This is a genomic window from Thioalkalivibrio sp. ALE20 (genome assembly GCF_000381405.1).
Classification (GTDB): domain Bacteria; phylum Pseudomonadota; class Gammaproteobacteria; order Ectothiorhodospirales; family Ectothiorhodospiraceae; genus Thioalkalivibrio.
Genome location: NZ_KB906471.1, coordinates 169,661 through 226,328, shown reverse-complemented (window position 1 = coordinate 226,328; position 56,668 = coordinate 169,661). Strand labels below are relative to the sequence as shown.

At 69.0% G+C, this 56,668-nt stretch carries 50 protein-coding genes and 1 pseudogene (2 of these 51 cut by a window edge); 13 read left to right on the top strand and 38 right to left on the bottom strand.

The window, feature by feature from the left end; all coding sequences use genetic code 11:
* From lipA to F790_RS0101055, 6 genes are all read right to left on the bottom strand, one after another.
* Positions 1-872, bottom strand: the 5' portion of a protein-coding gene (gene lipA, locus F790_RS0101080; RefSeq protein ID WP_018946243.1) for a lipoyl synthase. 97 nt of this gene lie to the left of the window's left edge; the window shows 872 of its 969 coding nt (coding positions 1-872); the start codon lies at positions 870-872; its stop codon lies off the left edge, out of view.
* 25 nt (positions 873-897) lie between these two features.
* Entirely contained in the window at positions 898-2,115 is a 1,218-nt protein-coding gene (locus F790_RS0101075) for an HDOD domain-containing protein (protein ID WP_019590623.1), read from the bottom strand.
* A complete protein-coding gene (locus F790_RS0101070; protein WP_019590622.1) occupies positions 2,108-3,319 on the bottom strand; it encodes an HDOD domain-containing protein in 1,212 nt (403 codons plus the stop codon). Before F790_RS0101070 ends, F790_RS0101075 begins: the two co-directional genes overlap by 8 nt.
* Before the next feature lie 90 nt (positions 3,320-3,409).
* Positions 3,410-3,922 carry a hypothetical protein gene (locus F790_RS0101065; RefSeq protein ID WP_019021098.1) on the bottom strand — a complete coding sequence of 171 codons (513 nt, stop codon included), beginning with the start codon at positions 3,920-3,922 and terminating at the stop codon, positions 3,410-3,412.
* Positions 3,919-4,329, bottom strand: a complete 411-nt coding sequence (locus F790_RS0101060) for a hypothetical protein (protein WP_019590621.1) — start codon at positions 4,327-4,329, stop codon at positions 3,919-3,921. The genes F790_RS0101065 and F790_RS0101060 overlap by 4 nt, the downstream gene beginning before the upstream one ends.
* Before the next feature lie 18 nt (positions 4,330-4,347).
* Positions 4,348-4,590 carry a BolA family protein gene (locus F790_RS0101055; protein ID WP_018870908.1) on the bottom strand — a complete coding sequence of 81 codons (243 nt, stop codon included), beginning with the start codon at positions 4,588-4,590 and terminating at the stop codon, positions 4,348-4,350.
* Positions 4,591-4,867: 277 nt separating this feature from the next.
* Between F790_RS0101055 and F790_RS0101050 the strand changes: the two genes are divergently transcribed.
* The 5 genes from F790_RS0101050 to F790_RS0101030 all read left to right on the top strand — a co-directional run bounded on the left by F790_RS0101050 (position 4,868) and on the right by F790_RS0101030 (position 8,478).
* On the top strand, positions 4,868-5,620 hold the full coding sequence (locus F790_RS0101050) for an MBL fold metallo-hydrolase (RefSeq protein WP_019590620.1): 753 nt from the start codon (positions 4,868-4,870) through the stop codon (positions 5,618-5,620).
* 206 nt (positions 5,621-5,826) lie between these two features.
* Entirely contained in the window at positions 5,827-6,312 is a 486-nt protein-coding gene (ribE, locus tag F790_RS0101045; RefSeq protein WP_019021095.1) for a 6,7-dimethyl-8-ribityllumazine synthase, read from the top strand.
* A 10-nt stretch (positions 6,313-6,322) separates the two neighbouring features.
* Positions 6,323-6,862 carry a transcription antitermination factor NusB gene (gene nusB, locus F790_RS0101040; protein ID WP_019590619.1) on the top strand — a complete coding sequence of 180 codons (540 nt, stop codon included), beginning with the start codon at positions 6,323-6,325 and terminating at the stop codon, positions 6,860-6,862.
* 31 nt (positions 6,863-6,893) lie between these two features.
* Positions 6,894-7,889 (top strand): thiamine-phosphate kinase, encoded by a 996-nt coding sequence (gene thiL, locus F790_RS0101035; protein ID WP_019590618.1) that lies wholly within the window; start codon positions 6,894-6,896, stop codon positions 7,887-7,889.
* A gap of 55 nt (positions 7,890-7,944) precedes the next feature.
* Complete coding sequence (locus F790_RS0101030; protein ID WP_019590617.1) at positions 7,945-8,478, top strand: phosphatidylglycerophosphatase A; 534 nt, start codon at positions 7,945-7,947, stop codon at positions 8,476-8,478.
* An 18-nt stretch (positions 8,479-8,496) separates the two neighbouring features.
* Here the strand turns inward: F790_RS0101030 and F790_RS0101025 are convergent, their stop codons facing one another.
* Genes F790_RS0101025 through F790_RS0101000 form a run of 6 tightly spaced genes read right to left on the bottom strand, consistent with a single transcriptional unit; the run spans position 8,497 to position 17,090 of the window.
* Positions 8,497-9,390 carry an MBL fold metallo-hydrolase gene (locus F790_RS0101025; protein ID WP_019590616.1) on the bottom strand — a complete coding sequence of 298 codons (894 nt, stop codon included), beginning with the start codon at positions 9,388-9,390 and terminating at the stop codon, positions 8,497-8,499.
* Positions 9,387-10,259 carry an HDOD domain-containing protein gene (locus F790_RS0101020; protein ID WP_019021091.1) on the bottom strand — a complete coding sequence of 291 codons (873 nt, stop codon included), beginning with the start codon at positions 10,257-10,259 and terminating at the stop codon, positions 9,387-9,389. Before F790_RS0101020 ends, F790_RS0101025 begins: the two co-directional genes overlap by 4 nt.
* A 39-nt stretch (positions 10,260-10,298) precedes the next feature.
* Positions 10,299-12,515 carry a CHASE2 domain-containing protein gene (locus tag F790_RS0101015; protein WP_019590615.1) on the bottom strand — a complete coding sequence of 739 codons (2,217 nt, stop codon included), beginning with the start codon at positions 12,513-12,515 and terminating at the stop codon, positions 10,299-10,301.
* Positions 12,515-14,056 (bottom strand): FecR family protein, encoded by a 1,542-nt coding sequence (locus tag F790_RS0101010; RefSeq protein ID WP_198004650.1) that lies wholly within the window; start codon positions 14,054-14,056, stop codon positions 12,515-12,517. The genes F790_RS0101015 and F790_RS0101010 overlap by 1 nt, the downstream gene beginning before the upstream one ends.
* Positions 14,057-14,061: 5 nt before the next feature.
* Positions 14,062-15,426: a tetratricopeptide repeat protein gene (locus tag F790_RS0101005; RefSeq protein ID WP_019590614.1), complete on the bottom strand. Its 1,365-nt coding sequence runs from the start codon at positions 15,424-15,426 to the stop codon at positions 14,062-14,064.
* A gap of 23 nt (positions 15,427-15,449) precedes the next feature.
* Positions 15,450-17,090 carry an HD family phosphohydrolase gene (locus F790_RS0101000; RefSeq protein ID WP_019590613.1) on the bottom strand — a complete coding sequence of 547 codons (1,641 nt, stop codon included), beginning with the start codon at positions 17,088-17,090 and terminating at the stop codon, positions 15,450-15,452.
* 187 nt (positions 17,091-17,277) lie between these two features.
* Here F790_RS0101000 and F790_RS0100995 point away from each other — a divergent pair, with 187 nt between their 5' ends.
* Positions 17,278-17,775, top strand: coding sequence for an HPP family protein (locus tag F790_RS0100995; RefSeq protein WP_018870919.1), 498 nt, complete (start codon positions 17,278-17,280; stop codon positions 17,773-17,775).
* Positions 17,776-17,785: 10 nt separating this feature from the next.
* Here F790_RS0100995 and F790_RS0100990 read toward each other — a convergent pair whose 3' ends face one another.
* From F790_RS0100990 to dksA, 8 genes are read right to left on the bottom strand one after another with little or no spacing between them, the layout of a single operon-like run.
* The gene (locus F790_RS0100990; protein WP_019590612.1) at positions 17,786-21,661 is read right to left on the bottom strand and encodes an AAA family ATPase; all 3,876 of its coding nucleotides are present in this window, start codon (positions 21,659-21,661) and stop codon (positions 17,786-17,788) included.
* A gap of 59 nt (positions 21,662-21,720) precedes the next feature.
* The gene (locus tag F790_RS0100985; RefSeq protein ID WP_019590611.1) at positions 21,721-22,236 is read right to left on the bottom strand and encodes a hypothetical protein; all 516 of its coding nucleotides are present in this window, start codon (positions 22,234-22,236) and stop codon (positions 21,721-21,723) included.
* Entirely contained in the window at positions 22,233-22,805 is a 573-nt protein-coding gene (gene thpR, locus F790_RS0100980; RefSeq protein WP_019021084.1) for an RNA 2',3'-cyclic phosphodiesterase, read from the bottom strand. The genes F790_RS0100985 and thpR overlap by 4 nt, the downstream gene beginning before the upstream one ends.
* Positions 22,802-24,124, bottom strand: a complete 1,323-nt coding sequence (locus F790_RS0100975) for a sigma-54 dependent transcriptional regulator (RefSeq protein WP_019590610.1) — start codon at positions 24,122-24,124, stop codon at positions 22,802-22,804. Before F790_RS0100975 ends, thpR begins: the two co-directional genes overlap by 4 nt.
* Positions 24,121-27,057: a sensor histidine kinase gene (locus F790_RS0100970; protein WP_019590609.1), complete on the bottom strand. Its 2,937-nt coding sequence runs from the start codon at positions 27,055-27,057 to the stop codon at positions 24,121-24,123. Before F790_RS0100970 ends, F790_RS0100975 begins: the two co-directional genes overlap by 4 nt.
* Positions 27,047-27,217 (bottom strand): hypothetical protein, encoded by a 171-nt coding sequence (locus F790_RS14645; RefSeq protein ID WP_019021081.1) that lies wholly within the window; start codon positions 27,215-27,217, stop codon positions 27,047-27,049. The genes F790_RS0100970 and F790_RS14645 overlap by 11 nt, the downstream gene beginning before the upstream one ends.
* A 1-nt stretch (position 27,218) precedes the next feature.
* Positions 27,219-28,151, bottom strand: a complete 933-nt coding sequence (gene gluQRS, locus F790_RS0100960) for a tRNA glutamyl-Q(34) synthetase GluQRS (protein ID WP_019590608.1) — start codon at positions 28,149-28,151, stop codon at positions 27,219-27,221.
* Between the two features lie 57 nt (positions 28,152-28,208).
* Entirely contained in the window at positions 28,209-28,658 is a 450-nt protein-coding gene (gene dksA / locus F790_RS0100955) for an RNA polymerase-binding protein DksA (protein WP_018870927.1), read from the bottom strand.
* 125 nt (positions 28,659-28,783) lie between these two features.
* Here dksA and F790_RS0100950 point away from each other — a divergent pair, with 125 nt between their 5' ends.
* Positions 28,784-29,554 carry an HAD family hydrolase gene (locus F790_RS0100950; RefSeq protein WP_019590607.1) on the top strand — a complete coding sequence of 257 codons (771 nt, stop codon included), beginning with the start codon at positions 28,784-28,786 and terminating at the stop codon, positions 29,552-29,554.
* A 212-nt stretch (positions 29,555-29,766) separates the two neighbouring features.
* On the opposite strand, the pseudogene F790_RS13675 reads toward F790_RS0100950, so the two are convergent.
* From F790_RS13675 to F790_RS0100900, 10 genes and pseudogenes are all read right to left on the bottom strand, one after another.
* Positions 29,767-30,450 (bottom strand): annotated as a pseudogene (locus F790_RS13675) (electron transport complex subunit E); the annotation flags it as partial.
* On the bottom strand, positions 30,447-31,133 hold the full coding sequence (rsxG, locus tag F790_RS0100940; RefSeq protein ID WP_019590137.1) for an electron transport complex subunit RsxG: 687 nt from the start codon (positions 31,131-31,133) through the stop codon (positions 30,447-30,449). The pseudogene F790_RS13675 and the gene rsxG, both read right to left, overlap by 4 nt.
* The gene (rsxD, locus tag F790_RS0100935) at positions 31,130-32,191 is read right to left on the bottom strand and encodes an electron transport complex subunit RsxD (protein ID WP_019590605.1); all 1,062 of its coding nucleotides are present in this window, start codon (positions 32,189-32,191) and stop codon (positions 31,130-31,132) included. The genes rsxG and rsxD overlap by 4 nt, the downstream gene beginning before the upstream one ends.
* The gene (rsxC, locus tag F790_RS0100930; protein ID WP_019590604.1) at positions 32,191-33,885 is read right to left on the bottom strand and encodes an electron transport complex subunit RsxC; all 1,695 of its coding nucleotides are present in this window, start codon (positions 33,883-33,885) and stop codon (positions 32,191-32,193) included. The genes rsxD and rsxC overlap by 1 nt, the downstream gene beginning before the upstream one ends.
* A 10-nt stretch (positions 33,886-33,895) precedes the next feature.
* Positions 33,896-34,468: an electron transport complex subunit RsxB gene (gene rsxB, locus F790_RS0100925; RefSeq protein ID WP_019021075.1), complete on the bottom strand. Its 573-nt coding sequence runs from the start codon at positions 34,466-34,468 to the stop codon at positions 33,896-33,898.
* Position 34,469: 1 nt separating this feature from the next.
* Entirely contained in the window at positions 34,470-35,048 is a 579-nt protein-coding gene (rsxA, locus tag F790_RS0100920; protein ID WP_018871175.1) for an electron transport complex subunit RsxA, read from the bottom strand.
* 104 nt (positions 35,049-35,152) lie between these two features.
* Complete coding sequence (locus tag F790_RS0100915) at positions 35,153-35,863, bottom strand: hypothetical protein (RefSeq protein ID WP_019590603.1); 711 nt, start codon at positions 35,861-35,863, stop codon at positions 35,153-35,155.
* Positions 35,860-36,483: a methylthioribulose 1-phosphate dehydratase gene (gene mtnB / locus F790_RS0100910; RefSeq protein WP_019590141.1), complete on the bottom strand. Its 624-nt coding sequence runs from the start codon at positions 36,481-36,483 to the stop codon at positions 35,860-35,862. The genes F790_RS0100915 and mtnB overlap by 4 nt, the downstream gene beginning before the upstream one ends.
* Before the next feature lie 79 nt (positions 36,484-36,562).
* Complete coding sequence (gene metG, locus F790_RS0100905) at positions 36,563-38,614, bottom strand: methionine--tRNA ligase (RefSeq protein WP_019590602.1); 2,052 nt, start codon at positions 38,612-38,614, stop codon at positions 36,563-36,565.
* A 404-nt stretch (positions 38,615-39,018) separates the two neighbouring features.
* Positions 39,019-40,359 carry a hypothetical protein gene (locus tag F790_RS0100900; RefSeq protein WP_019590601.1) on the bottom strand — a complete coding sequence of 447 codons (1,341 nt, stop codon included), beginning with the start codon at positions 40,357-40,359 and terminating at the stop codon, positions 39,019-39,021.
* Between the two features lie 530 nt (positions 40,360-40,889).
* On the opposite strand from F790_RS0100900, the gene apbC reads away from it, so the two are divergent.
* Together apbC and dcd are read left to right on the top strand one after the other, a co-directional pair.
* Positions 40,890-41,981, top strand: a complete 1,092-nt coding sequence (gene apbC, locus F790_RS0100895; RefSeq protein ID WP_018871180.1) for an iron-sulfur cluster carrier protein ApbC — start codon at positions 40,890-40,892, stop codon at positions 41,979-41,981.
* A 19-nt stretch (positions 41,982-42,000) separates the two neighbouring features.
* Entirely contained in the window at positions 42,001-42,567 is a 567-nt protein-coding gene (gene dcd, locus F790_RS0100890) for a dCTP deaminase (RefSeq protein ID WP_018871181.1), read from the top strand.
* A 20-nt stretch (positions 42,568-42,587) separates the two neighbouring features.
* On the opposite strand, the gene F790_RS0100885 is transcribed toward dcd, so the two are convergent.
* The 4 genes from F790_RS0100885 to F790_RS0100870 form a co-directional block, all read right to left on the bottom strand.
* Complete coding sequence (locus F790_RS0100885) at positions 42,588-43,559, bottom strand: patatin-like phospholipase family protein (protein WP_231363074.1); 972 nt, start codon at positions 43,557-43,559, stop codon at positions 42,588-42,590.
* Positions 43,552-45,321, bottom strand: a complete 1,770-nt coding sequence (locus tag F790_RS0100880) for a hypothetical protein (RefSeq protein ID WP_019590599.1) — start codon at positions 45,319-45,321, stop codon at positions 43,552-43,554. Before F790_RS0100880 ends, F790_RS0100885 begins: the two co-directional genes overlap by 8 nt.
* Entirely contained in the window at positions 45,314-46,141 is an 828-nt protein-coding gene (locus tag F790_RS0100875) for a hypothetical protein (protein ID WP_019021067.1), read from the bottom strand. The genes F790_RS0100880 and F790_RS0100875 overlap by 8 nt, the downstream gene beginning before the upstream one ends.
* An 89-nt stretch (positions 46,142-46,230) precedes the next feature.
* Positions 46,231-46,656: a hypothetical protein gene (locus tag F790_RS0100870; RefSeq protein ID WP_019590598.1), complete on the bottom strand. Its 426-nt coding sequence runs from the start codon at positions 46,654-46,656 to the stop codon at positions 46,231-46,233.
* Positions 46,657-46,793: 137 nt separating this feature from the next.
* On the opposite strand from F790_RS0100870, the gene F790_RS0100865 reads away from it, so the two are divergent.
* On the top strand, positions 46,794-47,270 hold the full coding sequence (locus F790_RS0100865) for a YbhB/YbcL family Raf kinase inhibitor-like protein (protein ID WP_019590597.1): 477 nt from the start codon (positions 46,794-46,796) through the stop codon (positions 47,268-47,270).
* A gap of 1 nt (position 47,271) precedes the next feature.
* Here the strand turns inward: F790_RS0100865 and F790_RS0100860 are convergent, their stop codons facing one another.
* The 4 genes from F790_RS0100860 to F790_RS0100845 are packed head-to-tail and all read right to left on the bottom strand — an operon-like array spanning position 47,272 to position 52,312.
* Positions 47,272-48,381, bottom strand: coding sequence for an RNA ligase (locus F790_RS0100860; protein ID WP_018871185.1), 1,110 nt, complete (start codon positions 48,379-48,381; stop codon positions 47,272-47,274).
* A gap of 50 nt (positions 48,382-48,431) precedes the next feature.
* Entirely contained in the window at positions 48,432-50,093 is a 1,662-nt protein-coding gene (locus tag F790_RS0100855) for a Na/Pi cotransporter family protein (RefSeq protein ID WP_019590596.1), read from the bottom strand.
* 57 nt (positions 50,094-50,150) lie between these two features.
* Complete coding sequence (locus tag F790_RS0100850) at positions 50,151-51,548, bottom strand: MBL fold metallo-hydrolase RNA specificity domain-containing protein (protein ID WP_019590595.1); 1,398 nt, start codon at positions 51,546-51,548, stop codon at positions 50,151-50,153.
* A 41-nt stretch (positions 51,549-51,589) separates the two neighbouring features.
* Positions 51,590-52,312 (bottom strand): hypothetical protein, encoded by a 723-nt coding sequence (locus tag F790_RS0100845; protein WP_019590594.1) that lies wholly within the window; start codon positions 52,310-52,312, stop codon positions 51,590-51,592.
* 70 nt (positions 52,313-52,382) lie between these two features.
* Here F790_RS0100845 and F790_RS0100840 point away from each other — a divergent pair, with 70 nt between their 5' ends.
* The 3 genes from F790_RS0100840 to lolA all read left to right on the top strand — a co-directional run.
* Positions 52,383-53,648 carry a methyltransferase domain-containing protein gene (locus F790_RS0100840; protein WP_019590593.1) on the top strand — a complete coding sequence of 422 codons (1,266 nt, stop codon included), beginning with the start codon at positions 52,383-52,385 and terminating at the stop codon, positions 53,646-53,648.
* Between the two features lie 55 nt (positions 53,649-53,703).
* Positions 53,704-56,100, top strand: a complete 2,397-nt coding sequence (locus F790_RS0100835; RefSeq protein WP_019590592.1) for a DNA translocase FtsK — start codon at positions 53,704-53,706, stop codon at positions 56,098-56,100.
* A gap of 128 nt (positions 56,101-56,228) precedes the next feature.
* Positions 56,229-56,668, top strand: the 5' portion of a protein-coding gene (gene lolA / locus F790_RS0100830; RefSeq protein ID WP_019590591.1) for an outer membrane lipoprotein chaperone LolA. It continues 184 nt past the right edge of the window; 440 of the gene's 624 nt are visible here — the first part of the coding sequence; the start codon lies at positions 56,229-56,231; its stop codon lies beyond the right edge, outside the window.

The following is a 56,668-nucleotide window of genomic DNA, read 5'->3' as shown; positions in this document are numbered from 1 at the left end:
ATCTCGCGGGCGCGTTCGCCCAGCTCGTCGAACTCCTCCGGCGTGAGGAAGCGGGTGACCGGCAGGTGGTGGCGCGAGGGCTGCAGGTACTGCCCGAGGGTCAGCATGTCGCAGCCATGGTCGCGCAGGTCCTGCAGGACCTGCAGCAGTTCCTCGCGTTCCTCGCCCAGACCCAGCATCAGCCCGGACTTGGTGGGGACGCCCGGATGCTGCTCCCGGAAACGCCGAAGCAGGTCCAGCGACCACTGATAATCGGCGCCCGGACGCGCCTCGCGGTACAGCCGCGGCACGGTCTCGAGGTTGTGGTTGAAGACGTCCGGCGGGGCCTGGCGCATGATCTCCAGCGCCCGGTCCATGCGCCCGCGGAAGTCGGGCACCAGGACCTCGATCTTCGTGTTCGGGGTGCGTTCGCGGATCTCGCGGATGCAGTCGACGAAATGCCCGGCGCCGCCGTCGCGCAGGTCGTCGCGGTCCACCGAGGTGATGACGACGTATTTGAGGCCGAGGGCCTCGATGGTCTCGGCCAGGTGCCGGGGTTCCTCGGGGTCCAGGGGCTCGGGACGGCCGTGGGCCACGTCGCAGAACGGGCAGCGCCGGGTGCAGACCTCGCCCATGATCATGAACGTGGCCGTGCCGTGGTTGAAGCACTCGCCGAGGTTGGGGCAGCTGGCCTCTTCGCACACGGTGACCAGCTTCTGCTCGCGCAGGATGCCCTTGATGCGCTGGACTTCGGGGCGCGCCTGGCTCTGCGCGCGGATCCACGAGGGCTTGCGCTGCGGTTTCGTGGTCGGATTGATCTTCACCGGGATGCGCGAGACCTTGTCGGCGGCGCGCTGTTTCTCCCCGGGTTGCGGACGGTTCGTTGCGGTCATGGTTCGGTTCCTGCCGGTTGACGCCTCAGGCGAGTTCCTGCATGAGGGCTTCGATCTTCGGCCGTGCCTTCTCCACCGCGGCCAGTTCACCGTTTTCGTCCAGCGTGAAGCCGAGCCGCCGGATGGCCTGGAGGTTTTCCAGCGGGATGGCCCGGGCGCGCTCCACCTCGGAGGCGTCGCGCAGACAGGCATTGCGCGCGATGCGCACGATGTCGGTCAGGGGCGCGGCATCGGGCTGTTCCGGCCCGCCGGAGTCACGGATGGCTACGATGATATCGGAGGCGAGCCCCCATTGCTGGGCAACCAGTTCGCCGGTCATGGATTCCAGGCGATGAATGACGTGTTCCACCTCGACGGCATCCGGCCGCTCTTCGCGCGAGGCGATCTCGCCGAGGATCGGGAGGGCGCCGACCCGGTGCAGCAGGCCGGCGAGCAGCGCACGGTGACGATCGGCTGCACCGGATTCATCCGCCAGTACGAAGGCGATGGCGGAGATGCGCGTGGACTGACGCCACAGTTGCTCCATCAAGGTTCGGTACGGGCTCTGCCGGTCGATGAACACCTGCTGGGCGGCCAGTGCGAGCACCAGCTGGCGCGTGCGTTCGAGGCCCAGACGCGCGATCGCATCGCCGAGGCGCGTGATCTCGCGCCGTGAACCCATGGCCGGGCTGTTCGCGACCGAAAGCAGGCGGGCCGCGGTGCTGGGGTCGCGTTCGACGATCTCGGTGACCCGGCGGAACTCGATATCGGGGTCGTCGATGGCTTCCTGCAGGTGCAGGGCCACGTCCGGAAGCTGCGGCAGGGCCAGTTCGCCGGTCTGGGCCTTGTGGAAAAGGGTGGCCAGCAGTTCGCCTTCCTGCGCCGTGAGGTCGACTTCACCGACCTCCATGGCGTCGCCGACGCAATTGAGCTGGGTTTCGTAGACGTTGCGGTCGAAGCGGACCAGCGTGCTGGGGCGGGCGGCGACGGCGTGGGTACGGTAGTCGTGGGGGGCGAACAGGGGCTCCAGCGCGGCCGGTTCGTCATCCTCCACGGTGTGCGCCTTGTCGCCATGCGCCAGGACCATGCGGCCCTTCAGCAGGAACAGCAGGTGGCGGTATTCCTCGCGCGCATACACCTTCTGCCCGGGCTTGAGCTCGACCATCCGGGCATGGCGGATCAGTTCGCGGCGGCCGCTTTCGCCGAGGTCGGCGAACGGCTTCAGCCGCGGGACGACGGGGTCGAGGGTCAGGGCTTCATGCATTGAACAGCAGCTTCAGTTCGTTCAGGTCGTCGTTGCGTTCCTCGAGGAACGGGATGGGGTCGCCCGGCGCGGGCGGGTCGATGCCCAGCACCTCGAACGCCGCGACCTCGCGGGCATCCGGGTGGGGCTTGCCGCTGTAATGCAGGGCGGCCCATTCGGCCACGATGCCGACGCTGGCGTAGTCCGGCTGCTCGGCGCGGTAGGACCAGTCGTACGCGTGTTCGGCCACCGCCACCAGGTCCTCGCCCAGGTCCCAGTAGTTGATGACCAGGACCCCGGCGAGGTTGCGCAGGCGCTCGATCAGCATTCCGAGACGCTCGGCGCCGGGGTTCTCCTCGCGCATCTCGGCGAACTGGATGATGGGCACCGCGCCGATCCCGGCCACCAGTCCGCCCAGCAGGGCCCGCTCCCGGTCGAGCAGGCGCAGCGAGTCGGCGATCAGATAGGCGAACGCGGAGTTCAGCACGCCTTCGCTCCACACCTCGGCCATGGCCTCGCGGGTGGCCGCGTGCTTCGCCTTGAAGGTCTGGCGCAGGGCCATGTTCATCGCCAGCATGCGGGTGTTGCGAAAGCCCAGACGAGTGACCGCTTCACGCACCGACTGGATCTGCTGGGCGCCGCGGAACAGTGGACTGTTGGTGGCGTGCAGCAGGGCGCCGGCAATGGTCCCGTCACGCTGGATGACCTCGGTGAGGTCGTCCATGCTGGCTTCGGGATCGTTGGTCAGTTCCTGGATGCGCAGCGCGACCTCCGGCATGGTCGGCAGCTCCAGGCGATTGCTGGTGATCAGATCGTAGAGTTCGCTGAAAAACGCGCCCTCGGTGTCGTCCAGCTCGGTGTCGCTGACCACCACGGAAGATGAATACGCCCTTTCCAGGGCGGCCTTGGGCAGCGCGAGGATGCGGCAGGGCTGTTCGGTGAGGACGAAGTCCTGATGCCCGGGGCTGCCCTCGAACAGTTCGACCGGGACGTCGCCATCCTCGCCATCGAGGCGGATGCGCTCGGGGGTACCGCCGACCACGCGCACCAGCTGGCCGCTCAGCAGGAACAGGTGGTGTTCGCTGGCCGCATCGGGTCGCAGGCGCTTGCCGGCGGCTTCATCGAGGATTTCGCACTGGGCTGCGACTTCGTCACGGGCGCTTTGCGACAGTCCGGAGGCCGGGTCCAGTTGCTCGAGCAGCGGGCTGATCGTCGGGGTGTCCATGGGCAGGCCTGAAATCCGTGCGGTTTCCGAACAAATCCGGAGTGTACCATCGTTTTTTACGTCTGCCGTGAGATGAGCGTTAGTCGCGGGTCAGGTGCCGCGCGCTCGTCCGGTCAGGCGGCCACCGGCGTCGATCAGGCCGTGCTGCTGCAGGAACCGGCGCGCATCGTCCGCGTCCTCGCGGAACCAGGCCGCGGTGCTCCCGAGACGGAAGCTGTAACCCCAGGCGTCCATGTCGCGCATCAGCCGCTCGCGGCCGACACCGGGCAGGGCGTCGGCCAGCAGGATCTGCAGATAGCACACACCGCATTCCTCGAGGTCGTCGCCGCCGGCGTTGGTGTCGAGGGTGGCGCGGCGCGCAGGGTCCATGCACAGGGTATGTCCGGCCTCGTGCAGGGCCGAATGGACCGGCGTGTCCGGGCGGACGTGCACCTGCAGGCCGACGATGCCGGCTTCCGGTTCGCCCCACCAGGAGCCGGGCAGCGCGGCCCCCGCCGGATGCAGGATCAGCTCCAGGCCGTAGCCCTCGAGCAGGGCGGCGAGTGCCCCGGCCTGCTGCGGGTCGCCGCAATACAGGATCTCGTCTTCGGACGCGGTGTTCATGTGTCGGCGTCGTGGTCGTGGTCCAGCCCGCGCTGGTGGCGTGCGGCCCGTCGCGGGCACTCTTCGGGGTGGTCGCGGCACCAGCGGTCGACCCGCTCGGTCAGGTCATCCTGAAAGCACAGCAGGTAGAAGCGCGCCTGTTCCCGGTTGACGATCTCCGGACGCCCGAGGGCATCGACCACGCCGGTGCGCAGCGCGGCGATGATCGCGTTCGCGGCCTTTTTCTGGGGCCAGGAGGTGATCTCCCGCCAGGCCTGCGGTTCGAAGTACAGGCGCAGCAGGTCGGGCCGGGTGGTCAGCAGCATGCGCGTGACATTGCGCAGCGTGGTTTCCGCCTCGGCCCAGTCTTCCACCAGGCCGCCCTCCAGCAGGCGCTGGATCTCCTCGCGACCCTTGGGTGACAGCATCACGGCGACGGTGGCCGTTCAGCCTTCCGCCTCGGCTTCCTCCGGCGTCAGGGCAACGATCGACAGGGCGTGCAGTTCGCCGCTGTCGATCTGCTCGCGCACGGTGGCGTAGACGGTCTGGTGTTTCTTCACGCGGGACATGCCCTCGAACTGCGGGCTGATGACGCGCGCCTCGAACTTGCCTTCACCCCCGGTCACTTCGACCGACCGGGCATCGGGCAGGCCCGCGCGGATGAGTTCGGCGACCTGACTGGCTTCCATGGGGATTCTCCTGATTGAATGCACTGTCGGCACGGGATTCGGGTCCGCGATGATAGCGGTCGCCCGCGGACGACAGAAGAGCCCCCGCATGCGGGGGGAGACCGGGGACCCGGAGCGGTGGAACTTGTGCCCGCCCGCAGGGCTCCACCGGACATGAAAACGTTGCGTGGCGCCGGCCGGCGGGAAAAGCCAGCACTCGGGGTGTCGGTGGTTGGTCACGCGCTCATGATACGGGCTAGTATTTCAGCAAGTCCTAATACACGTCGGAGGACACGACATGATCTTCAAGCAGCTGTTCGAACCTGAATCCTCGACCTACACCTATCTCCTGTCCTGCCCGGATACTGGCAAGACGGCCCTGATCGACCCGGTCCTGGAGACCGTGGATCGCGATCTGGAGGTCCTGCAGCACATGGGCCTGAGCCTGGACTATGCGGTGGAGACCCATATCCACGCGGACCACATCACCGGCGGCAAGATGCTGCGCGAGAAGACCGGCTGCCAGCTGGCCGGACCGGCGCTGGACGAGCTGCCCTGCCGCGATATCGGCATCCGCGAAGGCGAGCCCTTCCGCGTGGGCAACCTGGTCGTGAATCCGCTGTTCACTCCGGGGCACACCGATACCCACCATGCGTATCTGCTGGATCACGTGGGGCTGAAGATGCTGTTCTCCGGGGATGCGCTGCTGATCGAGGCCTGCGGCCGTACCGACTTCCAGTCGGGGGATCCGCATACCCTGTATCAGTCGATCCACGACAAGTTCTTCACCCTGCCGGACGAGACCCTGGTCTACCCCGGGCACGACTACGAGGAACGCCAGATCACGACCATTGGGCAGGAAAAGATGCGCAACCCGCGTCTGGGCAAGGACAAGCCCGAGGAAGAGTTCGTGAAGATCATGAACGAGATGGATCTGCCCTATCCGAAGAAGATCGACTGGGCGCTGCCCGGCAACGAGGGCTGCGGCATCTGCCCGGACAACATGCCGGAGGACAAGAAGCATCTGTGCGATCCGGACGCCCAGGGCTGAGCCCCTGAGCCACGGCAGACGGCGTCCGCGGTGATGATCCGCGGGCGCCGCCGCCGGCCGGAGCCGTTTTCCGACCCGGCCGTGGGGGCTGCGCGCTCCGACGGCCGGGTTTTTTCTTTCGGTGGCAGCGGCGCGACAGTGCTACACTGTGCGTTTTCGCTGTGACCTTCGCGATCGCCGCATCGCGACGCAAAAGGGAAGACCCCATGCAAGAGATCGAGACCCTGGAAGGGAAGTTTACCGACGCCGGCGGGCGCCGCTTCGGCCTGCTGCTGGCGCGCTTCAACAGCCTGGTGGTGGAACGTCTGCTGGAAGGCGCGGTGGACACCCTGCGCCGGCATGGCGTGGCCGATGACAATATGACCATCGCCCGGGTCCCCGGGGCCTTCGAACTGCCACTGGCGGCCCGCACCATGGCGGGCTCCGGTCGTTACGACGCCATCATCGCCCTCGGCTGCGTGATCCGCGGGTCCACGCCGCATTTCGACTATGTGGCGGGCGAGGCCGCCAAGGGGCTGGCCCAAGTGCAGATGGAGGCCGACCTGCCGATCAGCTTCGGCGTGCTGACCACCGATTCCATCGAACAGGCCATCGAACGCGCCGGGACCAAGGCGGGCAACAAGGGGGCGGATGCCGCCATGGGGGCCATCGAGATGGTCAGCCTGATGCCGCGCCTGCGTACCGGTGCCTGAGCGGGATGCCGTGAACGCCGTGACTGAATCCAGCAACTCCGGTTCTCCCGACCGCCCCCCGCGCGAACAGACCCGCGCCGACAAGGGCGGGCGCAAGCAGCGACCGCGCAGCACGCCCAAGCAGCGCGCGCGGCACGCGCGCTCGGTCGCGCGCCGCCGCGCGATGCAGGCGCTCTACTCCTGGCAGCTGACCGGGGACGATCCGAAGAACATCCTGCTCGCGTTCCGCGAGGAGGACGAACACGCCAAGGCGGATCCGGAATACTTCCGCGAGATCCTGATGGGCGTGACCCGGGCGCAGCAGGAACTGGACGCGCGCATGCAGCCCTGGCTGGGGCGCGAGCTCGACCAGCTCGACCCGGTGGAACACGCACTGCTGTGGATCGGCCAGTGGGAACTGGCCGAGCGCATCGAGCTGCCCTATCGGGTGGTGATCAACGAGGCGGTGGAGCTGGCCAAGCGCTTCGGCGCCGAGCAGTCCCACCGCTACGTCAACGGCGTGCTGGACCGCCTGGCCGCCGAGCTGCGCAGCGCCGAGATCCGTCGCTGAGGCGGATACTCCACCATCCGGTGCGCGGCGCATGGCGTCCCCGTCCCTGTCCGAATTCGATCTGATCCGGCGCTATTTCCGGCCGGCCGGCCCCTCCGGGGATCCGGTCGCGGACGCGCGCGTGGTCCTCGGGGTGGGGGACGACGCCGCATTGCTGCGCCCGGAGCCCGGCCATGAGCTGGTCGTCAGTACCGACACCGTGGTGGAGGGCCGGCATTTCTTTCCCGATCATCCCCCGGCGAGCCTGGGGCACAAGGCCCTGGCCGCCAGTCTCAGCGACCTGGCGGCGATGGGTGCGGAGCCGCTGGGCGTGCTCCTGTCGCTGGCGGTTCCGCAGGCCGAAGATGCGTGGCTGAGGCCCTTCAGCGAGGGATTCCTGCAGCTGGCGCGGGAAACGCGCGCTCCGCTGGTGGGGGGGGACACCGTGCGCGGGCCATGTTCCGCGGGGGTCACCGTGCTCGGCCAGGTGCCCGCGGGATGCGCGCTGCGTCGCGACGGGGCGCGCTCCGGGGACCGGCTGGTGGTGACCGGCGAGCTGGGGGGCGCCGCGGCCGGGCTGGAGGCCGAGACCCGACGCCGCGAGCAGGGGGCGGGGCCGCCGGACGCCAGCGCCCCGGTCTGTCGGCGACTCTTCTGGCCGCAGCCCCGGCTGGCGGCGGGGCTGGCCCTGCGCGGACATGCGCACGCGGCCATCGATCTGTCGGACGGACTGCTCGCGGACCTGGGGCATGTCTGCGCCGCCTCCGGCTGCGGGGCCCGCGTCGACTGGCCGGCGGTGCCGCTGGATCCGGCACTCGCCGGGGCGGATCCGGCGCTGGCGCGGGAATGCGCCCTGGGCGGGGGCGATGACTACGAACTGCTGCTGGCGGTGCCTCAGGAGGTGGAGCTGGCACCGCTGGCGGAGGCCGCCGGCGTCGCGCTCCACGTGGTCGGGGAGTTCACCACCGGCGACGCCATCCGCGTGGTGGATGCCACCGGCGCCCCTCTGGACGCGGGGCGTTCGGGGCACGATCATTTCGCGGACTGACTGAACAACGAGACGAGGGCCGGACTGCATGGTTCCAGGGATGACGAAAACGACGATGCCGTCGGCACGCACCGTGTTCGGCGACCCCATCCATCTGCTGGCCTTCGGCTTCGGCTCCGGGCTGTCGCGCTGGGCCCCCGGCACTACGGGTTCGCTGGCCGCCCTGGTGCTGTATTTCGCGATCATGAACTTGCCCGAGTGGGCCTATCTGGCGATCACCGTGATCGTGACCATGGCCGGGTTCCACATCTGCGGGGAGAGCGCACGGCGCCTGGGCGTGCACGACCATTCCGGGATCGTCTGGGACGAGTGGGCGGGGATGCTGGTGACCCTGGCCTTCATCCCGCCCGGGATCACCCTGGCGGGTGACACCGCCGGGCTGGTCTGGGTCGCGCTGGGTTTCTTCCTGTTCCGCCTGTTCGACATCCTCAAGCCCTGGCCGGCGCGCTATTTCGACGAGAAATGGCACGACGGCACCGGCATCGTGATGGACGACGTGGTGGCCGGGCTGTATGCGGGTGTCGCCCTGATGCTGATCGTGCTGGCGGCGCAGCAGACCGGGCTGGCGGTGGGAACGCCGCCGGCCTGATTCAGCGGGCGGCGCGGCTTACAGCGTCACCGTGACGCCTTCGCGGGCGAGCTGGATGGCCGGTTCGTCCGCGGGGTCCGGCGGCGGGTTGCGTTCCAGGGCTTCGGCGAAAATGCGTTCGAGTTCGTCGTCGTCGCGCGTCGGCTCGTGGTGGGTCAGCCACACCTGCCGGACCCCGGCCTCGCGTGCGGCCCGGATGCTGGTGTCGTAGGTGCCGTGGCCCCAGCCCGTGCGGCGTCGATACTCCTCGGGCGTGTAGGCGGTGTCGATGATCAGGGCATCGGCGCCGCGGAAGAAATCGATGATCGCCGCCCGGCGCTCCTGCACCATCGCTTCGTATTCCGCATGGCCGTCCTCGCCCGGGGGATGGATGTTGTACGGCCATTCGTGGTCGCCGGTGAACACCAGCGTTCGCCCTCCGGACTCCAGACGATAGGCGAAGTTGAGCACCGGATGGCCCATGATCATGGGCGTGACGGTCACGCTGCCCACCTGCGTGGCCTGACCTTCGTGCAGGGTGACGTACTCCATGCTGGCCGCCAGTTCGTTGTCGCGCACCGGGAAGAACGCGTAGTCCATCTGCCGCGCGAGGACCTCGTGGATGTCGCGCTGGTTGACCGGGTCCGCTGCTCCGTGGATCCGGATGCGGTTGCCCGCGACGAAGATCGGGATGAAGAAGGGCAGCCCCTGGATGTGGTCCCAGTGGGTGTGGGTGATGAAGATGCTGGCCTCCAGCGGCATGTCCGCCTGCAGCTGCCGGGCCAGCTGGAAGATGCCGGTACCGGCGTCGAGGATGATCAGCTCGTCGTCGGCGCCGCGCACCTCGATGCAGGTGGTGTTGCCGCCGTAGCGCACGGTCTGCGGGCCGGGAACGGGGATCGAACCGCGCACGCCCCAGAAGGTGAATTTCATCGACCGTCCTCCTCGCTCTGCATGAACAGACGGGTGGCTTCCAGCTCCGCGCCCGGGTCGTCCAGGGCTTCCGTCAATTCCGCAAGATCGGCGCCGAAACGCTCGCGAATCGGTCGCGGGAGGGGTTCGATCACCGGATTGCCGGAATCGCCAAAGTCCAGGTGACGCACGATCTGGTTGGCCGCGAACACCGTGTCGCGCAGCAGGCTCCAGTCGCCGTCGCGATCCGGCGCGTGATGGTAGCGGATCGCTCCGGCCAGCGTGGCGGGCAGGCCCCAGTGTTCGATCAGCAGACCGCCCAGTTCGGCATGATCCACCTCCAGACGCCGGGCCTCTTCCCGATGCAGCGGTACGGGACCGGCGGCCGCGGCCGCGAGGACCGGAGCGTAATCCTCGCCGGCGTGTCGGATCAGCACGATCTTGCCGAAATCATGCAGCAGGCCGGCGACAAAATGGTCGGTGTTCTCGCTCTCCGGCACCCCCAGGCGCCGCGCCAGCAGGCGCGCGATGGTGGCCACGCCCAGCGAGTGCTCGAGAAAGCGGCCGGTGTCCATGCCGGCATCGTTGCGCGCTGGCAGCATGCCCACCGCCGCGATGCTGAGCGCCAGATTGCGCAGGGTGTTGAACCCGGCGATCACCAGGGCCTGGCGCACCGAGCTGACCGGGCGCGCCAGGCCGAACCATGGCGAATTGACCAGTTTGAGGATCCGCACGGTGATCACCGGGTCGCGTTCCAGGGCCGCCACCAGCTCGCGTGGCTCGCTGTCCGGGTCGCCGGTCAGATCGAGGATGCGCTGCACCGACGCCGGAAATCCCGGCATCCGGTCGATCAGGGCCGCGTAGCGGTTGAGGCGTTCATCCCCGGCCATGGGCTGTTCTCCTGCGCCTGCCTGTAGACTGTGTCCCGGTCACTTGCTGTCGCGGCTCCAGCTGCCATCCCAGTCGGGGGCCGGTGGCTCGCGCCGCAGGTGCTCGATGCGGTCGAGGTACAGCCGGTAGAGTCCGACCCCGGGGTACGCCCCGGCCAGCCGCCGGAAGGCTGTCTCCGCCGCATCCAGATCCGCTGACCGGAATGCGTCCAGGGCCTGCGCCAGCGAATCCAGTTCGGCCTGCAGCTCGGGCGTGTGCTCCGAGGACCGGCAGATCGGCTCGAACACCCGTACCGGCCGGTCGCGTCCCTTGACCCGCACAAGGTCCAGCTCGCGCCAGACGAAGCGTTCGCCGGTCAGTTCCCGGGTGCGCTCGCCGACCACGATCCCGACTCCATAATACTTGCTGCTGCCCTCCAGGCGTGAGGCGAGGTTCACGGCATCGCCCAGGACGGTGTAGGCGCGGCGGTACTCCGAACCCATGTCACCCACGTTGACTACGCCGCTGTTGATGCCGACTCCGACATGGATGGCCGGAAGTCCCTGCGCGACGAAGGCCTCGCGCAGGCGCGCGGTCTCCGCCTGCATTGCCAGGGCCGCCTCCACCGCGTGGGTGGCGTGCTCGCGATCGTCCACGGGTGCGCCCCAGAACGCCATCACCATGTCGCCCACGTACTTGTCGATGGTACCCCGGTGTTCGAAGATCACCCGGGTCATGGGGGTGAAATAACGGTTCAGCAGCCGCTTGAGCTGGTCGGCTTCCAGCGATTCCGACAGACCGGTGAAGCCGCGGATGTCGGAAAACAGGATACTCAGCTCGCGCGAGCGGCCCTCGAAATCGAAGGCCTCGGGATGCTCGCTCATCTGCTCCACCAGCGCGGGCGGCACGTACTGCCCGAACATCGCCTTCAGCCGGTGCCGGGTGCGCGCCTCGAACAGAAAGCCCCAGCCGAGATTGAACACCGCGATCAGTACCACCGCCAGCAACGGGGACGCCAGGTCCAGCACCAGGCCATGCGCCGACCACAGCCACGCGGTGAACGCGAGCAGCACACCGCCGGCGGCGAGGGACGCCGCAAGCTGGCGCAGCGGCGCCAGACGGGGCAGGACCAGGGCCAGCAGTCCGCCGGCCACCAGCAGCATGGTCAGGTTGGCGCCCGGGGCCCAGGCCGGTTCGGTGAGGAAGGCCTCGTCCAGCATCGCCGCGATCAGGTTGGCGTGGATCTCCACTCCGGGGAACACCGCATCCATCGGGGTCGCGCGCAGGTCGAACAGCCCCGGCGCCGTGGTCCCCACCAGCACGATCGCCCCGGGCGGGATGTGTTTTGCCGGATCGTCTTCCAGTACCTGCCAGGCCGATACATACGGAAAGCTCCCGGCGGGGCCGCGATACGGCACCAGCATGCGGCCCCGGCCGTCGACCGGTACCGTCAGATGGTCGTCGAGGTGCAGCGCCTCCAGATGCTCGCGCCGGTCGATGGTCTCGGTGGTGAGGCGGGCCTCTTCCAGGAACAGGAACTGGCGCACCGTCTCCGTGGCCAGCGAGCCGTACAGCTCTTCGTCGATGCGTGCCAGCAGCGGGGCGCGGCGCAGGGTGCCGTCGGCGTCGGGGATCAGGCTGAAGAACCCGGCCGTCGCGGCCGTTTCGCGCAGCACCGGCAGCGGCGCGCTGTAGCCACTGGCCGGAGGCAGGGCCAGCGTCTCCACCGCAAGTGGTTCTGCCAGCGGCAACGGCTCGGGGAGGGCACCCGAACGCGAGCGCTCCCGCGCGTGGAAGACATAGCCCAGGACCACCTCGCGGTCCTCCAGGACCCGCGCGAGCCGGTGGTCACCATTGAGTTCCGGCGCCAGCCGGTCCAGCCGGGCCTGCAGCGCGGCGTCCTCCGGCAGGTGTTCACGGACGGCCTCGACCGGATTGCGCTCGGCCTCGGCGAACAGGATATCGAGTGCGATGACCCCGGCCCCCGCCGCGTCGAGGCGTTCGACCAGCTCGGCAATGCGCCGGCGCGGCCAGGGCCACTGGCCCTCGCGTTCCAGCGAGGCCTCGTCGATGTCGACGATCACGATCGGGACCTCCGCCTCGGTGGCCTCGCGGGCGGGCGGATGCGCCTGCATGCGCAGGTCATAGACCAGCCGTTCGACCCGGTCCAGCGCCGGGGTCAACCCCGGGATCCCGGTCACCTGCGGCAGGGCCAGCAGCGCGACCAGGAGGCCCCCGAGGGCCGTCGCGAACCGGCGGGAGCGGGCGGGGCTCACTAGTCCTGTTCGAAGGCGATTACGCCGGTGTTCAAAAAGAGTGTCCCGTCCTGACGGAGCTCGAAACCGGCGATGGCGCCCTCCGCGTCGGAGCCGACGAAGCGGCCCCCCAGGCTGCCCTGGACGTTGGTACCAAACTCGAGCGGAATCCCGTCGCCGTGGAACTCCGCGATGTCGACCGGACCCCCGACCGTTTGCAGCAGTTCGCCACCCCCGAACTCCAGGGTGGCGTCAATCGTCGCGGCGCCGAAATCCACGTCCAGGAACCCCGCATCGATCACGAAGGAGGGACCGGTCTGCTCGATGCCCACATCCGAATAGGTTGCGGTGCCGGTGCCGGGCAGGTCGGATTGTGCGTGGATGATCTCGGTGGCCGTAATCCATGCGAAGCTGGCGGGACCCAGATTGTAGGGGGCATCGTTGAGTTGCTGTACGTCGGTATCCGACCATCGGCCCCAGGAAATCGATGCATCGCCGATCTCCGTGGTCCCGGTAGTACCGGTGCCGCCACTGTCGACCTCGAAGCTCTCGATGGTCGTATCCGGGTCGAGGAATGCCTCGCCCTGATCGGACTCCAGCCATTCCCGGTCATCGCCCAGGGTCACCGGCGAATCCAGGAAACTGCCGGCGTAGAAATCAGTGCCGATCTGGCCAACCAGGAAACCCTGAGCGTCGCTGTCTTCCTCCGGGACGGCGAAGAGTCCCGCGTCGGTGAAGATGTCGCGGTCGTGTTCCAGCAGGGCGGTCTCGCCGAAGCCGTCGTCCGCGGTGCGCGCCACCGGGCGGCCGGCTTCGCCCCAGCGGTCTTCCGACGGGCCCGGGGCCGCGCCCGGGTCCGTGGTGGCGGTCGGTTCGGGGTCGTCGGCCATGGCCCGGTCCACGTCGCCCTCGAAGGCATCGAAGAAGAAATCCGGGAGTTCGTCGCCTTGCAGGGCCTGCGGGGCCGAATCCGGGTCGCGGATGTAGGCGGCATCGCGCGCGGTGCCCGCGGTGATCTCGACGCGCCCGTGCGGGTTCTCCACGTACAGCGCCCCGCGGCGAACACGCACGTACAGGTCGTCACCGCGGGTGAAGGCGTCGAAGGACGTTCCGCGGATGCCGATGGTGCCGGCGCGGGTCTCGACCCGGTAGCCATCCCCGGCGACCGCGCCGGTGATGGTGCGCAGGCCGCCCTGCAGCAGGCGTTTGATGCTGCGGTCCGCGGCGTCGGGACCGGCTTCGGGGGCGTGTTCCTGGGTATCGATGTAGAGTTCGCTGGATTCGCTCAGGGACAGGATCTCCCCGTCGATCATGCGCAGCTGGGCACGCTCGCCCTCCGGTGTCTGCACGGTGTCGTGCACGTAGACTTCGGACCGCCGCGCCAGGTCGCGCGGGTCCTGGTCGCGGTACTCGGCGGTCACGCCGGTGGTGGCCACCAGCACGCGCCCGGCGTCCTCGCGTTCGGCTGCGCCGGCCACCGGCGGGCCGGCCAGGAGGAGGATGGCGGCCAGCATGGCCGGGATGGCCTGCGCGAACGGAATACGGAATCGGGACGGGTTCATGCTGGTCACCATTCGCGGCGCACGCCGGCGGTGACCTGCGTGCGGCGGTAAGAATAGAGATCGAGGCTGGAATCGTTGTCGGCGTGTTCCACGCTCAGTTCCAGCCGCCAGTCAGGAGCGGGATCCCAGGCCCAGCCCAGTCGGGCCCGGTTCAGCCGATCGCGGCGCCGGTCGAGGAACGCGGGGTCGTCTTCGCGGTGACGGCTGACGAGATGGTCCAGACGCAGGTCGATCCGGTGATGTTCGTCGACGGCCCAGCCCGCCCCCGCCTGCAGTCCCGCATAGCGGCGTCCGAAGTGCTCACCGCGCGAGCGGCGAGGGCGTTCTTCGCCCGCCAGCGTCCCGCCGAACACGCGCAGCCGGGGGTCCGGGCGCCAGCTGACACGGGCACCGACCGCGCCCCCGTCCACGTCGCGGGCGTTGCCGGGCTTGTGCTGGACCCGGCTGACCTGCCCGAACAGGGTGTACTCCAGCGGCCGACCCGGGCGCAGGGTCCATTCGGCGCCGGCCGTGGCCCGGGTGTTGCGGACATCGTCGTCGCGTCGGGTGTGACGCAGTTCCAGGGGCAGGGTCAGGCGCCAGCCGTCTCCGAGCAGTACCGGCCCGCCGCGCAGCCGGGCGGTGTAGCGGTCGAAGTCGCGTTCGGAATGATACCCGCGTCCTTCCAGGCCGCCCTGCAGGAACCAGCCCCGGCGGTCGCCCGTCTGGCGTTGGTGGGCGAAGCCGCCGTACAGCTCGAAGAAACGGTCGCTTTCGGGGTCGGGCAGCTGCAGGGGCAGCACGCCGAACAGGGCCACGTCGTCATCGGTGTGGGCGCCCACGTTGCTGTCGTGTCCCAGGCGCGCGCCCAGGTGCCAGCGGGTGACGGCATCGCGGACCGGCGCGGGACGCCCGGCCTCGCGCTCCTCGATCGCCGTCAGGAACCATTCGATGCGGCGGATCACCGTCGAGGGCGGTGGCGGGTCGCGTTCCAGGACGCGGCTGAAATGGCGGCGGGCGGCGATCGTGCTGCCCATGGCGAAATGCGCCCGGGCCAGCTCCAGGCGTGGCAGCGCCGCCCCGGGGTCGTGCATCAGCACACGCTCGAAGGCCAGCAGGGCATGGTCGGGTTCGCCGCTTTCCAGTGCGGCGATGCCGAACGCCAGGTCGAAGTCCGGATCGCCGGCATGGGCCTCGAACTGCTCCTGGCCGAGGGTGAAGGCGTCGGCGTGGTTGCCGGCCTCGTTCAGCTGTTCCAGCCGTTCAACGGGGCTGTCCTCCCGGGCCGAAGCAGACGAGACAGCCAGGCCGAACGCGGCGATCAGGACGAGGACCGGCAGATGCCTCCAGTGCCGACGGATTCGAGGGGGACGGGTAGTCGGGACGGACATGGCGCGATCTCCGTGCGCGGGGTTCAGGGACGCCGGATCCCGGGGAGGCCGTCGGTGTCGATCTCGTCAATCTGGCGCGGGTCGAGCTGCTGTTCGGCGTAGCGCCGATACACGCCCTCGTCGACGAACACCCGGAACAGGTCGGGGTCGAGATGGCCGTCCTCGACCATGCGTCCCATGATGGTCAGTGCCTGGGACAGGGGCATGGGTTTCTTGTACGGACGGTCGGGGGCGGTCAGCGCCTCGAACACATCGGCGATGCCCATGATGCGTGCCGGGATCGACAGCTGGTCGCGCGTGAGTCCGCGCGGATAGCCTCGCCCGTCCATGCGTTCGTGGTGGCCCAGGGCGTACTCCGGGACCCGCTGCAGGTGACGCGGGAAGGGGAGCTGTTCCAGCATTTGCATGCCCACGGTCATGTGGCCCTCCATGATGCCGCGTTCCTCGTCGTTGAGCGTGCCGCGCCGGACGCACAGATTGCGGACCTCGTTTGTGTCCAGCAATGGACGTTGCGTGCCGTCCAGCGCGGTCCAGCGGCGATGGGCGAGGGCCTCGATACGGGCGATGTCCTCGTCGGTCATGAATTCGCCACCGGTGTTGGAGCGGCGCAGGAATTCGAGGTCCTGGTTCAGGCCCTCGCGGCGTTCGGCGCTGGCGCGATCCACCTCCTGCAGGGCTTCGCTGCCGCCGGGCTGGCGGGCCAGGGCCTCGCGCAACTGCCGGATCTCGTGGTCGCGTGCGAGGATTTCGACCCGGTCGCCGATTCCGTCGATGCGGTCGAAGATACCTTCCAGTTTGGTCGACTTTTCCATCACGTGATGCGGCGTGACGACCTTGCCGCAGTCGTGCAGCCAGGCGGCGGTGCGCAGTTCGTAGAAGTCGTCGGGCCCGAACCGGAAATCGCGGACCGCGGGGTCGCCGGATTCGCTGGCGGCCTCGGCCAGCAGCAGGGTGGCCTCGGGGACCCGGCGGCAGTGCGCGCCGGTGGAGGGCGATTTGGCGTCGATGGCGGTGGCAATGACCTGGACGAAGTGGTCGAACAGTTCGCGCAGCTCGTCGATCAGGCGCTGGTTGGTGAGCGCCACCGCGGCCTGCGAGGCGAGTGACCGGGCAAGGTCCCGGTCCTGTTCGTCGAACGCCCGGATCTCGCCGTCCACGGTCTTGTTGAGCAGCTGCAGCGCCGCGATGACGTTGCCTTCGTGGTTGCGCAGGGGCACGGTCAGGACCGAGCGGGTGTGGTAGCCGGTGCGCCGGTCAAAGGCGCGGGTGCCAGAGAAGTCGAAGCCCTGTTCGCGGTAGGCATCGGCGATATTCGCCGTGCGGTCGTTGAGCACGGACCAGACGACCACCGCCTGGTCATTGGGACTGGCGTCCTCGCGATAAAGCGGTACCGCCGGCAGCTGGCCGTCGACCGGCTCGCCGGTGCCGCCAAGGTGCAGGCCCAGGGTGTCGTTCTGCACCAGGGCGAACTCGAGCTCCTGGCGGTCGGAATCCAGCAGATAAACGGAGCCGGCGTCGGCACCGGTCAGGGCCCGGGCGTGATTCAGGATCTGTTCCAGCAGCTGCGGCTTGTCGCGTTCGGCCGACAGTGCAATCCCGATCTCGTTGAGCCGGCGCACGCGTTCCAGCAGGTCGTCCCGGGCTTGCTCGTTGCTGTGCGTCATGGCGCCTTCCCCGCGGGGTGACCACCGGCCACGCGCGCGATCCGCGTGCCCGGCAGGACTTCCCGCCATTCCCCCTTTCGAAGAATAATGGACCGGACCGGCGTGGCCGTCCAGAAAATCCGGAGGTGTACCCCCGTTGGGTGTTTGCCTAAACTTCGGCTTCCGCCACTCCCCCGGAAACCGCAGCGTGAAATTCTACCTCATAGACCGTCAGTTTTTCCGGCATCCGCAGCATTACCTGCAGCAGGTGGGTGTGGCATTTCTGGTGATCGCGGGGCTGGTGGCGGGACTGGGTATGGTCACCGAGGTGGTCGTGGTGGCGGCCATTGGTTCCAGCGCGTTCATTACCTTCGCGATGCCGCATTATCCGACCGCCACCGCCCGCCGGCTGATCGGCGGACACGTCCTCTGCATCGCAGTGGGGTGGCTGTGGTCGGTACCGTACGCCGCGGGCGTCTTCGGCAACGGTGATGCGGCCCTCGCGATGGCCGCCGGGGCCGCACTGGCGAGCGCCAGCCTGCTGATGCTGATCACCGACACCGCCCATCCGCCGGCGGCCGGCAACGCGATCGCGTTCGCCATCCTCGGGATGTCGCTCCCGCATGTGCTGTTCTCGGTGGTGGCGGTTCTGCTGCTGGCCCTGATCCGCTACATGCTGCGCGGCTGGCTGCGCAACCTGGTGTGACCCGCGCGGATCAGGCCTCGCGCGGCAGGTCGTGGCTGAGGGCCTCGGCACCCGGGTTGCCGATGATGCACTGGTCGACCTGGCGCAGGCTGCGGGCCACCCATTGCCGCCAGTCGGGGTCGCGGGCATGCCGTTCGACCTCGAGCAGCACCAGACGCTCCACGTTGGGATTGCCCTGTTCCCGCGCATCGGCGCGTGCCCGTTCCAGTTCCTGCCACCCCTCCGGATCTGCCCCGTGCGCGAGTTCCAGCAGGCTGCGGGCACGCTGGAGCCGGATGGTCGGCTGAAAACAGCGGTCGCCGCGCTGCAGCGAGTTGTCCAGGGCCGCGTCGGCGATCGCCAGACATTCCTGCGGATCGGGGGCCCCGCGCCGAATCGCGTCCAGGAGGAACAGCCGGAACAGGGTGCTGACGCCGTCCATCACGCTGCGCATGATCTCCACCTGTTCGCGGATGATGTCCACGGCCTGGTCATCGCCCAGTCGGGTGCGCGCCCAGGCGGATACCGCGACGGCCCCGGTGCGCCACAGCGGGTAGTCGTAGGCCTCGGCGATGTCGTGGGCCTTGCGCGAGGCCGCCAGTGTTTCGTGCGGGCGGTCGGCGAAGAAGCCCAGGGCGGAGCGGAAACTGTAGACGAAGGCCTGGGTGGGCCGGTGATCGAGCTGGTCGGCGTGCTGGCAGGCCCGGTCCATCTCCACCCAGGCACGTTCGTGGTTGCCGGAAAAGAGCAGCGTCCAGGCGAAAAAGGCGCGTGACAGAATGGCGGGGTTCTCGGTGTGGCGGGCGATCAGACGCGGGTGATCACGCGGCTGGTAGAGCTCCAGCGTCCTTGTCTGGTGGTCCATGGCCTGGCGGAAGTGCCCGGTCCAGAAGCAGGTGTTGCCCTGGACGTAACCGGCGGCGATCCGCAGCAGGCGATCGCCCGAGCGCTCCGCCACCACCTCCGCCTCGTGCGCCAGGCGGGCGGCTTCGTCGAAGCCCTGACAGGATCCGGCTCCGTGCCACAGTCCCCACAGTACGCGGAAATGCTCCACCGGGTCGCGCTCGGGCCGCGACAGCTCCGCCGCGCGTTCGAACAGGCCGTGGACCGTGCGCGAGCCGTATCCCATCAGCGCCAGACTGGCCGACCCCAGCCCGCTGAGGGCCCGCAGGGTGTCGGCCTCGTTGAGAGAGGCGCTGTCGGCGAGGTCGTTCTGGAGGCAGTCGAGGGCATCCTGAAAGTGCTGCGCCGCTTCCGGCAGCATGCCGCGGGCAAAGGCCTGCTCGCCGGCCTGCAGCCAGTGGGTCACCGCTTCGCGGTAACGACCGGCCTGGTGCAGGTGCACTGCGACCCGGCCACCCGCCGGGGCCCCGTACGGACGTTCCGCCTCTTCCTGCAGCAGATCCGCGAGTCGGTCGTGCAGCCGCGAGCGCTCGGAACGCAGCATGGCCTCCAGCGCGCTTTCCCGGTACAGCGCATGACGGAAGCGGAACAGGTTCCCCTCGGAGGCACCGGCCGGTTCGACGAACCCCTTGCGCATCAGCAGTCCCAGTTGCTGGCGGACGTGCTCGGTGGAGCGTTCGAGCAGCCGGGCCAGGATGTTGACGCTGAAATCGCGCCCGATGACTGCCGCCGCACGTGCCAGTTCGCGCGCCGGCCCTAGCTGCTCCATGCGCGCGATCAGGAGGTTGTTCAGGCCGGGGGGCAGTTCATCGCCGGGAGTGCCCGGGTGCCCGTGTTCGAGCGCGAAGCGGGTCAGCTCTTCGAGGAACAGCGGTACGCCTTCGCCCCGCGCGACCAGTTCGTCGCGTACCGTGCGTGGCAGAGCCTGGCCGGGGTCCAGCGCGGCCACCAGATGCCCGGCCGCCGCATTGTCCAGCCCCTGCAGAACGATGGATTCCATCTCCACGTCGCGCCATTCGCTGCGATAGCTCATGCGCGTGGTGAGGACCACCATCAGGGCGGCATCGCGGCCACGGTGGTGCAGTCGCCGCAGGAATTCGGAAGTCGCAGAGTCCATCCAGTGCAGGTCATCCACGATCAGCAGCAGGGCCCGGCCGCGCACGCCGGTCAGGGTCAGATCCACGAGGGCGTCGAGCAGGTGGTCGCGGTCGACGTTCCCGGAGCGGAACAGCTCATGGTCCGGGGTCGTGGGACAGGTCAGCCAGCCGGCAATGGTGGCGGCCTTTTCCGCGGCTTCGCCGTGGCGTTGCAGAAGCCTGCGGAGCAGGCGTTCGGCCGCCGCCCGGCGGTTGCGTGTGGCCGCCCATCGTCCCAGCGTCTGGCGTACCGGGGCCAGCAGCTGCCGGGCCGTGTCCTCGCGGCATTTGAGGGCCCGGACCACGCCGTGACCATCCACCTGTTCGGCCAGGCCGCGGGCCAGACGGCTCTTGCCCATGCCCGCCTCGCCCTGGATCAGGACCCAGCGGGAACCGCCACGACGGGCCCGGTCCCATTCGCCCCGCAGGCGGCGCAATTCCGCATCGCGTCCGGCCAGCGGCGCCTGACGGGTCGCCGGGCGTGCATCCACGCGGTCGCGCGGACCCGGGTCTTCGATGACCCGGAAACCGCCCGGGCGTCCGCGCCAGGGCTGGAATTCGAAGAAACCCTCGAGGTTCTCCCGCACCGCGGCCGACACCCACAGGATGCCGGGGCGCAGGGAACGGGCGACGGCCTGGACGCGCGCGGTGAAACGGCCGGCAGGGTCGGGGATGTCGGGGTCGTCGCCGGTGACCACGGTGTCGATGTCCACCGCCGCACGCAGTTCGACCCCGGACGGCGCGGTGCCCAGGGCCTGCCAGGCCGCCCTGACCGCGTCCATCATGGCCTCCTCGCGCCCGGCCGGATAGCCGAAATACGCCAGCAGGCCCTGGCCCGGGGCGCGTACCACGTGGCCGTGATGCGCCAGCAACAGGGCGTCGAGCGTTTCCAGCGCCGTACGAATCCGCTCCCATTGTTCTTCGATGTCCAGGTGTTCCGGTGCCCGCAGATCGCAGACCACGAGCACCAGCCGGCGACGCTCCTGGCGCAGGGCGGTGGCGGAGGCCGCCGCGCGGTCGGTCCGCTGCACGCCGTCATCGCGTGCGCGTTCGAGCTGTTCGCGGATTTCGGCCAGCGCCGGCCCGGGGGCGTGGCCGTCGGTTTCTTCCAGGAGCTGTTCCACGCGGCGATAGTGTTCTTCGGCACGTGCCGGCTGGCCGGCCAGCAGCAGGGTCCGCAGAAACACCGCATTCAGGGGCTCGTCCGCCGGGGCGAGGTCCAGCAGCCGCCGCATCTCGCGGATCCCGCGTTCCGGTTCGCCCGCCCGCCGCAGATATTCGTGGAGGCGCTCGACCGCGGCGCGCGCATGCGACCACAGGACGTCGCGCTGCTGTCGTACCCAGGCCTCCAGGCGGGGCAGGCCTTCGGCCACCGCGTCGGTGGCGAGGAAATGCCCCTGGTACAGTTCCAGGCGCGCCAGCTCGCGGTCGGCAAGGTTCAGGGCATCCTCCGGGCTGGCTTCGGCAGGAGCGACGAACGCGGGTCCGAAAGAGGTGTCTTCGGCAGCGACCCGGAGGAAATCGGCATGGCAGCGATCGTCGACCCGGAATCCGACGTCGCGGGTCGCCGCCTGCAGGTTTTCGGCGAGGGTGTCGCCCAGGTGGCGGCGGATCTGGAACAGGCCCTGACGCAGATTGACGCGGGCGTTGTTGGAATCGAGTTCGGGCCAGAAGAGTTCGGCCAGTTCGCGGCGCGGGACACGGCGGGGGCTCTCGGCGACCAGATAGATCAGGAGCAGTCCGGCCTTGGTCCCGGACAGGGCCGGAATCTCGCGGTCGTCCACGCTGACCCGCTCGGTCCCGAGCGTCGTGATCTCCAGTTGCGCCAAGGCCTTCCCCCCGTGCCGATCACCGGCCACTCGGATCATACCAGTGTTGGCCGGGGCGCTGAATGCCCCCTGAAAAGACAGGGTTGGGCGGGGTGGTGTCAGTCGATGCGGATGGTGCTGTACCCCTGCCGCTCGTAGCCCATGATGGACAGGAAGGTGTTGCCGACCAGCTCGATGCCGGGCAGCAGGTCCTGTTGCCCGAGATCGAAGCGCCGGGTGGCGATGCTGCAGGCCTCCATGTGCACGTTGTCGAGACCCTGCAGATCCCGCAGACGGTCGTGCAGGCGTTCGACCGCGTCAGCGTCGGCGAGGTCGAGATGATCGGTGGAGTCCGCGACCAGACCGGCAGCCCCGCCACGGAAGGCGAAGATCATGTGCGGTTCCAGGCCCTGTCGCTGCATGTCCTCGCGGGTCTCGAGAATCACGTCCAGCCGCGCGATCAGGCGTTCGGGATCGCCCAGGGTCACGTCCCAGAGGATGTGTCCTTCCTCGAGGCCGTCGATGGCGCGAGCATCGTCCGGCTTGTCCGCCAGTGCGGGCAGCGCCAGGGCCAGCAGGAGCAGGAGCGCCAGACCGCGGGACAGGCCGGAGATCGGGGAATGGTCGAGTGTCATCGGTCGCCTCCGTCAGATAGGTTACTTGAGGATAGCAGGTGACGCTCCGCCAGCAGGCGATAGGGGCCGGGGTGGCCGTCACGACCGGATTCGATCAGCACCAGATGATTCGCATGCCAGACCACGGGGACGGGCGGTGCCTCGACTTCGGGCGGCGTCGGCGCGTGGCGGCGCAGGGTTACGTGCGGGCGGAACGGGCGCTCTTCGAGCCGGACCCCGGCGGCGCGGCAGGCCCGGGTTGCGGCGCTGGCAAGGGCTTCCAGCCCCGGCGGGGTGGATGACGGTCCGATCCAGCTGACGCGGGGACCGGGGAAATGCCCGTAGCGGTCCAGGTGCAGGTCCACGGCATGTTCCGGGAGCGCCGCCAGGGCCTGTGCCAGGGCCTCGGCGACCGGCGCACCCACGGTGCCGGCAAACGCCAGGGTCAGATGCAGGTGGGCGTGCGGTACCGGACGCCCCGGTCCCGGCAGTTCCCGGGCCAGCGCATGCAGGGCATCGCGGGTGGCCGGGTCCGGCCACAGGGCGAAGAAGACCCGGCGTTCGGCGGGCGTGGCAGTCACGGCGTTCACGGGCGCGGCAGGTTTTCGCGCTGGCGGCGTTCCCACAGGGTTTTGCGGCTGATGCCCAGGGCACGGGCGAGTTCGGTCTCGTTCATGCGGGTCTGATTCTCCAGCACGAACTGGCGGAAGTAGTCGTTGAGGCTGGTGCTCGCCGGGGGCTCCGGGGCTGAGGGGCCGCTGGCGGCTGGCGCGCTGGCATCGAGGCCGAGGTGCGCGGGCTCGATACGTGCTTCCGGGGCCAGCACCGCGCCGCGCTCCAGCGCGTTGGCCAGCTCGCGCACGTTGCCGGGCCAGTCGTGACGGCGCAGGAGTTCCAGGGCCGCCGGTGTCAGCTCCGCCGGGCCGCCGGCGGAACTGCGTTCGGCCAGGAAATGCCGGGCCAGGACTTCGATGTCCTCCGGTCGTTCGCGCAGGGGCGGGATCGCCAGTTCCAGCACCCGCAGGCGGTAATACAGATCGGCGCGGAAGCCGCCGTCGGCGATCATGCGCTCGAGGTCACGATGGGTAGCGGCCAGCAGCCGGACATCCACCTGCCGGGCCTCGCTGGATCCCACCGGCCGAATCTCGCCATCCTGCAGAAAGCGCAGCAGGCGGGCCTGGGCGGCCGGGGCGAGTTCGCCGATCTCGTCGAGGAACAGCGTGCCGCCGTGGGCACTCGCGATCAGGCCGGTGCGGGCCTGTACGGCCCCGGTGTAGGCCCCCCGGGCGTGGCCGAACAGCTCCGCCTCCACCAGGCCCTCGGGGATGGTGGCGCAGTTGACCGCGACGAAGGGACCGTCGGCCCGCGGCCCCAGACGGTGCAGTGCCCGCGCGGCCAGTTCCTTGCCGGTGCCGGATTCCCCGCGCAACAGCACGGTGGATTCGGTCTGTCCGATGCGGCGGATCTGTTCGCGCAAGTGGTGGATACCGGGGCTGTCGCCCTTGAGGCCCAGATCGTCGCTGCTCGTGTCCCGCTCCGCGTCCGCATCGGGCTGCGCGCCGGCGCGTCGGCGCAGGGTGGCCCGCAGCGTCAGCAGCAGGGCGTCGTGGTCGAACGGCTTGGCGATGTAGTCCGCGGCGCCGTTTTTCATCGCCTCCACCGCCGACGGCACCGAGGCGTAGCTGGTCATGATCACCACCGGCGCGCGGGTCTCGCCCAGCAGCTGCGTGCCTTCGCCGTCGGGCAGGCGCAGGTCGGCCAGCAGCAGGTCCGGCTCGCCATGCTCCAGCCGCTCGCGGGCCCGGGCAAGATCCTCCGCGGTGTCCACCGTCAGGCCGTGGTGGACCAGATAGCGGCTGACGGCACGCCGGATCGGGGCCTCGTCGTCCACCAGCAGGATGCGCGTCATGACGGATCTCCTCCGGGGAGCGTGAGCAGAAAGCGGGCGCCGCCCTCGGGGCGGTTGGTCGCGGTCAGGGTACCACCGTGATCCTGCACGATGGAGTAGGCCACCGGCAGGCCCAGGCCGGTGCCCTGGCCGGTGGGCTTGGTGGTGAAGAACGGCTCGAACAGCCGGTCGAGGCTGTCGGGCTCGATGCCCGCGCCTTCGTCCTCCACCGCGACCCGGATGCGGCCGTCGCGGCGTTCCGCGCCCACGCGCACCGTGGCCCCCTCGGGTGAGGCCTGTTCGGCGTTGGTCAGCAGGTTGATGAACACCTGCAGAAGGGGCCCGCGGGCCCCGCGGACCTGCAGCCCCGGGGTGTCCAGACCGAAGGTGACGAAGTGCAGGTCCTTGCGGCCGGCCAGCCGGGTCAGGCGGATGGCCTCGTGGATCAGTTCCCCGGGCTCGAGGTCTTCGAACCGGCTGCCGGCCGGTTCCTCGGCATGGGCGAAGGTGATCAGCGACTGCACGATGTCGTTGATGCGTCGGGTCTGCGCAAGGATGTCATCGGCGATGGCGCGGATCTCGTCGGGATCCTGCTCCAGCGGCAGGGTCTGCGCGAGCGAGGCGATGCCGGTCAGCGGATTGCCGATCTCGTGCGCGACCCCGGCGGCGAAACGGCCGATCGAGGCCAGGCGGTCGCTGTGGGCGATCTCCGCCTCCAGCTGGGCGCGGTCGGTGACATCCTCGATCAGGATGATGCGGCCCTCGCGCCGCCCGTCCGAATCCAGCAGGTCGGACTTGTGCAGGTTCAGGCGGCGCCCGCCGTTCTCCAGTTCCAGGTGCAGTTTGTACCACTGCGGGTCGGGACTCTCGATGAACGCCGTCAGCAGCCCCCGCCAGGGCCGCGGCAGACTGTCCAGCGGCTGCCCGGTGGCGGTGTCCGGCGGGATGCCGGTGAGCTGGCCGAGGGCCTGGTTCCAGCCGGTGATCTCGCCGCCGGCGGTCAGGCTGGCCACGCCCAGCGGCAGTTCGTGCAGGATCTGGCGGTGAAAACGGCGCAGGGCGTCCAGCTCCGCAGCCAGCCCGGACAGCGGCAGGGCGCGCGTCTCCAGTTGTTCCTCCACCCGCCGCAGGCTCTCGCCCAGGGTGTGGCGACCGGCGGCGTCCAGGCGCAGGTGCTGGTCGACGATCATGCGTGCCAGCACCGGGCCCAGCAGCCCGGAAAGGTTGCGCTCGATGCGTTCGCGCAGGCGCCGCAGGTCACTGCGCGAACGGGTGTGGCGCGGCAGGCCCAGTTCGTCCAGCGCCCGCTGAACCTCGTGGCGTGCCGGTCCCGGACCCAGGGTCGCCCCCAGCGCGGACTCCATCTCGCCCACGTCACCGGCCAGAGGCAGTCCGCCGGCGGTGCCGGCGGCGTCGCCCGGGCAACAGGCACGGCCGGCCTCGCGCTCCTCCGCATTGGGCCGGGTCAGCAGGGATACCGCCACGAACAGCAGCGCGTTGAGCCCCAGGCTGAGGGTCAGGGCGAACGTCCAGGGATCGAGATGGCCGGCCTGCAGCCAGTCCCGCGGGTCCGGCAGCCCGGGCAGGATGCCGGCGGTGTCCAGCAGTGGCAGGACCAGGGTGAACAGCCAGCCGAGGATGCCGGCACCGAGGCCGGCGAGGAAGCCGAAGCGGGTGGCGCGGTTCCAGAACAGCAGCCCGGCCAGTCCCGGCAGCAGCTGGGCCACGGCCGCGAATGAGATCAGGCCCAGTTCGGCCAGCCCTTCGACCACCTGCAGCACGCCGTAGAAGGCGTAGCCCAGACCGATGATCAGTACCACCCAGGTGCGGCGGGCCCACAGCAGGCGGCGGTACAGGTTGCTGCCGGGCGCATCGTCTTCCTGCAGCCGGCCGATCGGGGTGAGGTAATTGGTGCCCATGTGGGCCAGGGCCAGGGTGGTCACGATCATCATCGCGCTGGCCGCCGAGACCCCGCCGATGAACACCAGCAGCGCCAGCGTGGCCGAGTCCAGCCACCCGGCGATGCCGATGGCGTAGTAGTTGGGGTCGATCGCGAGCCCGGCCGCCTCCCCGGCCCAGTAGAGCACCGGCATCGGCAGGTTCAGCAGCAGCAGGAAGGCCGGAAACGCCCACGCCGCACGGTTCAGGGCGCGCGGGTCGATGTTCTCGGTGAACAGCATGTGGAACTGGCGCGGCAGCAGGAACGCGGCGGCGAAGGCCAGCACCATCATCGCGAACCAGCCGCCTTCGCGCACCGGGGCGTAGAGTGCCTCGGTGGCCCCGGGGTTGGCGTCCAGCCATGCGTTCAGACCGGCCGGCCCGCCGAACACCGCGAACAGCGCGACCGCGGCGATGACCAGGATCGCGATCAGTTTGATCACCGACTCGAAGGCGATCGCCAGCACCAGCCCGGCGTGCTTCTCGCGCGGGGCGATGTGGCGGGCTCCGAACAGGATGGCGAACGCGGCGATGGTGAGCGAGAACGCCAGCGCCAGCAGGTGCGGCGGGGTCTCGGCGGTCAGCACCGCCGCCGACTCGGTTACGGCCTTGATCTGCAGCGCGATGTAGGGGAGCACCCCGGCGAGCATGAACAGCGCGACCACGGGGCCGGTCAGGCGGCTGCGGTAGCGGAAGGCGAACAGGTCTGCCAGCGAGGTGAGCTGCTGCTCGCGGGTCAGGCGCAGCAGCGGCCGCAAAAGCCACGGGGTAGCGGCAAAGGCCAGGGTCACACCGAGATAGATGGTCAGGTAAAGATAGCCCTGCTCGGCGAGAAAGCCGATGTTGCCGTAGAACGTCCAGGAGGTCGCGTACACCCCCAGCGACAGGCTGAACACCCACGGACTGGCGGCCAGCCGGCCGACCCGGGTGCTGCGGTCGGCGACAAAGGCGATCCCGAACAGGATCGCCAGGTAGGCCACGCCCACCGCATAGATCAGGCCCAGGCTAAGGGTCACGCCGCCGCCCGGTGGCCAGTGCCACTACCGCGATGAATCCGGCCCAGATCGCGAACGGCCACCACCAGGCCGGCGCGGCTCCGGCCAGCCACAGCACCGGCGGGCCGAGGAACAGCAGCACGCCCAGCAACGTGACCAGGACGCCGTGCGAGGTGTCCATGTCAGGCTTCTCCGTCGGGCCAGGGCAGGTGGCTGGCGGGCGGCAGCCGCCGGGCCAGCGGGCGCCGTGCGAGGTGGTTCAGGGCCTCCTGCAGCTGGACCTCCGGGGCATCGGGGTACAGCGGATCCGAGGGCGTCAGCTCGATGACCTCCAGGATCCGCGCCAGTACCCGGCGGGCCGCATCGCCATATACCCCGGCGGCGCCGGTGTGCTTGGAGAGCTTGTCGCCGCCACCGCCCACCAGCACCGGGTGGTGGGCATGCTCCGGCGGGGCCAGCCCCAGCGCCGCATACAGCTGCAGCTGGCGCGCGGTGGACCCCAGCAGGTCGATGCCGCGCACCACGTCGGTCACGCCCAGTTCGTGATCGTCGATCACGGTCGCCAGCTGATAGGCATGCAGCCCCCCGGCGCGGCGGATCACGAAGTCTGCGCCCAGGGCCTCCAGATCCAGGCACAGGGGGCCCTGGAAGCGGTCCTCCACGGTCCAGTGACGGGTCACGGCGCGGGCACGCAGCGAACGCCCCTCGCGCCCGGCGGGCAGGCCCGGGCGGCAGGTGCCCGGATAGACCGGGCCTTCCCAGCCGGCGACGCCGGCGGTCCGGATCTCGCGCCGGGTGCAGGCACAGGCAAAGGCATGGCCGGATTGCAGCAGCCGGTCGACGGCCGCGGCGTAGACCTCGTCGCGGTTCGACTGGCGGGTGAGGGGACCATCCCAGCCCAGACCGAGGACGTCGAGAGTGGCGAGGATCGCATCCTCGGCACCGGCCCGGACGCGCGGGAGGTCGATGTCATCGATGCGCAGGTGCCAACGCCCGCCGACCGCGCGGGCGTCCAGCCAGGAGATGACGGCGGCGAGTACGGAACCGGCATGCAGGGGGCCCGAGGGCGTGGGCGCGAAGCGGCCGACGTACGGGCGGTCGGGCGCGGATGACATGCCGGGCGGGCAGGGGGACGGGCGGGTGCGGCCCGGTGCGGGCCGCACCGGGACCCGTCACGCCATCTGCTTTTCCTTGATCTCGGCCAGCTGCTTGCAGTCGATGCACAGCGTAGCCGTGGGGCGGGCCTCCAGCCGACGGATGCCGATCTCCACGCCGCAGGCCTCGCAGTAGCCGTAATCGCCGCTCTCGATCGAGCGCAGGGCCTCGTCGATCTTCTTGCTCAGCTTGCGTTCGCGATCGCGTTCGCGCAGTTCGAGGCCGAACTCTTCTTCCTGGGTGGCGCGGTCCGCCGGATCGGCGAAGTTGGCCGCGTCCTGGCGCATGTGGCCCACCGTGCGATCTACTTCCTGCGCGAGCTCTTCGCGCCAGGCCTCCAGAAGCTGGCGGAAATGCTCGAGCTGGTCCGGATTCATGTACTCTTCGTCCGGCTTCGGCTCGTAGGGCGCGATGCCTCCGGCGACCATGTGTTTCGTGGACGGCTTGGCGTTGGCGTCTTCAGCCATGCTGGGTGTTCTCCGGCTCGAAATGAAGGCGCACTTAGTACCAGAGAAGGGGGGCACGAGCAAGTGGTGTGCCATCGTTTCATCCCATTAACATGTTCTGATTCACGTGCGGAGGCGGTTTTTTCATGGCATCCCTGCAGGCTTTGATCTTCGATGTCGACGGCACCCTGGCCGACACCGAGCGCGACGGCCACCGGGTGGCCTTCAACCGGGCCTTTGCCGAGGCCGGACTGGACTGGGAATGGAGCGTGGAGCGCTATGGCGAGCTGCTGCGCGTGACCGGCGGCAAGGAACGTATCCGCCAGTACCTGACGGAAGACCACCCCGGGGTGCTGGAGGAGCCGGACATCGATGACCGCATCCGGGCCCTGCACGAGGCCAAGACTCGGCACTACGTGGCGCTGCTGGAGGGCGGGGCGATCCCGCTGCGCCCCGGGGTGGAGCGCCTGCTGGACGAGGCCGCCGCGGCCGGTCTGCGCCTGGCGATCGCGACCACCACCACGCCGGCGAACGTGACCGCGCTGCTGCGCGCGACCCTGGGCGAGGACGGGCCGGCGCGCTTCGAGGTGATCGCCGCCGGGGATATCGTCCCGGCGAAGAAGCCGGCCCCGGACATCTACACCCATGCGCTGGCGGAGATGGGCCTGACGGCCGCGGAGGCGCTGGCGCTGGAGGATTCGGACAACGGGGTGCGCTCGGCGCGTGATGCCGGGCTGGAGGTGGTGGTCACCACCAACGATTACACCCGTGATCAGGGGTTCAGCGGAGCGCTGGCGGTACTGGACGGCTTTGGCGAACCGGGCGCCCCGGCGCGGTCACTGGCCGGGGCCGAGCTGCCCGGCGACGTGGTGGACGTGGCCACCCTGCGCCGCTGGTTCGACCACGCCCGGCCGTGAAATCGGCCGGAGGGCCGGCCTCCTACCGGGGGCTGGGTGCGGCCCGTAGGAGGCCAGCCTCTGGCCGATCCGGCGCAGGAGCCGATCCGGCGCGGGGGATTGTCCGGACGCACAATCGGCCGGAGGGCCGGCCTCCCACCGGGGGGCAGGGTGCGGCCCGTAGGAGGCCAGCCTCTGGCCGATCCGGCGCAGGAGCCGATCCGGCGCTGGGGGGCGGAAGGACCGGGTTCCGCCGCGGCGTCTTCGGCGGGTTCGGGGCCGCTCTCCATGGCCGCATCGATCCAGTTCTTGACCGCGATCAGCAGGCCCATGGCGAGGAAGGCCCCAGGTGGCAGCAGCGCCAGCAGGAAGCCGTGTTCCTCGGGGAAGAACTCGATCCGCAGGGCATGCCCCCATTCGCCCAGCAGCAGGTGGAAATCGGCGAACAGCGTGCCCTGACCCAGCAGCTCGCGCAGCGCACCCAGCGCGATCAGCACGCCGGTGAAGCCCAGCCCCATCATCAGCCCGTCCAGCGCGGCGCGCGGGACCGAATTGCGCGAGGCGAAGGCCTCGGCGCGGCCGATGATCGCGCAGTTGGTCACGATCAGCGGGATGAAGATCCCGAGGATCAGGAACAGGCCGTGGAACCAGGCGTTCATGGCCAGTTCGATCGCGGTAACGATGGAGGCAATGATCAGCACGTAGACCGGGATGCGGATCTCCGAACGCACGTGCTCGCGGATCAGCGACACGATCACGTTGGAGAGCAGCAGGGTCAGGGTGGTGGCGATGCCCAGGCCCACGGCGTTGACCACCGTGCCGGAGATCGCCAGCAGCGGGCACAGCCCCAGCAGCTGCACCAGGCCCGGATTGTTGTGCCACAGACCGTCACGGATGATGTCGGCGGGCGTGCTCATGGCGTTGTCTCCTGATCATCGTCGGGCGTGAGCGGTTCGGTCACGGCCGCTCCCTCGCCGGGTTCGGTCGCCAGCAGTTCCTCGCGATGGGCTTCAAAGTACTCCAGGGACCGGCGCACCGCATGCACCACCGCGCGCGGGGTGATGGTGGCGCCGGTGAACTGGTCGAAGGCGCCGCCGTCGCGGCGCACCGTCCATTCGTCGGCCGGCGGATCGCCCAGGCGGCGGCCCTCGAACGCGTGGATCCAGTCCGAGCGCCCGGCCTCGATGGCATCGCCCAGGCCCGGCGTCTCGCGGTGTTCCGAGACCCGCACCCCCAGCAGTTCGCCCTCGCGGTCGATGCCCACCAGCAGGTGGATATCGCCGCTGTAGCCATCCGGCGCAATCGCCGAGACTACCACGCCGATCACGTTATCGTCGGCGTCGCGCGCGAACCAGGCCGGCAGGTTTGCGCCCCCGAGGTCGTCGTGACTCAGGGGCGTGGTGTCGGTCACCGGCTCGTTCACGTAGTCCAGCTCGCCCAGCAGGTCGGCGATGCGCTGGCGATTGACCTCCATCCGGTTGGCCTCGATGCGCGCCTCGGTCCCGCTCTGGACCAGCGCGACCAGACCGGTACCGGCCCCGGCAAAGGCGGCCAGCAGCGCGGTGGTGATCGCGATGTCGCGCGGCTTGAGCCCGGTCACGGCCCGGCCCCCGGGGGTGGCCCGTTACCGCGCGAATGGCCGTAGATGCGCGGCCGGGTAAAGTGGTCCAGGGTGGGTGCGACCATGTTCATCAGCAGCACCGCGAAGGCCACCGCGTCGGGGTAGCCGCCCCAGGTGCGGATCACGTAGATCAGCAGGCCGATGCCGGCGCCGTAGAGGATGCGCCCCAGCTTGGTGGTGGCCGCCGAGACCGGATCGGTGGCGATGAAGAACGCCCCCAGGATCACCGCGCCACTGAACACGTGGAACGCCGGCGAGGCATGGGCATCGGGATCCAGGATCCAGAAGAACCCGGCGGGGATGGCCACGCCGAGGATCACCGCCAGCGGGATCTCCCAGCGGATCACGCGGCGGAACAGCAGGTACAGCCCGCCCAGCAGGAAGAAATTGCCGATCCATTCCCAGCCGGTCTCGGTGAAGCTGCCGAATACCGGGCTGGCGGTCACCTCGGAGACCGTGCGCCCCGACACCAGTCCCTCGCGCAGGGCGTCCAGCGGTGTGGCGCGCGTGATGGTATCCCATTCCATGCCGGCCGGCAGGCTGCCGGTGAGCACCGTCTGCAGGCTGTGCCAGAGCCCCAGCGGCATCTGCGGCAGGGTCTCCGGGGCCGGCCACAGCGCCATCTCGCGCGGGAACGAGACCAGCACCACCACATAGCCGACCATTGCCGGGTTGAACGGGTTGTAGCCCAGTCCGCCGTACAGGTGTTTGGCGACCACGATGGCGAACGCGATGCCGATCAGGGTGACCCAGAACGGCGCCAGCGGCGGGATGGCCAGGGCGAACAGCCAGCCGGTCACGATCGCCGAGTTGTCGGCCAGGGTGGGCCCCACCGGGCGCCGGCGCAGCGCGACCATGGCCGCCTCCAGCGCCACCGCGAAGCCCACCGCCAGGGCGACGTTGATCAGCACGCCCCAGCCGAAGAACCAGGTCATGGCGAGGGTGCCGGGGATCAGGGCCAGCAGGACCTGCTGCATCACCCCGCCGACCGAGTGGCGCGGGATGATGTGCGGTGAGGATTCGGTGCGAAAGCGCATCAGCGTCCGTGCTCCTGACTGTCATCCGTGGCGTTCGTGGTGTCCGCCGGACCCGTGTCTTCGGAGCGGCCGGGCTCGCCGGGGGTGTCGGAGTGGTTCCCGGAGTGGCCCTCGGGAGCATCCCCGGTGGAACCGTCGGAAGAATCGTTGGCGTCCGCCTGGCCCTTGCGCGCCGCCTTGCGTGCGCGCGAGCGTTCCAGCGCGGCCTGGATGGCCGCCTGCTTGTCGTCGTCCTGGCCTTCCTTGTTCTTCACCGCGGCCTTTTTCTTCGCCAGTTTCTCGGCCTTTTCGCGTTCCTCGCGTTCCAGCCGGGCCTGACGGAACTCGTAACGCTCGCGCGCCACGTCCGACTTCTGGCGCTCCTTCTCGCGGGTCCAGATCTCGTGCTTGGCGTAGCGGTAGTACTGCACCAGCGGGATATTGCTGGGGCAGACATGCGCGCAGCAGCCGCATTCGATGCAGTCGAACAGGCCGTAGTCCTGGATGGCGTCGAAGTCCTTGGCCTTCGCCTGCCAGTACAGCTGCTGTGGCAGCAGCCGGGCGGGGCACACCGCCGCGCATTCGCCGCAGCGGATGCAGGGCATGCGCGGGCCCGGGGAGGGCGTGTCCTGCGGGCGCGTGGCCAGCAGGCAGTTGGTGCCCTTGATCACCGGCAGGGCGTCGTCGTGCACCGCGAAACCCATCATCGGCCCGCCCATCACCAGGCGGTCGACCTCGGCGTCGTAGCCGCCGGTGGCCGCGACCAGGTCGGCGAACGGCGTGCCGATCAGGGCATTCACGTTGCGCGGCCTGTGCACCCCGGGGCCGGTGACGGTGACCATGCGCGAGACCAGCGGCCGGCCCTGGATCACCGCGTCGCAGATCGCGCGGAAGGTCCCCGGGTTGTGACAGACCATGCCCAGGTCGGCGGGCAGCCCGCCGCTGGGGACCTCGCGGCCGGTCAGGACCTGGATCAGCTGGCGCTCCCCCCCGGTGGGATAGACGGCGGGAATGGAGACCAGCTCGAGGCGGTCGGCCAGTTCCGCCGGCGCATTCTCGGTGAGGGCGCGCATGGCCTCCGGCATGCTGTCTTCCACTGCGAACAGGATGCGCTCCACGCCCAGCAGGTGGGCGACGATGCGGATGCCCTCGAAGACCGCCTCGGGCGCGGTGCGCATCAGCATGTCGTCGGCGCTGATCCAGGGTTCGCACTCGGCGCCGTTGACGATCAGGGTGTGGATGTTCTGGCCGGCACGCGGGTTGAGCTTGACCGCGGTGGGGAACGCCGCCCCGCCCAGGCCCACCACGCCCGCCTCGCGGATGCGCTCGCGCAGCCGGCGGCTGTCGCGGGTGTCCCAGTCCAGCCATGGCTCCATGCGGGTGTCGCCCCATTCGTCGCGGCCATCCGCGCGGATCACCACGCAGGGGGCGGACAGGCCCGAGGGGTGCGGGACCGGGTACTCGCCGATGTCTTCCACCACGCCCGAGGTGGGGGCGTGCACGTGTGCGGCGATGTAGCCGGCGGCCTGGCCGATGCGCTGGCCCTTGGTCACGCGGTCGCCGACCTGCACGCAGGGCTCGGTGGGATCGCCGATGTGCTGGCACAGCGGGACCGTGAGGCGTTCGGGTACGCCCATGGTCAGCACCGGCTCGGCGGTGCTCGCTTCCGTGTTGTCGGCCAGTTTCAGGCCGCCATGAAAACGGTGCAGCTGCATGGTTGCGGTATCAGGCGGAGGCCCGCGGTTCGTCACGCGGCCGTTCGATGGGCGAGGGTTCGGGTTCCGACCAGCCCCATTCGCTGATGTCGGTCTCCACCGGCACCATGTCGATGCAGTCCACGGGGCAGGGTTCGATGCACAGCTCGCAGCCGGTGCATTCTTCCTCGATGACGGTGTGCATCTGCTTGGCCGCGCCGACGATCGCATCCACCGGGCAGGCCTGGATGCACAGGGTACAGCCGATGCACAGGTTCTCGTCGATCACCGCGACGCTCTTTTCCTGTTCTTCCTCTTCCAGTGCCTTGGGGTCGCGGTCGAGCAGATCGGCCAGCGCCTCCACCGTGGCCTGCCCGCCGGGCGGGCAGCGGTTGATGTCGGCCTCGCCGGCGGCGATGGCCTCGGCGTAGGGCCGGCAGCCGGGGTAGGAGCACTGTCCGCACTGGGTCTGCGGCAGCAGCGCGTCGATCTGGTCCACCACCGGGTTGCTCTCCACGCGGAAGCGCTGCGCGGCATAGCCGAGCACCAGGCCGAACAGGGCGGCCAGCGCGGTGATGGCGAGTATGGCGATCAGGATGTCCATGTCAGGTGGTTACCAGCCCGGAGAAGCCCATGAAGCCCAGCGACATCAGGCCCGCGGTGATCATCGCGATCGCGCTGCCGCGAAATGCCACCGGCACGTCGGCGACCGCGATGCGTTCGCGGATCGCCGAGAACAGGATCAGCACCAGCGAGAAGCCGACCGCGGCGCCGAAGCCGTACAGTGCCGATTCGACGAAGTTGTGCGCCTCCTGCACGTTCAGCAGGGCCACGCCCAGCACCGCGCAGTTGGTGGTGATCAGCGGCAGGAAGATCCCCAGCACGTTGTACAGCAGCGGCGAGGTCTTGCGCACCACCAGCTCGGTGAACTGGACCACGGCCGCGATCACCAGGATGAACGCGATGGTGCGCAGATATTCCAGGTCCAGCGGGGCGAGGACGAATTCGTTGATGACGTAGGAGGCTACTGCCGACAGCGTCAGCACGAAGGTCGTGGCCAGGCCCATGCCGGTGGCCGTCTCGACCTTGCGCGAGACCCCCATGAACGGACACAGCCCCAGGAATTTCACCAGGACAAAGTTGTTCACCAGGATCGTGCTGATGAGGATCAGGACGTATTCCAAGTCGGCTCCTGCCCGCAATTTCCGAGTAACAGGGTCAACAACATAGTATCGACCCCCGTGGATGGCACCTCAACCCTGCCCCGGCCACGGTCATGGCCGGGTGGTCAGGCGGCGGTTCCCCAGCGTTCGGCCAGGGCGTTCAGGCTCAGGGCAGGGTGCGGCTCCCCGTCCGGATCCGCATGGCCGGCGCCGGGCTCCGGCGCCGGGCAAGCGGTCCGGAGCCAGCCCTGGCGCGCGGCATCCAGCTGCCGGCGGTCCGGCGACAGCACCAGAACCTCGTCCGCCTGCAGCCCGGTCTCGGCGACCAGGCGCCCGAAGCTGCCGGCGTCGCGGCGTCCGCCCAGGCGGGTGTCGAAGAAACCCGCCAGGCGGGCCTCGAAGTTGCGGTCCGGGCCACGCCGCAGCCACTCGCGCTGGGTGGTCACCGGCGTGGCGCCAAAGCTGTACAGCGCGATGTTGGCCCGTGCCAGTCGCGTCAGCGCCGCCACCGTATCCGCGTCCAGTTCGGGCCTCAGGCCGCCCTGTTCCAGCACCTCGGTCCAGATCAGGCCCTGCAGCTGGCGCAGCGGGCTGATGTCCTGCCCCGCGCGCATCCAGCTGTCGATGCGCACGCGCAGCTCGGCGTCGTCCAGCTCGCGTCCGGCATAGGCCCGCAGATCGGCGAGGGTGCGTTTCACCAGCGGGTCATCGGCGCGCTGTTCCAGGAACGGGCCCAGCTCCTCGCGGGCACGCGGTTCCAGGGTTGCGGCCAGGACATCCGCCGGGGCCAGCATGCCCTCGAACGCGAGCACGATTGCCTGGGGAGCCGGGGTCATGGGTGCAGCTGGCGCGCGAGGATCTCGCACTCGAACATGAACTCGAAGGCCTCGACCCGCTGGATCGCGGTTTCCACGGTGTGGCTCCAGGTGTACAGGCCGTGCCCGGCGATCAGATAGCCGGCCAGGTCCGGCTGACGGCTCATGCGGTCATCGACCTGCGCGGCCAGCTGCTGCACGTTCGGGTCGTTGGCGAACACCGGTACGTCGATGCCTTCGGCGGGGTGCTGCACCACCGGCAGTTCACGCAGGACCTCGTAGTCGCTCAGATGCAGCCCGCCGGGCAGCTGGCGCGAGAGCACCGTAGCATTGGCCGAATGGGTATGCAGCACCGCGCCCAGGTCCTTGTCGCGGCGGTACATGATGATGTGCAGAAAGGTCTCCGGCGACGGCGTGCGCTCCGCCGGGGACAGCAGATTGCCGTCGAGATCGACGATGATGAAGTCGTTCTCGTCGAGCATGTCCTTCTGACGCCCGGGAGCGGAGACCACGATATGGCGGTCGTCCAGGCGCGCGGAAAAGTGCCCGGCGCGGGCCGGCAGCCAGCCGCGGGCCGCGAGACGGGCACCGGCATCGGCGAGCAGGCTCACCTGGGCCTTGAATTCGAGACTGTTTTCCATGCGTCCCTTGTTGGCAAAAGGCGGGCAGCTTACGCGAGCACCGGATGCAAATCCATGACCCGCATCACCGGCATGCGGATCACTTGACCCGCATGCCGGGCCGGGCCCCTTCGTCGGGGCTCAGGATCCACAGCTCGTCGCCCCCCGGTCCGGCGGCCAGCACCATCCCCTCGGAGACGCCGAAGCGCATCTTGCGCGGGGCAAGGTTGGCGACCATCACGGTGTGGCGGCCGACCAGGTCTTCCGGGGCATAGGCCGACTTGATGCCGGCGAAGACCTGGCGGCGTTCGCTGCCAATGTTCAGTTCCAGGCGCAGCAGCTTGTCCGCGCCCTCCACGTGTTCCGCGACCTCGATGCGGGCGACCCGCAGGTCGACCTGTGCGAAGGTGTCGAAGTCGATGGTGTCGGCGATCGGCTCCACCGCCGGGTCCGGTTCCGCGTCCCCGGTCGTCGCCTCGTCTGCCGCGGCCTCGCCGCCGCTCAGCGACGCCTTCGAGGCCTCGAGCAGGGCTTCCACCGTGCTCCCCTCGATGCGGGTCATCAACGGCTTGAAGCGGTCGATCGAACGGCCGGTGAAGGCCCGGGTGCGTCCGGCCCAGGAGAGGTCGTCCTCGCGCAGGAAGGCCGCCGCTTCGTTCGCCAGCTTCGGCAGCACCGGTGCGAGGTAGACGATCAGGATGCGGAACAGGTCCAGCCCCTGGGTGTTGATGGCCTGCACCTCGGCCTCGCGCCCGGGTTCCTTCGCCAGCACCCAGGGCCGGGCCTCGTCGATGTACTGGTTGGCCTGGTCGGCCAGTGCCATGATGCGGCGCATGGCCTGGGCGAATTCGCGGTTCTCGTAGGCCGCGGCGATCGCCTCGCCCTCGTCGACGAACGCCTGGTGCAGGTCGGGGCGCGGCAGTTCGGCGGCCAGCTGGCCGTCGAAGCGCTTGGTGATGAAGCCCGCGCAGCGGCTGGCGATGTTGACCACCTTGCCGACCAGGTCGGAGTTTACCCGCTGGATGAAGTCGTCGAGATTGAGGTCGAGGTCGTCGACCCCGTCACCCAGCTTGGCGGCGAGGTAGTAGCGCAGGGCCTCGGGGTTCAGATGGTCGAGGTAGTCGCGGGCGCGGATGAAGGTCCCGCGCGACTTGGACATCTTCGCGCCGTTGACGGTCAGGAAACCGTGGCAGAACACCGCCGAGGGCGTGCGATAGCCCGCACCGTGCAGCATGGCCGGCCAGAACAGGGTGTGGAAGTAGGCGATGTCCTTGCCGATGAAATGGTACAGCTCGGCATCGGAATCCGGCCGCCACCAGGCGTCGAAGTCCTCGCCGTGTTCGCGCGCCCAGGCGCGAAAGCTCGCCATGTAGCCGATGGGCGCATCCAGCCACACGTAGAAGTACTTGCCCGGCGCCTCGGGGATCTCGAAGCCGAAGTAGGGCTCGTCGCGGGAGATGTCCCAGTCGCTCAGCCCGGCCTCGAACCATTCCTCCAGCTTGTTGCGGATCGCGCCCTGCAGGCGTCCGGAGCCCGTCCATTCGCGCAAAAAGGCCTCGAAGTCGGCCAGGCGGAAGAAGAAGTGTTCCGACTCGCGCGACTCGGGGGTGACCCCGCTGATGGCCGACACCGGCTCCTGCAGCTCCATCGGGCTGTAGGTCGCGCCGCAGGCCTCGCAGGAGTCGCCGTACTGCTCCTCGGCCCCGCATTTCGGGCAGCGGCCCTTCACGAAGCGGTCCGGCAGGAACATCCCGGCCTCGGGGTCATAGGCCTGATCGATGGTGCGGGTGGCGATGTGGCCGGCGTCGCGCAGAGCGCGGTAGATCTCGCCGGCCAGTTCGCGGTTCTCTGCCGAATGCGTGGAATGGTAGTGGTCGAAGCCGATGTGGAACTCGGCGAAATCCGCCTCGTGTTCCTCGCGCACGCGCTCGATCAGGGTCTCGGGGTCGATGCCCTCGGCGCGCGCCTTGAGCATGATGGGCGTGCCATGGGCATCGTCGGCGCAGACGTACACCACCTCGTGGCCGCGGGCGCGCTGGAAACGGACCCAGATGTCGGTCTGGATGTACTCCACCAGATGGCCGAGGTGGATCGGCCCGTTGGCATACGGCAGGGCGCTGGTGACGAGGATCTTGCGCGGCGTGTCGGTCATGGGCCTCGGGATCTGTGGTGTCGGGTCGCGGGTGTCCGGCCACGGGCAGTGCGGCCGGCGGGTGATCCGGAAACGGATATTGTCCGGTGTGGCCGGCGGGATGTCGAGCCGCCGGAACGGACGTGGAGGCCGGGTTAATCCATTTCCCGGTGTCGGTCAAGCCGGCCGTTGTCCACAGAACCTGTGGACAACTCTGTGGGAAAAACCGTGGCAGGCGAGCCAAATCCTTGTCAGTGCGTGGCTTGCGTCAGATTGGGCAAACATTAACCAGCCTGAACAATAGGCCCTATAAACAGCAACTTGGGATTTTTCCGCATGTCGTTCCCGAGCGTGACGCGTGCCCGGTTGGCGACTACGCCCGGGGGCGTCCCGGTCTGTGCACAAACCGTGCAGGATGCGGCGTGTCAACGGGCGGCGCGGATCTCGCGGATCTCGTCGCGCTGCAGCCGCACCACGATGAATCCGCCATGCAGGCGCTGGCGCAGGCGCAGCTCGTCATCGTCCACCTCCAGCAGTCGGCCCGGGCGGCGGTGCCCGCGTTCGGTGGTCACGATCACGTAGCGTTCCACCCGGTCGGGGAGGGCGTCCCAGGCGAGGACGCCGGCCGCCGCGGCCCCGGATTCGTGCGTGGCGGGGACGCCGGGTCCGGGTGCGGATGCGGTGGCGCGCTCGGGCTCGCGGTCGCGCGCTGCCTCCATGTCCGGAGAGTCGCCCCCCGTGTCCGGCTCCGTCGCGTCGGGCAGGCCGACGAAATCCCCGGTGTGCAGGACCACGGGCCCGATGCGCTCGCCGTTGATCGCGAGGCGCAGATCCACGCGGTCGAGGAGTTCTATCGGCGAATCCAGACCGCGTGCCCGCCGCAGCGGATCGCGCACGCGACCCGCCTGCAGCTCGATCGAGTCCGGCTGCGCGACGAATTCGCGATAGCCGCGCGTCAGGGCCGGCCCCGGTTGCAATCCGGCATCGGCCCATGTCTGCAGCCATTCGCCCATGTGGTGTTCGCGCCAGGACTCCGCCTGCAGGCCGGATTCGCGGAGGCAGAAGTCCTGCAGGGAGGTGTAATAGCCCGCATCGCGGTATTCGAGGCCGAACTCGCGCATGGGCGCTTCCAGCAGCGCCGGGACGAAGCGTTCCAGGTCGCGCGAACCGGCGCGGGGCTCGAACTCCACCCGGCCGTGGAAGCCGCCGAGGGCGCCGGCCTGGTATGCCCCGCGCAGCTCCAGCCGCTCGCCACTGCCTTCAATGCGATAGGACAGCGCGAGGTCCACGGGCGCCCGCGCCATGCCAAGACGGTCAAGCACCTGCCCGGGCCCGGCGTCCGCCAGGGCACTGCAGCCGGCGGTGTCCAGGCGGGTGACAAAACGGGCCAGGGGGGCATCCGCGTTGGCGCGCGACCATGTCGCGGGGACCCGCAGCTGGTGCACGGAGGCGCCGAGGGCTCGCGGCAGGCGGTCGCGCTCCAGGGTGCGGCGCAGGCGCAGAAGCTCCGGGATGCCGTCCGTCTCGACGCTGATGCGCTCGGCCCGCAGCCGCCCGGGGAGGGCGTGCGGGTCGAAGCGCACGCCGTCGACGTGCAGGTGGCCGTTCAGGCCGATGCGCACCCCGGAATAGTCCAGCTCGCCCAGCGGGCGCAGTTCCGCCGCGAACTCGTCGAGGCTGCGCTCGATCTGACCGATTTCGTACTGGTGATACCCCAGTCCCGCGACCACCAGGACCGCACCGCCGATCGCCACTTCCTTGAGCATGAATTTGTCCGGACCCTTCCCGCTGGATACGCGTCGCGCAAGTCTTCACATTACGGGCTTCGACCGGGCGATGCACGGCGCGGCATGCACGGCGGGCGGGTTCTGTCGGCCGGGTCACATTGCCGGAGCTATCGGGTGACGGGTGTCAAGCCCCGTGACTGTCCACAGAACCTGTGGATAACTCTGTGGGAAAACCCGTGGCATTTGTCCGCAAGCCTTGTCAGACGGGGCTTTGCCTCAGATTGGTCAAAAAACGACCAACTTTTTAAAAACGATTCATAAACAGGGACTTGAAAAAGTTTTGTCGAGTGTCTTTCCGGCTGTTTTCGCTATCCTGTCCCGCCGGGGTGGCCGATCGCCGCGGATGTGCACAAATCGGACAATCTGTCGGGCTGGGGCCTTGACAGGCCTCCTCTCGGCCCGGATCCGGGGACGCCGAAAGTCGGCCGTGGCGTGCAGTCATTGGCGTCCCGGTCTGCGGGCAGTAGAATCGCGCGATCACACTCCCAATCAACGGAAACCGGGCAACCATGGCTGAACTCTCGCGCGAGCAGATCGAATCCGCCCTGAAGCAGGTGCAGGACAAGTACCTCGAAACCGACCTGGTGTCCGCCAACCAGGTGAAGGATATCCGCATCGACGGCTCGCGGGTCGCGGTGGACATCGAGCTGGGTTATGCCGCTTCCGGCTACCACGACGAACTGCAAGCCGCGGTGGAGCAGGCGGTGCGCGGCGTCGCCGGGGACGCGGCGGTCGAGGTGAATGTCGGCTGCAAGGTCCTGACCCACGCGGTGCAGAAGAGCCTCAAGCCGATGTCCGGGATCAAGAACATCATCGCCGTGGCCTCGGGCAAGGGCGGGGTGGGCAAGTCCACCACCGCGGTCAACCTGGCCCTGGGCATGGCGGCCGAGGGTGCGCGTGTCGGCATCCTCGACGCCGACATTTATGGCCCCTCCCAGCCGCGCATGCTGGGGATCAAGGACAAGCCGGAGTCGAAGGACGGCAAGCACATGGAACCGCTGGAGCGCCACGGCGTGCAGGCGATGTCCATCGGCTTCCTGATCGACGAGGACACGCCGATGATCTGGCGCGGGCCGATGGTGACCCAGGCGCTGGAACAGCTGATCAACGAGACCAACTGGAAGGACCTGGACTACCTGGTCATCGACCTGCCGCCGGGCACCGGCGACATTCAGCTGACGCTGTCGCAGAAGATCCCGGTCTCCGGCTCGGTGATCGTGACCACGCCGCAGGACATCGCCCTGCTGGACGCGCGCAAGGGCCTGCAAATGTTCGAGAAGGTCGAGGTGCCGGTGCTCGGGATCATCGAGAACATGAGCATCCACATCTGTTCGAAATGCGGTAACGAGGAGTACATCTTCGGCCAGGGCGGCGCGGAGAACATGTCGGAGGAATACGGCGTGGACCTGCTGGGCGCGCTGCCGCTGGACATCCGCATCCGCGAGCAGGCCGATGGCGGCGAACCGACCGTGATCGCCGACCCCGATGGTCGCATCACCGAGATCTACCGCGAGATCGCGCGGCGCACCGGCGCCCGGCTGGCGGAACAGGCGCGGGACTACAGCAGCAAGTTTCCCAACATCGTCATCCAGAACAACTGATGACGGCGGGCGATCAGGGATGACCATCAAGTCCGACCGCTGGATCCGTCGCATGGCCGAGGCCGAGGGGATGATCGATCCCTTCGAGCCCGGCCAGATCCGTTATCGCGACGACGAGCGCATCGTCTCCTACGGTACGTCCAGCTACGGCTACGACGTGCGCTGTTCGGATCACTTCAAGATCTTCACCAACATCAACTCGAGCATCGTCGATCCCAAGGGTTTCGACGAGGGCAGCTTCGTCGACGTGCATGCCGACGTCTGCATCATCCCGCCCAATTCCTTCGCGCTCGCGCACACGGTGGAGTACTTCCGCATCCCGCGCGACGTGCTGACCATCTGCCTGGGCAAGTCGACCTATGCCCGCTGCGGCATCATCGTCAACGTGACCCCGCTGGAACCCGAGTGGGAGGGCCACGTGACGCTGGAGTTCTCCAACACCACGCCGCTGCCGGCCAAGGTGTATGCCAATGAAGGCGTGGCGCAGATGCTGTTCCTGCAGTCGGACGAGGAGTGCGAGACGTCGTACAAGGACCGCGGGGGCAAGTACCAGGGCCAGCGCGGGGTCACGCTGCCGCGCACCTGAGCGCGGCCGGGACCGCTTTCTTACCGCTCCAGCGCGAAACGGCGTTCGGCCAGCTCGTATCCCAGATCGATCATCTCCCGCGCGCGGTGGAAGTCGAACACCCCGCAGGCGTTCACGGGCACCTCGATCAGGTGCTCGGGGTTGTAGGCGGCGACGCGGAAACGCGCGATGCTGCCCTGCATGGCCTCGATGGAATGCGAGACCATGTCGATCATTCCCAGCGCCCGCGCCTCCTGTTCCCGGCTCAGCTGTGGGTCCGCCTCGTCCAGGCCCAGACGCCCCTGCCAGTCCTGCAGCCAGGAGCCGATGCGGTCGGGCAGCACGTCGCGTGCGCTGCGCAGGCCGTCGCGCAGGCGAGTGGCGGTGGACCCCCCCTGATGGTCCCCGGGCGAACTGCGTTTCGGACCCAGACGCTCGTCCACCCGTCCGTTGAGACTGACCGCGATGGTGACGTCGCTGTCGTCGTACAGGGTCGGAGCGATGGGGACCGGGTTGAGCAGGCCGCCGTCCACCAGCAGCCGCCCGTTCAGGCGCACCGGGGTGAATACCGTGGGGATGGCGATGGACGCGCGAATGGCGTCGAACAGCGCCCCCTCGTTGAGCCACACCTCGCGCTCGCGTTCGATGTCCGTGGCCACCGCGGTAAAGCGGATGGGCAGATTGCGGATGTCGGTATCGCCCAGCATCTCGCGGAGCTTCTCGACCAGGCGTTCGCCGCGGAACAAACCGGCCCCGGAGAACGAGAAATCCAGCAGTCGCCAGACGTCCTGGCGCCGCAGGGTGCACACCCATTCCTCGTAGGTGTCCAGCTGCCCGGCCGCATAGATGCCGCCGACCACCGCCCCCATGGAGGAGCCGGCAATCGTCCGGATCTCGTAGTTTGCATGGTCTTCCAGCCAGCGGATGACTCCGATCTCGGCGAGACCGCGAGCGCCGCCGCTGCCGAGGACGAGCGATACCGTTCTGGGGGCGATCCTGTTGGAACTAGCCAAGGGTCAGGGCGTTTTTGACTGCGGTTATGCTGAACGTCTCCATGTCTTCGGACATGCGCAGGATTGCTGGCAGCTGGCTCACTCCCTGACGTCCGCGGGGGATGGCGTAGTGCCGGACGCCCTCCTTGATGGGGGTCAGTTCCTCGAACTCGAGGTAGACGGAGTAGCGCCGGTTGCGCTTCTGCAGACGGATCGCCTCGATATAGCAGTCAAAACGGTTCTTGCGGATTCGCTCCTGAACTTCTTCGGCGGTTTCCGGCTTGCGAAAGCCCCGTAGCATGGTCTCCAGCCAGTGCTGATAGAAGCGGCGCGAACGTTCTTCCCGGGCCTGGGCCTCCTGCAGGCGTTCGCGCAGGGCCAGTTCCTGGTCTTCGGCCTGTTTGAGAAGTTTGTTCAACTCGCTCTGGAATTCCTCCAGCTCCTTGCGTCCCTCCGCGTCGTCGGCACCGGCATCGACCGAAAAAATATGCGTGCGCATTTTCTCCAGCAGGCGCAGCATGGAGATCACGCGGAGATCCAGCTCGTCGGTCTTGCGGCTCCAGCGGGCCGCCGAATCCATGCCGAAGTCCCGGACCTCGCCCGCCAGTTCGATCAGCAGGCGCCGCAGGCTCATGTACAGGTAATCGAAATCGTCCGGCGTGCTGGCCTCCTCGCGAAGGAGTCGGTCCATCTCCCGGAGGATCTCGTTTGCTACCGCCTTCTCGAAGTGCATCACCCGCCGCGTGATGGCGTGGTCCAGTGACGAGGTGCCCGGGTCGATGGGTTCGCGCAGCATCGGGGCCAGATAGTCGTGCTGGGCCTTCCACAACTCCTCCACCGCCGCGACGATGTTGCCGCTCAGCTTGCGTTGCAGCGTGACCATCCGGGTCAGGGTGAATTGCACGACTTTCTGGACATTTTCCTGGTCCAGGCTCTCGTGCTTCGCCGGTATGACCGCCGCGTTGAAGTGGACGAAGCGGTCGCCCGTGACTTCCTCGCGCAGGAAGCGGCGTACCGAGAACGGGTTGAGATGGTCGCCCTCCGTGGGAGCGATCAGGTAGATGGTGGTGGCTGTCCGTACGATGTCGCACTGACGCGTACGCGCCTCCGGAGCGACGACGTCCCGGATGAAGGGGTGCGGGTCTTCTTCCAGCGTGGTGACCGGAAGGGTCCGGAACCGATAGCCGAGCAGCTGGTGCTTCAGGAACACCTCGATGGTGTAGCGCTTCACGTTGGCAGCACTGATCCCGCGATAGTTGCGGCCCACGGTGAACGATGCCCGGCGCGTCAGCTCGACCAACCGGAACAGGTAGGCGTCGCGCAGGGCCTTTTTCTGTTTCTGCAGGGCCAGGTCGTCGCCGGTATCGAATTCGTCCAGCAGGGACAGCGAACCTTCCAGGTGGTCGGCGAAGGCCTCGGGCGTCTCGGCGCTGTCGATATCCTCCTGAGCCTGTTTCAGGCGGGCGCCAATATCCCGCAGTTCCGGGCTGGAGGTATTGTGGAAGGCCTGCTCGAAGGTCAGCGGCGGTTCGTACTCCAGCTGTTTCAGTTTGGCGTTGTAGCGGATCCCCTTGGGTTCCAGGTATTGATGAAACGCGTATTTTCGCTCGTTTTCACCGAGCTGACGAAGGTTGGCCTCCAGGCGTTTCTTCCAGTCCGGATCCGCGATGGGATCCAGCTCCATCAGCTCGCGGATGATGCCCTCGGGCAGTTCCAGCCGGTCCGCGGCGAAGACGCGCTGCCGGTCATCGGTTTTCTGCTGTTCCGCGAGGGCTTCACTCATGCTCTTCCATCTCCATGGTTCGGTCCAGCTGCGGGACGGCGTCGCTTGCTCCGACGGTCTCCTGCATCTGTTCGGTATCGACCCCGAGTTCTTCGAGGCGCTCGGCGTAGGGGTTCACCCCGGCTTCCGGATCATAGGTCGGTCCGGCCGACTCCGACTCCGCCATCTCCGGAGAAATGATGGATGAGGGGGTCTCGGGGTCTTCGTCCGGGGGAGCGAGTTCCGGGCCCCAGAGGCTGTAGCCTCCGCCGACCAGGGCGACGGTCAGCAAGACCAGTGAAACTCGTCCTGGCAAGATAGGCCGCGTGTGGTAGCCGGGCCCTTCGTGCGTCGTGTCGGCGTCGGGTCTTCCGGCTGGTACTGCGGGTGATTCCGCGGCGGGTGCGCGCCGGCGTGGTGCCGGCCGGGGTCGGGTATCGTCCATCACGTGCCCGCAGGCGATGCAGGTCTGTCGCGCGGCTTCCTGGCGTTCGCCGCAGTGCGGACACTGGCGCATTTCCCGGAAGCCGGCATCGCTACCGAACAACGGCGTGGCTTCGTCCTCGCCGTCCGTGCTGTCTTCCGCGGTCGCCATATCGCAGTGGATGCCGTTGCGTTCCAGTCGCTGGACCAGGTGTTTTGCCTCTGCGGGGTCAGCAAAGGACGCGATTTGCGCGCCGGGGTCACACAGGATTTCCTCGGCGCGCGCCCGAGGCGGCCCGCCGTGGGGCGACGGATCCGCGTGGATCGACAGGGCCCGTTCGAGGGTGCGCAGTGCCGGTTCGCGGTCGACGCGGTCGTTGAGCCCGGCAAAGCGGACGATGGTCCGGGTGTCTGGCATGATCTGTCCGTAGAATGCGGTCGGGTCAATACCCAGAAGAACAGGCAGGTTGAATCATTGCACGCCAGAAGATGTGACGCAAATCTCGTTCAGGACCCCTTAAGCAGGTAATCCTGCAGGGCAGTGGCCTGTTCTCCGGCCGGTTCCTCGACGCGGATCTGCCAGACCGCGGCCGGGTGGTCCGGGCTCCAGTCGCTGAAGACCACCAGTCCGGCGTAAGGGCCGGAACCGGTGATGCGGCCGTGGACCAGGCGTCCCCCGGAGTCGGCATCCAGCCGCACGGAGAACTCCGGGGCGGGCGCGGGAAGCGTCCAGGAACCGTCGCGGCCGTGTTCGCGAAAGCCCTCGCTGGAGGGCACCGCCGCATCGCCGAAATGGCGCTGCAGCAGCGGCACCGCCAGGCGGTGCGGCAGGCCCAGCACGGTTTCCACGCCGGCGCGCCCCCGGTCCACCGCGCGCGCGGCGGTGTCCAGCGGATTCCTGCGACGGAACGGATTGCGCAGCCAGCGGGTCATCACGCCGGTATGATCAGGCAGCCCGGCCGGCGCTGCAAATGGGCACAGGTTTCGCCCGAGCCACCCCCTGGCATCAAGCCGGCAGGGTCGCTACGGTGAGGTGGCTACAGGCCACACCAACGTGCCAGGAGGTCCTTATGGGTTTTGCGCTGTCCGACATGCAGCTCACCAGCCCGGAGTTCGAGTCGCGCGGGAAGATCCCGGCGCGCTACACCGGCGAGGGCGAGGATGTCTCCCCGCCGCTGGCGTGGCGCGGCGCGCCCGAGGGCACCCGCGGGTTCGCGATCCTCTGTCACGATCCCGATGCCCCGCTGGTCAAGCCCGGGTCCTACGGCTTCGTGCACTGGGTGCTGTACAACCTGCCGCCCGATGTCTCCGAGCTGGAAGCCGGCACCTCGCTGGGGACCAACGGGCACACGGACTTTGACCGCAACGGCTACGGCGGGCCGATGCCCCCGGGCGGTCATGGGGTGCATCACTATTTCTTCTGGGTCATGGCCCTGGATGCCGATCTGCAGGCCCCGCCCGGGCTGACCATGGAGCAATTCCTGGAACGCGCCGAACCGCACGTGATCGGCATGAACCGGCTGGTGGGCACCTACACCCGCGACTGATTCAGTCGAACTGCGAGTCGCCGCGCAGGGCCGAGGCCAGGGTGCCGGTCATGCGGTCGAAGCGGCGCTCCAGGTCCACCCGCCAGTAGCCTTCCCGCTCGCCCGTCTCGGGCTGCGGGCTGGCGGGGTCGACGCGTACATGGCGTCCGCCAGTGGTGCGCATGTGCTCGATGAACCGCAGGGCGTTGGCGCGCTCGCGGAAGCGGCAGCGATAGTGCTGGCCGACATGGCCGGTCTGCTCGCTGGAGGCGACCGCGTCGTCCATGCCCTCGAGGAAAGCGCGCCCGAGGGCGCGCTCGATCTCCGGGTCGCCGGTGTGTCCGTGCTCGGTCAGGAAGACCGCAAGCCGCATCAGGCGGTGGGTGAAATACTCCGCGGGCAGGTCCAGCAGCTGCCCGCTGCAGACACGGATGTCGTTGATGCAGGAACGGCCGGTCACGTACTTGGCGCGCGTGCCGTTGTCCTCGGCCTTGAGCACCAGCCCCTCCACCCCGCGCGCGTCCAGTTCCAGGATCCGATGGCGCAGGGCCTCGAGCTCGTCGGGGTGGAAGACACCGTGCTGCGCCGGCTGCGGCAGACCATGGCGCTCGATCCGGCGCTGCTTGTCGGCATGCGGCAGAAAGCCCGCGTGATCGCGGCGCATCATGTCGAACACGAACAGCTGGATGTCGTGTTCCACCTGAGCACTGGTGCCCTCCATGTACGGGGTGTCGGGGCCGGCGATCTCGGCGCACAGGATCAGCTCCGGGTCCTCCTCGAACACCTGCGGGTCGACGAAATCCGGCACCCGGTCGGTGGCGAACGGGCACACGAATCCGCCGCGCGAGAACGCGTAGATCGCGTCGCCCTCGCGCAGGATGCGCACGTTGAAGCCGTCGATCTTCTCCTCGGCCCGGAACGGGCCGTCGAACTGGCGCGGCAGGCCGGCGGCCAGCGACTGGATGCGGGCGATGGAAGGGTAGCCCGGCAGCACGCGCCCGTCGGGCAGCACCACGCTGCCGCGCGGAAAGCCATCCACACTCTCCAGCAGGCGGTGGGAGGTCAGGTCCGCGAACTGCTGCTCGCGGGCGCGGCCCTGTTCCAGGGCCTGTTCGAGGGTTGCGGCGTCCATGCCTCAGTGTATCGCCCCGGCCGCGGGCGCGTACATTGCGCCGGCACGCCTCAGCCCGGGCCGTTGCCGGCGAGGGCGTGCAGGGCGGTCCCGCGCTCGTGCGCCCGGGCCGCCTGGCCGGCCAGGCGGCGGGCGAGGCTGATGATGCGCAGCTGGCGGTCCATCTCCGCCATCGACAGTGCGCCGAAGGTGCCCTCGCGCAGCAGCGCCGCCTTGAGTTCCTGATAGGCGGCTTCAACGTCCTCCACCGCGCGGGACACCTCCTCCGCAGGCGTCCCGGCCGTCTCCTCGTCGGCCTCCAGGCGGGCCCAGTCCAGGGCGCGGATCACGCGGCCCTGCCAGGCACGGCGCCGCGCGGTCATCTCCGCAGTGGTGTCATCGCTGGCGCTGCGGCGCAGTTCGGCGATCTCGGCGGCGCGCGCGGCGATGTCCTGATGGTAGCGGGCGACCCGCACCGCCTCGGCGATCCCTTCGGCCGTGGCGTCCGCCATCGACACCCGCCCGGCGCGGTTGGCGAACTCGCCGATGGCCTCCACCAGTCGTTCGACGACATCGAGCCGCTGACGCAGGCCCCATTCGGACGGCGGGGTCTCGGCGAGGGCGTCGCGCGCCATGCGGTAGGCCAGTTCGCCGGCGCGGTCGACCTCCATGGTGAGTGACTGCAGGGCCAGCTCCGGGACCCGGGCGCTGCTGTCGTCGAGGTGGCGGGGACGTGCCTCGTCCAGATCCGCGCCGCCGAAGTGCCGCTGCAGCCGCCGGATCATCGGTCGGGCCAGCGGGATCATCAGGATCACGCCGAGCACGTTGAATGCGGTGTGGAACAGGGCCAGCAGCATGGCCGGGGCGGGGGCGGCCTCCGGTCCGCCCCAGATCCATTCGATGGCGGCAAGGAACCACGGCAGCATCAGCAGGGCCACGATCGCGGTCAGGCCGTTGAACAGTACGTGTGCGGCGGCCACGCGCTTGGCATTGGCGGTGGCCCCGATCACGACGAGCACCGCCTTGATGGTGGTCCCCAGGTTGGAGCCGATGACCGCGGCGGCGGCCGCCTCCAGCGGGATCGCGCCGCTCATGGCGGCGGTCAGGGCCATGGCCATGGCCGCCGACGAGCTCTGCATGGCCAGCGTCAGCAGCATGCCGATGGCGACCATGATCACCAGCCCGAGGAAGCCGGGACGCGCCAGTGCCCCCAGGTCCACGGTGTCGCCGAGATCCACGAAAGTGACCCGCAGCACGTCGATGCCGAGGAACAGCAGGCCGAACCCCGCCAGCGCGAGCCCCAGGTAGGGCAGGCGCGCGCCGCGGGTGATGATGTACATCAGTGCGCCGGCCCCGATCGCCGGCAGGGCAAAGGCCTCGATGCGGATCTCCAGCCCGAGGATGGAGACCAGCCAGCCGGTCACGGTGGTGCCCACATTGGAGCCGAAGATGACCCAGACCGACTGGCCCAGGGTCAGCAGGCCCGCGTTGGCGAAGCCGATGATCGCCAGGGTGACGGCGCTGGAGGACTGCACCAGCGCGGTCACGCCCACGCCGGTGGCCAGCGCCCGGCTGCGGCTGCGGGTCCAGCTGCCGAGGATCCGGCGCAGGGCCTTGCCCCCGGCGGTGCGCAGACCGTCGGTGAGGAGGTGCATGCCCAGCAGGAACAGGCCCAGACCGCCGAGGAAACCGGCGATCAGCGCCAGGGCGCCGGTGTCGGGGGCTCCGGTCATGGTTGTACCCCGATGCCCGATCCCGAGCCCTTTTCCGGGCCCGGGATCGGGTGGCGGCTACAGCTCGATGGTGTCGCCATAGTCCGGGATGCGGGCGTCCAGGTCGCGTTCGCGCATCACCTGCGCCAGGGCCTCGCGCGCGGCCGGTTCGCCGTGCACCAGATGGAAGACCGGTCGGTCGCGGAAGCCGGCGGCCCAGTCGAGGAGCCGGGACTGGCCGGCGTGCGCGGAGAGCCCGCCCAGGGTATGCACATGGCCCTTCACCGCGATGTCGTCGCCGTGGATCTTGACCGAGCGGGCGCCGTCCACCAGCTGGCGGCCGAGGGTCCCGGCGGCCTGGAAACCGGCGATCACGAGATGCGTGCTGCGTCGTTCGAGGTTGTATTTGAGGTGGTGGCGGATACGGCCGCCGTTGCACATCCCGGCGCCGGCGATGATGATCGCGCCGCCGGAGATGCGGTTGATGGCCATGGATTCTTCCACCGTGCGGGTGAACTCCAGCGGCGGGAGGTATTCCCGCGGATTCCCGTTGGCCGCCTGATGCAGCCGCTCCAGGTCTTCCGAGTTCAGGGACTGGCGGCAGCGCGCGTAGAGCTCGGTGACGCGGATCCCCATCGGGCTGTCGAGAAAGATCTTCTGCTGCGGCACCCGTCCGGCGTGGTGCAGCATGCCCAGGTGGTAGAGGATTTCCTGCGTGCGGCCCACGGCGAAGGCGGGGATCAGCACGTTGCCGCCATCGTCCCAGGCCTCCTGCAGGATCTGCGCGAACTCGTCGATGGTTTCTTCCAGCGGGCGGTGGTCACGGTCGCCGTAGGTGCTTTCCAGCAGTACGTGGTCGGCCTGCTCCGGGCGTGCGGGCTCGTTCATCAGCACCGACTCGGGGTTGCCGAGGTCGCCGGAGAAGAGCAGCCGCCGCTCGCGGCCGCCGGACGGCACCACCAGTTCGACGATGGCGGCACCCAGGATGTGCCCGGCGTCGTGGAAGGTCAGACGCGAGCCGTCGTCCAGATGCCGGGGCTGGCCGTAGGAGACCGGCTCGCACAGTTCGAGCGTGGTCTCCACGTCCTGTTCGTCGTACAGCGGCTCCAGCAGCTCGCGGTCGTTGCGCGCGCGCCACTTGTTCTCCCATTCGATGTCCTTCGCCATCACGAAGGCCGAGTCGCGCAGCATGATGTCCAGCAGTTCCAGCGTCCCCGGCGTGCAGAAGATCGGGCCGCGGTAGCCGTCGCGCACCAGTTTCGGCAGCAGGCCCGAGTGGTCCAGATGGCCGTGCGAGAGGATCACGGCGTCGGTGTTCGCCGCCACCTCGGCCAGCGAGGCGCGGTTGTGCTCGTCGGCGTCGCTGCCGCCCTGCTGCATGCCGCATTCGAGCAGGTAACGGGCGTGGTCGGTGTCGATGCGATAGCGCGAACCGGTGACCTCGCCGGTGGCGCCCTGAAAGGTAAGCTGTGCCATGCCGCGCAGTGTACCGGCTTTGGCGGGGCGGTCGCAGGGGGTCAGCGGTCGCCGTCTTCCAGCAGCCGCTCGATCTGCTCCGGTTTGAGCCCGGCCACTCCGCGCAGTGGCAGCACCAGCCCGAGGCCGCGTCCGCGCGCGGCGAGTCCCAGTTCGGTGTCCAGCGTGGTGCGCAGGCGTTCGCCGTGACCGGTCTCCAGGATCGCCAGCAGCAGGGTGCGGGCGCCCTCGTAGTGCAGGCTGAGGATGCGCGGATGGTGGTCGGTGGTGGCGTTGCGTGCATCCATGAGGGTGAGCCCGGCGCCGCCGCCCCGGCGCACGATCTCCACCGCCGCATCGCGATCGGCGTCGGGGAACATCACCGCCAGCAGCGACAGCGGCAGTCCGGCGGCCGGCGGGGGCGGCGCGTGTCCGGGCGCGCACGGGGCCTGCGGGCGGGCATTGGCCATGTCCAGCAGCGCATCGGTGTCGTCGGAGGCCTCCAGGGTAAAGGCCAGGCCGTTATAGGGCTGCAGCAGGTCCAGTTCCAGGTTCAGCCGCCGCGCGATGCGTTCACCGCGTGCCGGATCGGTCTTCCAGATGCACACCGATTCGAGTCCCTGGTAGGTCACGCCGAAAAAACGCATGTGCTCCGGAAAGCCGATGCCGAAGCCCTCGTGCAGCGACGGTTTCGGCGCGCCCTCCTCGGCGGCGATATGCACGGCGCGTTCCTCCAGATCGCCGGCAATCACGGCGACGAGCAGGACGGGTGAAGGCTCGGTCATGGCTCCCTCCGGGTGGCCGCGTACGGGCGGTTCGCCGCATGATAACGCAGGGGAACGAAAGGAGAACGGCATGCTGGATCCGTTTGTACCCGAGTCGGGCATGGTCGAGATCCCGGATGCCGGGGCACTGTCGGCAGGAGGGGCGGCCGATGTCGGCTGGACGCTGGACTGGAGCAGTGGCGAGGCCCGCCATCGCGAATGCCTGTACCTCCCGCGCCTGGATCCCGAACGGGATCTCTGGCCCGCCGGCGATGGTTCCGGCCTGAGCGGAAGTTCGCCGGGCGAGGCCTGCGAATGGCCGGCGGCGTCCCTGGTACCCGCGGCCGATCCCGCAGGGGTCGTGGAGCTGTCGCCGGCGGCCTTCAACCGGCGGTTGCGGCGCCACCGGGTGGTCGAGCCGCGGGCCGGAAGGTTCTATCCGCGGGGGTTCATCGCCGGACATGCCGGGATCGAGAAAGGGGACCGGGCCCTGTTTCGCGTGGGGGCCCTGGAAGAGGACCGCCTGCTGGCGGACCTGAACCACCCCCTCGCGGGGCGCGAGCTGCGTCTGACCGGTCGGCTGCTGGGGGTACATCCCGAAAGCCGCGAGGGGTCCCCGGTCGACGTGACCGGGCGGCTGACCGAACGCGGGCCCGGGATGCAGGCCCGCTGGCGCGGGGTTCCGACGGATTTCTGGAGCGGCGGCGCCTGCGAGCGGGAAGATCCGGCGGACGATGCGGCGTTCTACGCCCGGCCGCGCATGGTCCACCATCTGGATGCCACCGCGCGCGCCGGGGTCGCGGCACTGTACGCCGCGCTGGTACCGCCGGGGGCGCGGGTGCTGGATCTCATGGCGAGCTGGGCATCGCATCTGGACGGGGTTGCCGAGCCGGAGGCGGTCGTCGGTCTGGGCATGAACCGGGAAGAGCTGGCCGCCAACCCGGCGCTGAGCCAGGCCCTGGTGCAGGACCTGAATGCCTGTCCCCGTCTGCCATTCCCGGCGGACAGCCTGGACGTGGTGGTCTGTACCGCTTCGGTCGAATATCTGACCCGGCCCGGCGCGGTCTTTGCCTCGGTGCGGGAGGTGCTCCGCCCGGGTGGCGTGTTCGTGGTGACGTTTTCGGATCGCTGCTTCCCCACCAGGGCGATCGCGGTCTGGGAACGGCTGTTCGACTTCGAGCGCATGGGACTGGTGCTGGACCGGTTCCTGGAGGCGGGTTTCGTCGACCTGACCACGTTCAGCCTGCGCGGCCTGCCGCGGCCGGCGGATGACCCTTACGCAGGCCGCCTGGACCATGCGGATCCGGTTTTTGCGGTATGGGGTACAAGTCCCCACGGCGGGGCTCTTAACCGGTAAACTGCATCCTGATTCGAGATACCCGCGCATGCGGGCCGGAACCGACGGGGAATGCATGGCCGCAAGCAAGGCCAAATCGGGAAGCAAGAGCCAGAATTCGGGCCAGAAACAGGGTCAGAAACCGGGCCCGAAGCAGGCGCGGGCTCGGGATACGAAGACGCCGGAGCCTCCCGCACCGCCGACGCTCAGCGGTCAACTGCTGCGCGGGCTCCGCGAGGGCGCGCTGCTGATCTTCGGCATGCTGGCGCTGTACCTGCTGGTGGCCCTGGTGACCTATCACCCGGGTGACGCCGCCTGGTCCACTACCGGGGACGGTGACGGGACGCGCAATCTCGGCGGAACCACCGGGGCGTGGTTCGCCGACATCGCCTTTCACCTGCTGGGCCATCTGGCCTTCCTGATCCCGCTGGCGGTCGCCGGCATCGGCTGGTGGCTGTTCCGGCACCGGCGGGATGCGCGCATGGCCAGTGCCCTGGAGATCGGCGTGCGCGGCGCGGCCCTGATGGTGGCGCTGATCGCCGGTTCGGCGCTGGCGGCCCTGCACCTGTTGCCGGGCGGGATGCCGGTGCACGCCGGGGGGATCCTGGGCGATCTGTTCGGCGGCTGGGCGGTCGCCGGGCTGGGCCTGGTCGGCGGCACGCTGGTGCTGCTGGCGCTGTTCCTTGCCGGGGTCACGCTGTTCACCGGGCTGTCGTGGTTTGCGCTGATGGATGGCCTGGGGCGTGCGCTGGTGCGCGGCTGGGAGGCCGCAAGGGCGCGGCTGGAGCTGGCGCGCGACCGCCGCATCGGCCGCCAGCAGCGGGCCGGGCGCGAAGAACGCGTGGACAAGGAGCGCAAACGCACCGCCGACCGTCCGCCGAAACGGGTGGAGCCGAAGGTCGAGACCCCGCCGCCCAGCCCGCGAGTGGAGAAGGAAAAGCAAGTCCCGCTGTTTACCGCCGGCGAGGGCGCCGATCCGATCCCGCCACTGGGCCTGCTGGACGAACCCCCGGCGGCCTCCGAGGGGCATTCGGAAGAGGCCCTGCAGGCGTTGTCGCGCCAGGTGGAGCTCAAGCTGAAGGACTTCGGCGTGGAGGTCGAGGTGGTCGCGGTGCAGCCGGGGCCGGTGATCACCCGCTTCGAGCTGCAGCCGGCCCCCGGGGTCAAGGCCTCGCGCATCTCCGGCCTGTCCACCGACCTGGCGCGTTCGCTGTCGGTAATCGCGGTGCGCATCGTCGAGGTGATCCCCGGACGCTCCACGGTGGGTCTGGAGATCCCCAACGACAACCGCGAGATCGTCGCGCTCAGCGAGATCCTGCGTTCGGAGAAGTTCGACTCCGGCAAGTCGCCGCTGACCATGGCCCTGGGCAAGGACATCGGCGGCGCGCCGGTGATGGCCGATCTGGCGAAGATGCCGCATCTGCTGGTGGCCGGCACCACCGGTTCCGGCAAGTCGGTGGGCGTCAACGCGATGCTGCTGTCGCTGCTGTACAAGGCCACCCCGGAAGAAGTGCGGCTGATCCTGATCGACCCCAAGATGCTGGAGCTGTCGGTCTACGAGGGCATCCCGCATCTGCTGTGCCCGGTGGTCACCGACATGAAGGACGCGTCCAACGCCCTGCGCTGGGCGGTGGGCGAGATGGAACGGCGCTACAAGCTGATGTCGGCGCTGGGGGTACGCAACATCGGCGGTTTCAACAAGAAGGTGCGCGACGCGCGCGCCGCCGGCGAGCCGCTGAAGGATCCGCTGTTCGACCCGGCGCAGTCGGTCACCGCGACCGAGGCGCCGGAGCTGGAGCCGCTGCCGTTCATCGTGATCGTGGTCGACGAGTTCGCCGACATGATGATGGTGGTGGGCAAGAAGGTGGAGGAGCTGATCGCGCGCCTGGCGCAGAAGGCACGCGCGGCCGGGCTGCACCTGATCCTCGCCACCCAGCGCCCGTCGGTGGACGTGATCACCGGCCTGATCAAGGCCAACATCCCCAGTCGCATCGCCTTCCAGGTGTCCTCGCGGGTGGATTCCCGCACCATCCTCGACCAGATGGGCGCGGAGCACCTGCTGGGTCATGGCGACATGCTCTATCTGCCGCCGGGCAAGGCGATGCCGGAGCGCGTGCACGGCGCGTTCGTGGGCGACAACGAGGTGCACCAGGTGGTGGAGTACCTCAAGTCCACCGGCGAACCCGACTACAACGAGGCGATCCTCGACGAGCCGGAGGCCGGCGCGGCGGCGATTCCCGGGCTGGAATCGGGTGACGGGAACGAATCGGAGTCGGATCCGCTCTATGATCAGGCGGTGCAGATCGTCACCGAGTCGCGCAAGGCCTCCATTTCCTACGTACAGCGACGGCTGAAGATCGGCTACAACCGCGCCGCGCGGATCGTGGAGGACATGGAGACCGCCGGACTGGTCAGCCCGGTGCAGTCCAACGGCAATCGCGAGGTGCTGGTGCCCGATCGCTCGAACGAGTGAGGTGCACGGCCTCGTTCACTGCGGATTAAGCTGTCGCCGCGCAATCTGTTGATCCGAGTTTCCCTGACGGAGATCGCATGAACCCGCGTCCCCCGAGTTTTGCCACTGGCCCGCTGCGCGGGTCTTCCATGCTCGCCGGCTTGCTGGCGGCACTGCTGCTCCTGTTCGCCGCGCCGGCGGCTGCGACCGATGATGCCCGCCTGGCGCTGGAACGTTTCATGGCCGGCCTGGAGACGTTCTCCGCGGAGTTCACCCAGACGGTCAGTGACGAGACCGGCTTCACCCTGCAGGAATCCGAAGGGGTGATGCATCTGGGGCTTCCCGACCGGCTGTACTGGGAGGTGCGCGAGCCGTTCCCGCAGGTGGTGGTGTCCGATGGCCGTGAACTGTGGACGTTCGAACCGGATCTGGCGCAGGCCACGGTGCGCCCGCTGGGCGACGCGCTGGAGGCCACGCCGATCGCCGCCATCAGCCAGCCGGATCGGCTGGAGGCGCACTTTCGCACGATGATCCTGCCGGTGCCGGATGGCGAGGCCCTGCGGCTGCTGCTGCTGCCGCGCGACGAGCA

Excerpts from the sequence above, each read along its gene's own strand:
- F790_RS0101075 (WP_019590623.1), bottom strand. The coding sequence starts at position 2,115 with ATGCATGAAGCCCTGACCCTCGACCCCGTCGTCCCGCGGCTGAAGCCG.
- F790_RS0101070 (WP_019590622.1), bottom strand. The coding sequence starts at position 3,319 with ATGGACACCCCGACGATCAGCCCGCTGCTCGAGCAACTGGACCCGGCC.
- F790_RS0101065 (WP_019021098.1), bottom strand. The coding sequence starts at position 3,922 with ATGAACACCGCGTCCGAAGACGAGATCCTGTATTGCGGCGACCCGCAG.
- F790_RS0101060 (WP_019590621.1), bottom strand. The coding sequence starts at position 4,329 with ATGCTGTCACCCAAGGGTCGCGAGGAGATCCAGCGCCTGCTGGAGGGC.
- F790_RS0101055 (WP_018870908.1), bottom strand. The coding sequence starts at position 4,590 with ATGGAAGCCAGTCAGGTCGCCGAACTCATCCGCGCGGGCCTGCCCGAT.
- F790_RS0101050 (WP_019590620.1), top strand. The coding sequence starts at position 4,868 with ATGATCTTCAAGCAGCTGTTCGAACCTGAATCCTCGACCTACACCTAT.
- ribE (WP_019021095.1), top strand. The coding sequence starts at position 5,827 with ATGCAAGAGATCGAGACCCTGGAAGGGAAGTTTACCGACGCCGGCGGG.
- thiL (WP_019590618.1), top strand. The coding sequence starts at position 6,894 with ATGGCGTCCCCGTCCCTGTCCGAATTCGATCTGATCCGGCGCTATTTC.
- F790_RS0101030 (WP_019590617.1), top strand. The coding sequence starts at position 7,945 with ATGCCGTCGGCACGCACCGTGTTCGGCGACCCCATCCATCTGCTGGCC.
- F790_RS0101025 (WP_019590616.1), bottom strand. The coding sequence starts at position 9,390 with ATGAAATTCACCTTCTGGGGCGTGCGCGGTTCGATCCCCGTTCCCGGC.
- F790_RS0101020 (WP_019021091.1), bottom strand. The coding sequence starts at position 10,259 with ATGGCCGGGGATGAACGCCTCAACCGCTACGCGGCCCTGATCGACCGG.
- F790_RS0101010 (WP_198004650.1), bottom strand. The coding sequence starts at position 14,056 with ATGAACCCGTCCCGATTCCGTATTCCGTTCGCGCAGGCCATCCCGGCC.
- F790_RS0101005 (WP_019590614.1), bottom strand. The coding sequence starts at position 15,426 with ATGTCCGTCCCGACTACCCGTCCCCCTCGAATCCGTCGGCACTGGAGG.
- F790_RS0101000 (WP_019590613.1), bottom strand. The coding sequence starts at position 17,090 with ATGACGCACAGCAACGAGCAAGCCCGGGACGACCTGCTGGAACGCGTG.
- F790_RS0100990 (WP_019590612.1), bottom strand. The coding sequence starts at position 21,661 with ATGATCCGAGTGGCCGGTGATCGGCACGGGGGGAAGGCCTTGGCGCAA.
- F790_RS0100985 (WP_019590611.1), bottom strand. The coding sequence starts at position 22,236 with ATGACACTCGACCATTCCCCGATCTCCGGCCTGTCCCGCGGTCTGGCG.
- F790_RS0100975 (WP_019590610.1), bottom strand. The coding sequence starts at position 24,124 with ATGACGCGCATCCTGCTGGTGGACGACGAGGCCCCGATCCGGCGTGCC.
- F790_RS14645 (WP_019021081.1), bottom strand. The coding sequence starts at position 27,217 with ATGGACACCTCGCACGGCGTCCTGGTCACGTTGCTGGGCGTGCTGCTG.
- gluQRS (WP_019590608.1), bottom strand. The coding sequence starts at position 28,151 with ATGTCATCCGCGCCCGACCGCCCGTACGTCGGCCGCTTCGCGCCCACG.
- dksA (WP_018870927.1), bottom strand. The coding sequence starts at position 28,658 with ATGGCTGAAGACGCCAACGCCAAGCCGTCCACGAAACACATGGTCGCC.
- F790_RS0100950 (WP_019590607.1), top strand. The coding sequence starts at position 28,784 with ATGGCATCCCTGCAGGCTTTGATCTTCGATGTCGACGGCACCCTGGCC.
- rsxD (WP_019590605.1), bottom strand. The coding sequence starts at position 32,191 with ATGCGCTTTCGCACCGAATCCTCACCGCACATCATCCCGCGCCACTCG.
- rsxC (WP_019590604.1), bottom strand. The coding sequence starts at position 33,885 with ATGCAGCTGCACCGTTTTCATGGCGGCCTGAAACTGGCCGACAACACG.
- rsxB (WP_019021075.1), bottom strand. The coding sequence starts at position 34,468 with ATGGACATCCTGATCGCCATACTCGCCATCACCGCGCTGGCCGCCCTG.
- F790_RS0100915 (WP_019590603.1), bottom strand. The coding sequence starts at position 35,863 with ATGACCCCGGCTCCCCAGGCAATCGTGCTCGCGTTCGAGGGCATGCTG.
- mtnB (WP_019590141.1), bottom strand. The coding sequence starts at position 36,483 with ATGGAAAACAGTCTCGAATTCAAGGCCCAGGTGAGCCTGCTCGCCGAT.
- metG (WP_019590602.1), bottom strand. The coding sequence starts at position 38,614 with ATGACCGACACGCCGCGCAAGATCCTCGTCACCAGCGCCCTGCCGTAT.
- F790_RS0100900 (WP_019590601.1), bottom strand. The coding sequence starts at position 40,359 with ATGCTCAAGGAAGTGGCGATCGGCGGTGCGGTCCTGGTGGTCGCGGGA.
- apbC (WP_018871180.1), top strand. The coding sequence starts at position 40,890 with ATGGCTGAACTCTCGCGCGAGCAGATCGAATCCGCCCTGAAGCAGGTG.
- dcd (WP_018871181.1), top strand. The coding sequence starts at position 42,001 with ATGACCATCAAGTCCGACCGCTGGATCCGTCGCATGGCCGAGGCCGAG.
- F790_RS0100880 (WP_019590599.1), bottom strand. The coding sequence starts at position 45,321 with ATGAGTGAAGCCCTCGCGGAACAGCAGAAAACCGATGACCGGCAGCGC.
- F790_RS0100875 (WP_019021067.1), bottom strand. The coding sequence starts at position 46,141 with ATGCCAGACACCCGGACCATCGTCCGCTTTGCCGGGCTCAACGACCGC.
- F790_RS0100870 (WP_019590598.1), bottom strand. The coding sequence starts at position 46,656 with ATGACCCGCTGGCTGCGCAATCCGTTCCGTCGCAGGAATCCGCTGGAC.
- F790_RS0100865 (WP_019590597.1), top strand. The coding sequence starts at position 46,794 with ATGGGTTTTGCGCTGTCCGACATGCAGCTCACCAGCCCGGAGTTCGAG.
- F790_RS0100860 (WP_018871185.1), bottom strand. The coding sequence starts at position 48,381 with ATGGACGCCGCAACCCTCGAACAGGCCCTGGAACAGGGCCGCGCCCGC.
- F790_RS0100855 (WP_019590596.1), bottom strand. The coding sequence starts at position 50,093 with ATGACCGGAGCCCCCGACACCGGCGCCCTGGCGCTGATCGCCGGTTTC.
- F790_RS0100850 (WP_019590595.1), bottom strand. The coding sequence starts at position 51,548 with ATGGCACAGCTTACCTTTCAGGGCGCCACCGGCGAGGTCACCGGTTCG.
- F790_RS0100845 (WP_019590594.1), bottom strand. The coding sequence starts at position 52,312 with ATGACCGAGCCTTCACCCGTCCTGCTCGTCGCCGTGATTGCCGGCGAT.
- F790_RS0100840 (WP_019590593.1), top strand. The coding sequence starts at position 52,383 with ATGCTGGATCCGTTTGTACCCGAGTCGGGCATGGTCGAGATCCCGGAT.
- F790_RS0100835 (WP_019590592.1), top strand. The coding sequence starts at position 53,704 with ATGGCCGCAAGCAAGGCCAAATCGGGAAGCAAGAGCCAGAATTCGGGC.